This is a genomic window from Streptomyces sp. NPDC003393, from assembly GCF_053589015.1.
In genome coordinates this window covers 1-56793 of sequence record NZ_JBSFRB010000008.1, presented here as the reverse complement: position 1 = coordinate 56793, position 56793 = coordinate 1, and the positions used below count along the sequence as shown (strand labels likewise).

Annotated in this window: 53 protein-coding genes and 2 pseudogenes (1 of these 55 only partly in view); 35 read left to right on the top strand and 20 right to left on the bottom strand. The window is 68.7% G+C overall.

Annotated elements, in window-relative coordinates:
* A protein-coding gene (locus ACWDUZ_RS10890) for an aconitase X (protein WP_451631489.1) crosses the window boundary here: on the top strand, positions 1-600 show its end. Its footprint begins 702 nt before the window's first position; only the last 600 of its 1302 coding nucleotides appear in the window; its start codon lies off the left edge, out of view; the stop codon is at positions 598-600.
* Positions 597-1052, top strand: coding sequence for an aconitase X swivel domain-containing protein (locus ACWDUZ_RS10885; protein WP_451631488.1), 456 nt, complete (start codon positions 597-599; stop codon positions 1050-1052). Before ACWDUZ_RS10890 ends, ACWDUZ_RS10885 begins: the two co-directional genes overlap by 4 nt.
* A gap of 30 nt (positions 1053-1082) precedes the next feature.
* Here the strand turns inward: ACWDUZ_RS10885 and ACWDUZ_RS10880 are convergent, their stop codons facing one another.
* The gene (locus tag ACWDUZ_RS10880; protein ID WP_451631487.1) at positions 1083-2630 is read right to left on the bottom strand and encodes a PucR family transcriptional regulator; all 1548 of its coding nucleotides are present in this window, start codon (positions 2628-2630) and stop codon (positions 1083-1085) included.
* Between the two features lie 200 nt (positions 2631-2830).
* Here ACWDUZ_RS10880 and ACWDUZ_RS10875 point away from each other — a divergent pair, with 200 nt between their 5' ends.
* Genes ACWDUZ_RS10875 through ACWDUZ_RS10855 form a run of 5 tightly spaced genes read left to right on the top strand, consistent with a single transcriptional unit; the run spans position 2831 to position 7695 of the window.
* A complete protein-coding gene (locus ACWDUZ_RS10875; RefSeq protein ID WP_451631486.1) occupies positions 2831-4366 on the top strand; it encodes an APC family permease in 1536 nt (511 codons plus the stop codon).
* The gene (locus ACWDUZ_RS10870) at positions 4363-5076 is read left to right on the top strand and encodes an SDR family NAD(P)-dependent oxidoreductase (protein WP_451631485.1); all 714 of its coding nucleotides are present in this window, start codon (positions 4363-4365) and stop codon (positions 5074-5076) included. The genes ACWDUZ_RS10875 and ACWDUZ_RS10870 overlap by 4 nt, the downstream gene beginning before the upstream one ends.
* Positions 5077-5078: 2 nt before the next feature.
* Complete coding sequence (locus tag ACWDUZ_RS10865) at positions 5079-5852, top strand: SDR family NAD(P)-dependent oxidoreductase (RefSeq protein ID WP_451631484.1); 774 nt, start codon at positions 5079-5081, stop codon at positions 5850-5852.
* A complete protein-coding gene (gene speB, locus ACWDUZ_RS10860; RefSeq protein WP_451631483.1) occupies positions 5840-6826 on the top strand; it encodes an agmatinase in 987 nt (328 codons plus the stop codon). Before ACWDUZ_RS10865 ends, speB begins: the two co-directional genes overlap by 13 nt.
* A complete protein-coding gene (locus ACWDUZ_RS10855) occupies positions 6823-7695 on the top strand; it encodes a polysaccharide deacetylase family protein (protein WP_451631482.1) in 873 nt (290 codons plus the stop codon). Before speB ends, ACWDUZ_RS10855 begins: the two co-directional genes overlap by 4 nt.
* 480 nt (positions 7696-8175) lie before the next feature.
* Here ACWDUZ_RS10855 and ACWDUZ_RS10850 read toward each other — a convergent pair whose 3' ends face one another.
* On the bottom strand, positions 8176-10308 hold the full coding sequence (locus tag ACWDUZ_RS10850) for an alpha-galactosidase (protein ID WP_451631481.1): 2133 nt from the start codon (positions 10306-10308) through the stop codon (positions 8176-8178).
* Between the two features lie 178 nt (positions 10309-10486).
* Here ACWDUZ_RS10850 and ACWDUZ_RS10845 point away from each other — a divergent pair, with 178 nt between their 5' ends.
* Genes ACWDUZ_RS10845 through ACWDUZ_RS10815 form a run of 7 tightly spaced genes read left to right on the top strand, consistent with a single transcriptional unit; the run spans position 10487 to position 20378 of the window.
* On the top strand, positions 10487-11662 hold the full coding sequence (locus ACWDUZ_RS10845; protein WP_451631480.1) for an ROK family protein: 1176 nt from the start codon (positions 10487-10489) through the stop codon (positions 11660-11662).
* Positions 11663-11680: 18 nt separating this feature from the next.
* Positions 11681-12994 carry an ABC transporter substrate-binding protein gene (locus tag ACWDUZ_RS10840; protein WP_451631479.1) on the top strand — a complete coding sequence of 438 codons (1314 nt, stop codon included), beginning with the start codon at positions 11681-11683 and terminating at the stop codon, positions 12992-12994.
* 22 nt (positions 12995-13016) lie between these two features.
* Entirely contained in the window at positions 13017-13940 is a 924-nt protein-coding gene (locus tag ACWDUZ_RS10835; protein WP_451631478.1) for a carbohydrate ABC transporter permease, read from the top strand.
* A complete protein-coding gene (locus tag ACWDUZ_RS10830; protein ID WP_451631477.1) occupies positions 13937-14860 on the top strand; it encodes a carbohydrate ABC transporter permease in 924 nt (307 codons plus the stop codon). The genes ACWDUZ_RS10835 and ACWDUZ_RS10830 overlap by 4 nt, the downstream gene beginning before the upstream one ends.
* A gap of 48 nt (positions 14861-14908) precedes the next feature.
* Positions 14909-16735, top strand: a complete 1827-nt coding sequence (locus ACWDUZ_RS10825; RefSeq protein WP_451631476.1) for an alpha-galactosidase D — start codon at positions 14909-14911, stop codon at positions 16733-16735.
* Between the two features lie 59 nt (positions 16736-16794).
* Positions 16795-19167, top strand: coding sequence for a glycosyl hydrolase family 95 catalytic domain-containing protein (locus tag ACWDUZ_RS10820; protein WP_451631475.1), 2373 nt, complete (start codon positions 16795-16797; stop codon positions 19165-19167).
* On the top strand, positions 19164-20378 hold the full coding sequence (locus ACWDUZ_RS10815; RefSeq protein WP_451631474.1) for an SGNH/GDSL hydrolase family protein: 1215 nt from the start codon (positions 19164-19166) through the stop codon (positions 20376-20378). Before ACWDUZ_RS10820 ends, ACWDUZ_RS10815 begins: the two co-directional genes overlap by 4 nt.
* 249 nt (positions 20379-20627) lie before the next feature.
* Here the strand turns inward: ACWDUZ_RS10815 and ACWDUZ_RS10810 are convergent, their stop codons facing one another.
* A complete protein-coding gene (locus ACWDUZ_RS10810; protein WP_451631473.1) occupies positions 20628-20996 on the bottom strand; it encodes a VOC family protein in 369 nt (122 codons plus the stop codon).
* A gap of 266 nt (positions 20997-21262) precedes the next feature.
* Between ACWDUZ_RS10810 and ACWDUZ_RS10805 the strand changes: the two genes are divergently transcribed.
* From ACWDUZ_RS10805 to ykgO, 5 genes are all read left to right on the top strand, one after another.
* Entirely contained in the window at positions 21263-22075 is an 813-nt protein-coding gene (locus ACWDUZ_RS10805) for an alpha/beta fold hydrolase (protein ID WP_451631472.1), read from the top strand.
* Between the two features lie 321 nt (positions 22076-22396).
* Positions 22397-25300, top strand: a complete 2904-nt coding sequence (locus ACWDUZ_RS10800) for a M4 family metallopeptidase (protein WP_451631471.1) — start codon at positions 22397-22399, stop codon at positions 25298-25300.
* 807 nt (positions 25301-26107) lie between these two features.
* Entirely contained in the window at positions 26108-26269 is a 162-nt protein-coding gene (rpmG, locus tag ACWDUZ_RS10795; RefSeq protein ID WP_451631470.1) for a 50S ribosomal protein L33, read from the top strand.
* Between the two features lie 53 nt (positions 26270-26322).
* The gene (locus ACWDUZ_RS10790) at positions 26323-26580 is read left to right on the top strand and encodes a type B 50S ribosomal protein L31 (protein WP_451631469.1); all 258 of its coding nucleotides are present in this window, start codon (positions 26323-26325) and stop codon (positions 26578-26580) included.
* A 43-nt stretch (positions 26581-26623) separates the two neighbouring features.
* Positions 26624-26746, top strand: coding sequence for a type B 50S ribosomal protein L36 (gene ykgO, locus ACWDUZ_RS10785; protein ID WP_451631468.1), 123 nt, complete (start codon positions 26624-26626; stop codon positions 26744-26746).
* Positions 26747-26822: 76 nt separating this feature from the next.
* Here ykgO and ACWDUZ_RS10780 read toward each other — a convergent pair whose 3' ends face one another.
* Positions 26823-27278, bottom strand: a complete 456-nt coding sequence (locus ACWDUZ_RS10780; protein WP_451631467.1) for a nitroreductase family deazaflavin-dependent oxidoreductase — start codon at positions 27276-27278, stop codon at positions 26823-26825.
* Positions 27279-27468: 190 nt separating this feature from the next.
* Positions 27469-28218: an IclR family transcriptional regulator domain-containing protein gene (locus ACWDUZ_RS10775; RefSeq protein WP_451631466.1), complete on the bottom strand. Its 750-nt coding sequence runs from the start codon at positions 28216-28218 to the stop codon at positions 27469-27471.
* 116 nt (positions 28219-28334) lie between these two features.
* Between ACWDUZ_RS10775 and ACWDUZ_RS10770 the strand changes: the two genes are divergently transcribed.
* Genes ACWDUZ_RS10770 through ACWDUZ_RS10750 form a run of 5 tightly spaced genes read left to right on the top strand, consistent with a single transcriptional unit; the run spans position 28335 to position 33478 of the window.
* On the top strand, positions 28335-29636 hold the full coding sequence (locus tag ACWDUZ_RS10770) for a Rieske 2Fe-2S domain-containing protein (protein ID WP_451631465.1): 1302 nt from the start codon (positions 28335-28337) through the stop codon (positions 29634-29636).
* The gene (locus ACWDUZ_RS10765) at positions 29636-30100 is read left to right on the top strand and encodes an aromatic-ring-hydroxylating dioxygenase subunit beta (protein ID WP_451631464.1); all 465 of its coding nucleotides are present in this window, start codon (positions 29636-29638) and stop codon (positions 30098-30100) included. The genes ACWDUZ_RS10770 and ACWDUZ_RS10765 overlap by 1 nt, the downstream gene beginning before the upstream one ends.
* Before the next feature lie 5 nt (positions 30101-30105).
* Positions 30106-31077 carry a PdxA family dehydrogenase gene (locus ACWDUZ_RS10760; protein WP_451631664.1) on the top strand — a complete coding sequence of 324 codons (972 nt, stop codon included), beginning with the start codon at positions 30106-30108 and terminating at the stop codon, positions 31075-31077.
* Entirely contained in the window at positions 31074-32081 is a 1008-nt protein-coding gene (locus tag ACWDUZ_RS10755) for a 2Fe-2S iron-sulfur cluster-binding protein (RefSeq protein WP_451631463.1), read from the top strand. Before ACWDUZ_RS10760 ends, ACWDUZ_RS10755 begins: the two co-directional genes overlap by 4 nt.
* Before the next feature lie 23 nt (positions 32082-32104).
* Positions 32105-33478, top strand: a complete 1374-nt coding sequence (locus ACWDUZ_RS10750; protein WP_451631462.1) for an MFS transporter — start codon at positions 32105-32107, stop codon at positions 33476-33478.
* 235 nt (positions 33479-33713) lie between these two features.
* Here the strand turns inward: ACWDUZ_RS10750 and lpdA are convergent, their stop codons facing one another.
* Together lpdA and ACWDUZ_RS10740 are read right to left on the bottom strand one after the other, a co-directional pair.
* Positions 33714-35108, bottom strand: a complete 1395-nt coding sequence (lpdA, locus tag ACWDUZ_RS10745; protein ID WP_451631461.1) for a dihydrolipoyl dehydrogenase — start codon at positions 35106-35108, stop codon at positions 33714-33716.
* Between the two features lie 476 nt (positions 35109-35584).
* On the bottom strand, positions 35585-36238 hold the full coding sequence (locus ACWDUZ_RS10740; RefSeq protein ID WP_451631460.1) for a TetR/AcrR family transcriptional regulator: 654 nt from the start codon (positions 36236-36238) through the stop codon (positions 35585-35587).
* Between the two features lie 177 nt (positions 36239-36415).
* Here ACWDUZ_RS10740 and ACWDUZ_RS10735 point away from each other — a divergent pair, with 177 nt between their 5' ends.
* From ACWDUZ_RS10735 to wrbA, 4 genes and pseudogenes are all read left to right on the top strand, one after another.
* Positions 36416-36964 (top strand): carboxymuconolactone decarboxylase family protein, encoded by a 549-nt coding sequence (locus ACWDUZ_RS10735; RefSeq protein ID WP_451631459.1) that lies wholly within the window; start codon positions 36416-36418, stop codon positions 36962-36964.
* 97 nt (positions 36965-37061) lie between these two features.
* Positions 37062-37709, top strand: a complete 648-nt coding sequence (locus ACWDUZ_RS10730) for a nitroreductase family protein (protein ID WP_451631458.1) — start codon at positions 37062-37064, stop codon at positions 37707-37709.
* Positions 37710-37894: 185 nt separating this feature from the next.
* Positions 37895-38130: pseudogene (locus ACWDUZ_RS10725) on the top strand (MmcQ/YjbR family DNA-binding protein); the annotation flags it as partial.
* A gap of 439 nt (positions 38131-38569) precedes the next feature.
* Positions 38570-39172 (top strand): NAD(P)H:quinone oxidoreductase, encoded by a 603-nt coding sequence (gene wrbA / locus ACWDUZ_RS10720; protein ID WP_451631457.1) that lies wholly within the window; start codon positions 38570-38572, stop codon positions 39170-39172.
* Positions 39173-39614: 442 nt separating this feature from the next.
* Here the strand turns inward: wrbA and msrA are convergent, their stop codons facing one another.
* The 6 genes from msrA to ACWDUZ_RS10690 all read right to left on the bottom strand — a co-directional run bounded on the left by msrA (position 39615) and on the right by ACWDUZ_RS10690 (position 45595).
* Positions 39615-40169, bottom strand: coding sequence for a peptide-methionine (S)-S-oxide reductase MsrA (msrA, locus tag ACWDUZ_RS10715; RefSeq protein WP_451631456.1), 555 nt, complete (start codon positions 40167-40169; stop codon positions 39615-39617).
* A 186-nt stretch (positions 40170-40355) separates the two neighbouring features.
* A complete protein-coding gene (locus tag ACWDUZ_RS10710) occupies positions 40356-41717 on the bottom strand; it encodes an NAD(P)/FAD-dependent oxidoreductase (protein ID WP_451631455.1) in 1362 nt (453 codons plus the stop codon).
* 124 nt (positions 41718-41841) lie between these two features.
* Positions 41842-42321 carry a GNAT family N-acetyltransferase gene (locus ACWDUZ_RS10705; protein WP_451631454.1) on the bottom strand — a complete coding sequence of 160 codons (480 nt, stop codon included), beginning with the start codon at positions 42319-42321 and terminating at the stop codon, positions 41842-41844.
* A 163-nt stretch (positions 42322-42484) separates the two neighbouring features.
* On the bottom strand, positions 42485-43222 hold the full coding sequence (locus tag ACWDUZ_RS10700; protein WP_451631453.1) for an SDR family oxidoreductase: 738 nt from the start codon (positions 43220-43222) through the stop codon (positions 42485-42487).
* Positions 43223-43404: 182 nt separating this feature from the next.
* A complete protein-coding gene (locus tag ACWDUZ_RS10695) occupies positions 43405-43701 on the bottom strand; it encodes a DUF427 domain-containing protein (RefSeq protein ID WP_451631663.1) in 297 nt (98 codons plus the stop codon).
* Between the two features lie 739 nt (positions 43702-44440).
* Complete coding sequence (locus ACWDUZ_RS10690; protein WP_451631452.1) at positions 44441-45595, bottom strand: MFS transporter; 1155 nt, start codon at positions 45593-45595, stop codon at positions 44441-44443.
* A 200-nt stretch (positions 45596-45795) separates the two neighbouring features.
* Between ACWDUZ_RS10690 and ACWDUZ_RS10685 the strand changes: the two genes are divergently transcribed.
* Complete coding sequence (locus ACWDUZ_RS10685) at positions 45796-46416, top strand: TetR family transcriptional regulator (protein WP_451631451.1); 621 nt, start codon at positions 45796-45798, stop codon at positions 46414-46416.
* Between the two features lie 68 nt (positions 46417-46484).
* On the opposite strand, the gene ACWDUZ_RS10680 is transcribed toward ACWDUZ_RS10685, so the two are convergent.
* Entirely contained in the window at positions 46485-47639 is a 1155-nt protein-coding gene (locus ACWDUZ_RS10680; protein WP_451631450.1) for an NAD-dependent epimerase/dehydratase family protein, read from the bottom strand.
* Between the two features lie 186 nt (positions 47640-47825).
* Here ACWDUZ_RS10680 and ACWDUZ_RS10675 point away from each other — a divergent pair, with 186 nt between their 5' ends.
* On the top strand, positions 47826-48242 hold the full coding sequence (locus ACWDUZ_RS10675; protein WP_451631449.1) for a four-helix bundle copper-binding protein: 417 nt from the start codon (positions 47826-47828) through the stop codon (positions 48240-48242).
* A 297-nt stretch (positions 48243-48539) separates the two neighbouring features.
* Positions 48540-49139 (top strand): molybdopterin-dependent oxidoreductase, encoded by a 600-nt coding sequence (locus ACWDUZ_RS10670; RefSeq protein ID WP_451631448.1) that lies wholly within the window; start codon positions 48540-48542, stop codon positions 49137-49139.
* A gap of 167 nt (positions 49140-49306) precedes the next feature.
* Here the strand turns inward: ACWDUZ_RS10670 and ACWDUZ_RS10665 are convergent, their stop codons facing one another.
* The gene (locus tag ACWDUZ_RS10665) at positions 49307-49504 is read right to left on the bottom strand and encodes a hypothetical protein (RefSeq protein WP_451631447.1); all 198 of its coding nucleotides are present in this window, start codon (positions 49502-49504) and stop codon (positions 49307-49309) included.
* A gap of 87 nt (positions 49505-49591) precedes the next feature.
* Complete coding sequence (locus ACWDUZ_RS10660) at positions 49592-49774, bottom strand: hypothetical protein (RefSeq protein WP_451631446.1); 183 nt, start codon at positions 49772-49774, stop codon at positions 49592-49594.
* Between the two features lie 297 nt (positions 49775-50071).
* Between ACWDUZ_RS10660 and ACWDUZ_RS10655 the strand changes: the two genes are divergently transcribed.
* The 3 genes from ACWDUZ_RS10655 (at position 50072) to ctaD (ending at position 52975) form a co-directional block, all read left to right on the top strand.
* Positions 50072-50434 (top strand): GNAT family N-acetyltransferase, encoded by a 363-nt coding sequence (locus ACWDUZ_RS10655; RefSeq protein ID WP_451631445.1) that lies wholly within the window; start codon positions 50072-50074, stop codon positions 50432-50434.
* A gap of 167 nt (positions 50435-50601) precedes the next feature.
* Positions 50602-50871, top strand: a complete 270-nt coding sequence (locus ACWDUZ_RS10650; RefSeq protein WP_451631444.1) for a hypothetical protein — start codon at positions 50602-50604, stop codon at positions 50869-50871.
* A 418-nt stretch (positions 50872-51289) separates the two neighbouring features.
* Positions 51290-52975 carry an aa3-type cytochrome oxidase subunit I gene (ctaD, locus tag ACWDUZ_RS10645; RefSeq protein ID WP_451631662.1) on the top strand — a complete coding sequence of 562 codons (1686 nt, stop codon included), beginning with the start codon at positions 51290-51292 and terminating at the stop codon, positions 52973-52975.
* Between the two features lie 190 nt (positions 52976-53165).
* On the opposite strand, the pseudogene ACWDUZ_RS10640 reads toward ctaD, so the two are convergent.
* The 3 genes and pseudogenes from ACWDUZ_RS10640 to ACWDUZ_RS10630 form a co-directional block, all read right to left on the bottom strand.
* Positions 53166-53444 (bottom strand): annotated as a pseudogene (locus tag ACWDUZ_RS10640) (zinc ribbon domain-containing protein); the annotation flags it as partial.
* A gap of 568 nt (positions 53445-54012) precedes the next feature.
* Positions 54013-54990, bottom strand: a complete 978-nt coding sequence (locus tag ACWDUZ_RS10635) for an MFS transporter (RefSeq protein WP_451631443.1) — start codon at positions 54988-54990, stop codon at positions 54013-54015.
* A 290-nt stretch (positions 54991-55280) separates the two neighbouring features.
* Entirely contained in the window at positions 55281-55718 is a 438-nt protein-coding gene (locus ACWDUZ_RS10630) for a universal stress protein (protein WP_451631442.1), read from the bottom strand.
* A gap of 319 nt (positions 55719-56037) precedes the next feature.
* Between ACWDUZ_RS10630 and ACWDUZ_RS10625 the strand changes: the two genes are divergently transcribed.
* Positions 56038-56379, top strand: coding sequence for a GNAT family N-acetyltransferase (locus tag ACWDUZ_RS10625; protein ID WP_451631441.1), 342 nt, complete (start codon positions 56038-56040; stop codon positions 56377-56379).
* A 273-nt stretch (positions 56380-56652) separates the two neighbouring features.
* Here the strand turns inward: ACWDUZ_RS10625 and ACWDUZ_RS10620 are convergent.
* On the bottom strand, positions 56653-56793 hold a 141-nt coding region (locus ACWDUZ_RS10620), incomplete at its 5' end, for an L-histidine N(alpha)-methyltransferase (protein WP_451631661.1).

The following is a 56793-nucleotide window of genomic DNA, read 5'->3' as shown; positions in this document are numbered from 1 at the left end:
GGCCAACCCGACCTGGCGGACCTGAAGCACTTCGGGGCGGCCGCCGCCTCCTCGGGCGGTGTCGAGATGTACCACATTCCGGGACGCACCCCCGACGCGCCGACACTCGAGGCCGCCTTCGGCGGCTCTGCCCCGCCCGGTCCGCTGCACTACGGCGAGGCCGAGCGCCGCGCGGTCTACGACTCGCTCAACTCCATCGGGAACAGCGAGGACGTCGACTTCGTGCTGATCGGCTGCCCGCACGCCTCGCTCGAGCAGATCGGTGAAGTAGCGCGGGCACTCGAAGGACGCACGCTGTCGACCGGGACCGAACTGTGGGTCATGACACCGCGCGCGCTGCGCGCCGTCTCGGACCGCAACGGGTGGACAGCCACCATCGAGCGCGCCGGCGGACGGGTCCTGACCGACTCCTGCCCGGCCATGTCACGGGTCGCGCCGGCGGGCACCAGGGTGTTCGCCACCGACTCGGCCAAGCAGGCCCACTACCTGCCGGCGATCCTCGGCATCGAGGCCTGGTTCGGCACCACCCAGGAGTGCGTCGATGCCGCCGTGACCGGTCGCTGGCGCGGCTCGCTGGCCCCCGCGGCGGTGGCCCGATGACCGGCGCCACGGGGACCCGGCGGCTCCTGCTCCGCGGCCGCGGCATCGTCCCGGGACGCGTCGAGGGCGAGGCCCTGGTCTCGCACGAGACCATCTCCGGCTGGGGCGGGATCGATCCGGCCACCGGCACCGTCATCGAGCGCAGGCACGAGCTCTACGGCGCCTGCTTCACCGGCAAGGTGCTGGTCTTCCCCGGGGCGAAGGGTTCCTCGGGCTGGTCCGGCTTCTTCCAGGCGACCCGGCTCATGGGCACCGCGCCGCTGGCGATGGTCTTCACCCACCTGACCACGAAGGCCGCCCTCGGTGCGATCGTGACCCGTGTCCCCACGGTGACCGAACTCGACGACGATCCGGTCGCCAGGATCGCGACCGGCGACCGGGTCGAGGTCGACGCCGACCACGGGCTGGTGGTCGTGCACGGACTGCGGCCGCGGCCAGGGCGTCCGCAGTGACTCACCCGAAGTCCGGGCCGCCGCCGGCCATCAGTCCGCCGAACCCGAGGTGTGGGAAGAACGCGGACCTGCGGGGGTGGGGGCACCGGAGAGCAGCGCGCGCGCCTGGAAGGCGAGCCACAGGTCCGCGATGTCCGCTGATTCCGCCAGGGTGCGGCCGGTGAGCTGCTCGACGCGCTGCATGCGGTACATGACGGTCTGCTTGTGCACGCTCAGCGCGGCGGCGGTCCGCTGCCAGGAGCGCCGGTGCTGCAAGAACGTCTCCAGCGAGGCGGTCAGTTCGCTTCCGTGGCCGGCGTCGTAGGCGAGCAGCGGGCCAAGGACGCGGTCGACGAGCGCCTGGGCCTCCTCGGTGCTGCGCAGCACCGTGAACGTCGTCTCCTCCCCGTAGCGGGAGAGCCTGCCGGGCGCCTTGCGCGCCAGGGACAGCGCCCAGACGGCCTCGCGCCGGGCGGCGGGCAGCCGCCCGGGGGCGCCGACCGCGGCGCTCACCCCGAGGGCGGAGTCCGGCCCGAGCTTCTGGCGCACCGCCTCGATGCCCGGCCGGGCATCGTCCACCAGGGCGTACAGCAGCTCTCCGCTGCGCAGCAGCAAGTGGGGGATGCGACGCCGGCCCAGCGCCAGATGCAGGTCGCGCTGTCCGGCGCTGTCGTCGGACTGGGTGGCCAGGACGACGGCGCGGGCGGGGGCGATGCCGACGGCGGCCAGCTCGCGGCTCGCGGCGGCCTCGTCGATGCCCATGTCGAAGAGCCGGGCGAGCAGCTCGCCGCCAAGCCGTCGCTCGTGCTCGCGCAGCATCCCCTGGTGGGCCGTCTCGACCGCGGCGGCGGTGGCCAGGTGGTGCAGCAGCGAGGTGTCCGCGCCGGGCAGCCGGACGGCGAGCAGGACGGTCGGCTCCTCCGCGGGGACCTCGACCGCGAGCGCCGTGGTGCCGTCAGCGAGCGGAACGTGCAGCACACCCGGGATACGGCCGTCGTGGGCGCGGACTCCGGCGAGCAGGGCCGAGCGCAGTGCGTCCCGAGGCGCCGGGGCCGACGGATCGACCGGGTTTCCGGTGGAGGTGTCCAGAAGCAGCAGCCGGCAGCCCAGGTCACGGCCCAGCCGGGCGGTCGGGGACTCGCCGGTCCGCCCGCCGAGGGTGTCCCGCAGAGCGCTGTAGATCCGCTCGATCTGGCCGACGCGGACGGGGGCCTCGCCCGAGGCGGCGTCGGCGACCGCTCTGGCCAGCGCCGCGAAGCTGACCGAGTAGGGAACGGTGAGCACGGCCAGGGCACGCTCCTCGGCTGCCGCGGCCAGTTCGTCGGTGAGCGGCGGCGTCTGGTGGTCCTCGCCGATCACGATCCCGCTGGCGCCCGCGTCCGCACAGCCGTGCAGCAGCTTCGCCTGGGCCCGGCCGTCGCGCGGCAGCGTGCGCCCGTTGCGCATGAGCAGTTCGCCGCCCGCCATCCAGTCCCATGGGCTGTCCAGATCCGAGGCATGGGCCCAGGAGACGGACCTTCGCAGGCCCTGCCGGCCGGCGAAGAGCTCAAGGCGCAGGTGAGGGAGGTTCACCACGTCCGCCACTGTCTGCACAAGCACCCCGCATGGTTTATGTGTACACAAAAGTGTGCTGTGCGATCGCTCAAAGCTCAACGGAGTGATTGTGACTTTCGCCGCGTAGAAAGGCCGACTCTCCTGATCGCAGACTGACGGCATTCCGGCCTACGGATTCCGGCCACCCAGTGGATGGCGGGCAGCCGATGCGGCCCCTGGAAGCAGGGGCCGGACGAGGAGCCAGAGTGACCAGACATCAAGGTGTGTCCCCGCCGGGACACGGCACACCGGCACCCGCAGGCGAGCAGGTCAGCCGTCTCAACCAGGGCTTCAGCTTCCGCACGGCCCTGTCGATGGCCTTCGCGGACGTCTCGCCCATCGTCGCGCTCTACGCGATCTTCACCCTCGGGTTGTTCGCCGCCGGTCCCGCGTTCGTGTGGGCCTTCCCCATCGTGCTGGCCGGGCAGCTGCTCGTCGCCCTCGTCTTCGGTGAACTCGCCTCCCGGTGGCCGTACGCGGGCAGCGTGTACCAGTGGGCCAGGCACGTACGCGGCACCTCGTGGGGCTGGGTGGCGGCATGGGCGTACTCCTGGGGCCTGACGATCGCGCTGTCCACACTCGCCTACGGAGCGGCCGGATTCCTGCTGCCGGCCGTGGGGGTCTCCCACCCCAGCCACACCGTCACCAGCGGTACCGCCATCGCGATCCTGGCGGCGGGAAGCCTCACCAACATGGTGGGCCGCACGGTTTTGAAGGTGATGGTCGTCGCCAGCATCGCCTGCGAGATCATCGGCTCCGTCGGACTGAGTACCGTGCTGCTGCTGTTCCACCGGGTCAACCCGGTGGACGTGCTCTTCGACGACTTCGGCACCCAGTCCGCCGGTTCCTGGCTCGGCGGCCCGATGCTGATCGCCGTGGCCTACGTCGGCTGGTCCTTCGTCGGCTTCGAGGCGGCCGGGTCCATCGCCGAGGAGGTCGACAAGCCCGAGCGCAACGTGCCCAAGGCGATCATCCTGTCGCTGCTGTGCGTCGCCGCGATCGTGATGTACTCCAGCGTCGCCCTGGTGCTCGCCATCCCCCACCTGGACAAGGTCATGGCGGCCAAGACCGGCGACCCGGTGACCGACACGCTCGTCACCCAGTTCGGCTCCGGGATCGGCCGGCCCCTGCTCGTCCTGTTCGTGATCGGCTTCCTCTCCAGCTTCCTCGCCGTCCAGGCAGCCGTCTCCCGTTGCCTGTGGGCCTCCGCCCGCGACAACGCGCTGCCTCTCTCACACCGGCTGGAGAAGCTGGCCGGGCCCGAGCGACTGCCGGTGAACGCGATCGCGCTGACCGGTGTCGTCGCCGCCGTGTTCGTCCTGCTGTCCGGCTCGAACCTCTACGGCGCGCTGGTCAACTTCACCACCATGGGCTTCCAGATCGCGTTCGCGGTCCCCGTCATCGGCGCCGCCGTCACCCGGCTGCGCGGGAAGTGGCAGCCCGGAGCGTTCAGCCTCGGCCGCTGGGGCACCCCCGTGACCCTGCTGGCCGCGCTGTGGACCATCGCGCAGACCATCAACATCGCCTGGCCGCGCGCCTCCATGGGCGACACCTGGTACCTGCGCTGGAGCATGATCCTGACCACCGCGGTGCTCACCGTCGTCGGAGCCGTCGTCTTCGCCGTCGTCCGGGGGCGCATCCGGCGGCCCCTGGCCGACCGGTTCCATACGACCGGTCCCGCGAACGGCGCACCGCCCGCCTCCGGCGCCGCGGCCGTCGACCTTCAGGGAGAGTCCGCATGAACGCGCCCGGCACACAGAGGACCGCGCTCGTCACGGGGGCCGCAAGCGGCATAGGAGCCGGCATCGCCGCCGCGCTGCACGCGGCTGGCTGGACCGTCGCGGGTCTCGACCTGCGCCCGGCCTCCGACCCGGCGCTCGCGCTGTCCCTGGCCGCCGACGTCGCCGACCCCGCCGCGGTGCGCGCCGCCGTCGGCCAGGCCGAAGCGGACTTCGGCCCCGTCCACGCCCTGGTCAGCGCGGCCGGCCACTACGAGATCCAGCCCTTTTCCGACATCAGCCCCGAGCAGTGGAACCGGATGCTGCGGGTCCACCTCGGCGGACTGGCCAACACCGCCCGCGCGGTCCTTCCCTCCATGATCGCGCGCCGCGGCGGCAGCATCGTCGCCGTCACCTCCGAGCTGGCCATCGGCGGCGGCGACGGCGACGCCCACTACGCCGCCGCCAAGGGCGCCGTCGTCGGCCTCGTCCGCAGCCTGGCGTCCGAGGTCGCCTCCAGCAACGTCCGCGTCAACGCCGTCGCCCCCGGCCCCACCGACACCCCGCTGCTCGCCCCCGACTCGCCCTGGCGGGCCCCGGACTACCTCGCGACCCTGCCCACCCGGCGCCTGGGCCGCCCGGACGAGGTCGCCGCGAGCGTGCGGTTCCTCCTCGAGGAGGGGACCTTCTGCACCGGCGAAGTCCTCTCACCCAACTGCGGAGCGGTGATCTGACCATGGACCACTCCCACCAGCCGCTGAACGGCGCGGTCGCCCTCGTCACCGGCGCCACCCAGGGGATCGGGCGGGCCGTCGCGGCCCGCCTGGCCCGCGACGGAGCGCGCGTCGCGGTCGGCGACCGGGCGCACACCCCCGCCATGGACGCCGTCGCGGCAGCCATCGGCGGGGTCCCTGCCGTGGCCGACGTATCCGATCGCGCGCAGGTCCACACCCTGGTCGGCCACCTGAACCAGGAACTGGGCGACATCGATGTCCTGGTCTGCAACGCCGCCTACATGACCATGGGCCGCTTCACCGAGCACGACGAGGCCGACTGGTGGAAGGTCGTCGACACCAACCTGACCGGCACCTTCCACCTCATCCAGGCCGTCCTGCCCGGCATGCGCCGGCGCGGCCGGGGCCGCATCGTTGTCATCTCCTCCGAGTGGGGCGTCACCGGATGGCCCGAGGCCACCGCCTACTCCGCTTCGAAAGCCGGGCTGATCTCCCTGGTCAAAACGCTCGGCCGGGAACTCGCACCCGAGGGGATCGTCGTCAACGCCGTCGCGCCCGGCGTCATCGACACCCCTCAGCTCCAGGTCGACGCGGACAGCGCAGGCCTGCCCCTGGACGCCATGCACAAGCACTACGCCCGGAACATTCCGCTCGGCCGCATCGGCCGGCCCGAGGAGATCGCCTCCGCCGTCGCCCTGCTCACCGACTTCCGCGTCGGCTCCTTCGTGGGCCAGACCCTGCAGATCAACGGAGGATCCACCCGATGCCGCGTGTAACCCGCCCCGGCGCGACCACCGACAGCACCGCCACGCCGCCCGTCGGCCAGACCGACGGCCAGGCCAGCCCTCGCTACGCGGGCCTGACGACCTTCGCACGACTGCCCCGTATCCAGGACGTGCCCAGGCACGACGTGGCCGTCGCCGGCGTCCCCTTCGACGCGGGGGTGACCTTCCGCCCCGGGGCCCGCTTCGGACCGTCCGCGATCCGTGAGGCCTCCCGGCTGCTGCGGCCCTACAACCCGCAGCTCGACGTCATGCCCTTCCGCGACCAGCAGGTCGTCGACGCGGGCGACCTCGCCTGCAACCCCTTCGACATCGCGGCCGCGAGCAAGGAGATCGAGGAAGGGGCCTACGAACTGATCCGCGACGGCGCCCGACTGGTGACCCTCGGCGGCGACCACACCATCGCCTATCCGCTGCTGCGCGCCATGAACCGGGTCCACGGACCCGTCGCCCTGGTGCACTTCGACGCCCATCTCGACACCTGGGACACCTACTTCGACGCACCGCTCACCCACGGCACCCCGTTCCGGCGCGCCGCCGAGGAAGGCCTGTTCCTGCCCTGCTCCAGCGCGCACGTCGGCATCCGCGGCTCGCTCTACGACCCCCAGGACCTCAGCAGCGACGCGGATCTGGGCTTCACCATCGTGCACTGCGCCGACCTGGAGACCCTGAGCGTGCACGACGTGGTGACCCGGCTGCGCACGACGATCGGCGATGCGCCGCTGTACGTGTCCGTCGACATCGACGTGCTCGACCCCGCCCACGCACCGGCGACCGGCACCCCGGAGGCGGGCGGCATGACCAGCAGGGAACTGCTCGGCGTCATCCGCGGCTTCAAGGGACTGAACCTGGTGGGCGCCGACGTCGTCGAGGTGTCCCCGGCCTACGATCACGCGGACATCACCAGCGTCGCCGCCGCCAACGTCGCCTACGAGTTCGTCTCCCTGTGCGCGGGAGGCCGCCGATGACTCCGCGACCGGAACAGCCCGTCGACTGGCCGGGGGAGAGGCGCGCCGCGGCCTGTTTCAGCTTCGACGTCGACGCCGAGTCGGCCGTGCTGCACGAACACCCCGAGGCCGCACAGCGCATGTCCGTGATGAGCCACCAGGCTTACGGGCCACAGGTCGGCGTCCCCAGACTGCTGAAGATGCTCGACCGCCACGGAGTGAGGGCGACGTTCTTCGTCCCCGGATGGACGGCGCGACGCCACCCCGGCACGGTACGGGCCATCGCGGACGCCGGCCACGAGATCGCACACCACGGCTATCTGCACGAGCCGCTGACCGGCGCCGACGCCGGCACCGAGGCCGACTACCTCGACCGGGGCCTGGACGCGCTGGAAGAGGTGGCCGGTGTGAGACCGGTGGGGTACCGGGCCCCCATGTGGGAACTCACCTACAACTCCCCGCACCTGCTGGTCGATCGGGGCTTCCTCTACGACAGCAGTCTCATGGACGCCGACCACCCCTACGAACTGGCCGTGCCCGGAGCGCGGTCGCTGGTGGAGATACCGATCCAGTGGGCCCTGGACGACTGGGAGCAGTACTGCTATCTCCCCGGCATCTCCGGCAGCGGACTGATCGAGAGCCCACGCAAGGCACTGGAGATCTGGACGCTGGAATTCGAGGCTCTCCGCGATTTGGGCGGCTGCTTCGTCCTCACCACTCACCCCTTCCTGACCGGCCGGCCCTCCCGGGCGGCCGCCCTGGAAGAACTCGTCGAACGAGTCGGCGCGGCGGCGGACACCTGGGTGGCACCACTGATCGACATCGCCCGCCACATCCGGTCCCTGGGCCTGTCGCCCCGCGCCCTCACGCCGCCTGATCCCCACATGTGACCCGTCGGCCGGCCATCCACCGCACCACCTCCTGGACCGACGCTTTCCCCGTCTCGAAGCTGCCGGTCACGGGGCTGGGTGTGCGTCGTTGATCGTGCGTGTGCCGGTCGTGTGTGCCAGGCACCGCGCGGGCTCCCGGCCGCGCGGCGGTCGGAGCGCGAGATCGTCTGCCTGTCGGACCGGCCGTCGGCACGAGGCCTGTTCCGGCAGGCTCGCGCGGTCCGCGCGGTGATGCCGGCGTGGCCTGGTGCGCCGGGAGCGACGAGGAGACGAGGCGAGGCCGCGCTCCAGCGCCTTGATGTGCTGGCGCAGGGGCGGGCCGGCGATCAGGAGGCGTCCGGCGGCCCGCCCGGTGTTCAACTCCTCGCCGACCGCCGCCGGGAAGTACCGCGACCTGGGCGGTTCCACCCAGCCGCGCCCCGCGGGGGACAGGCCCGGCCCGCCAGGGCCCAAGGGGCTGCCGCAGTCCGCGCCCGCGCCTCACTCCCCGTCCGGCACCCGGACCAGATGCACGGCCGTGCTCGCCCAGTTTCCGGACGGCAGGTCCAGGTGCAGGCCGTATTGCGTGAGCAGTGTGGAGTGATGGACGGCGCCGGTCTCGGTGTCGCGGTAGCGGGCGCCCGCCGGCAGGCCGCGCAGGCGGACGGGGAGCACAGGCATGCCGTGGCGCGGGCTGCGCCGGTAGGCGAGCAGCAGCAGCTCACCGGCGTCCTCGGCGAGGTACTGCACCGCTGTGGGTGTGTCGCCCAGTGGCTCGCCGAGCCGGTACTGACGGCCCTGCTGGACGAGGTGGCGCACCTTCTTGTACGTCGTCACCAGCGCGGCTCCCTCGGCGAGTTCCTCCTCCGACCAGCGGGTGAGGTCGCCGCCGACGCCCAGCAGGCCGGCCATGGCGACATGGAAGCGGAAGCGCAGCGGGACCGAGTGGCCGGTGAGCTGGTTGGGCACGTCGGTCACCCACGCGGACATCACACGCGCCGGGTAGACCTGGCCGAAGCCGTGCTGGATCACCAGGCGGTCCACGGCGTCGGTGTTGTCCGACACCCACGCCTGGTCGGTCCGCGAGAGGATCCCCAGGTCCACGCGGCCTCCGCCGCCGCTGCAGGTCTCGATGCGCAGATGCGGGTGGTCGGCGCGGAGCCGGTCGACGACGTCGTAGAGGTTGGTCACGTACCGGGTCCACAACCGGTCGTTGCCGTCGCTCTCCTCGGGCCAGCCGGCCTCGCCGAACGCGCGGTTCATGTCCCACTTGAGGAAGTCGACGCCGTGGTCGGCGACGAGCCGGGTCAGCCAGTGGTGCGCCCAGTCGGCCACGTCCCGGCGGGCGAAGTTGAGCACGAGCTGGTTGCGCATCTCGGTGCGCTCACGGCCCGGCACGTGCAGCACCCAGTCCGGGTGCGTGCGGTACAGGTCGCTGTCGGGGTTGACCATCTCCGGCTCGACCCAGATGCCGAACCGCATGCCCAGTGCGTGCACCGCCCGGGCCAGCGGGCCGAGGCCGTCCGGGAACCGGTCGGGTGCCGGGGACCAGTCGCCCAGGCCCGCCCGGTCGCTGCGGCGGGCCCCGAACCAGCCGTCGTCCACGACGTAGAGCTCCACCCCGAGCAGCGCGGCGCGCTCGGCCAGGGCCTTCTGGCCGGCCTCGTCGACGTCGAAGCCGGTGGCCTCCCAGGAGTTGTACAGCACGGGGGCCGGCTCTGTGGCGTGCGGCAGGACGTGGGCCCGGGTGTAGGCGTGCCAGGCGCGGCTCGCGGCCCCGAAGCCGCCGTCGCTGTAGAGGCCGGCGAAGACCGGGGTAGTGAACTCCTCCCCGGGGGCGAGGGGCACGCACGTCCCGTCGTGGCCGACGCCGCCGGTCACGCCGGTGCGTCCGTCCGGGGTGCGCTGCGCGGTCAGGCGCCAGCTTCCGCTCCAGGCGAGGACGGCGCTCCACACGGGGCCGTGGTCCTCGGTGGCCGTCCCGCTGTCGAGCATGACCCAGGGGTTGGCATGGTGACTGGTGATGCCGCGCCGGCTGGTCAGCACGGTCTCGCCGAACGGCAGGGGATCGCGGCGCAGCTGGCTCTCGGCCGACCACTGGCCCGTGACGTGGCTCAGCCGGTAGCCGGCCAGGGGCGGCAGCGTCCATGCGGCCGAGTCGGCCCGCGGCAGTTTCAGGTGCTCGTGACCGTCGTTGCGCAGCACGGTCCAGCGCTCGATGACGTCGGTGTCCTCGCGGACCCGGTAGTGCAGGGCGACCCGCAGGGGATAGAGCCGGTCCCGGAACTCCAGGACCAGCTCCGCGCTGCCGGGCACGTCGGTCAGGACGTGGTGGTCCGTGGGCTGCCATGCGAAACCGCGTGAACCGTCGGGACGGCGCACCTGCAGCGACGGCGGCCCGTAGCGGGTGCCGCCGTCGACGGGCAGTTCCTCGCCCACCGGTGGGCGGCCCTCGAAACTGCTGTGCAGGTTCCCCGCCGGGACGGCCAGCGCGTCCGCCTCCGCCGTGGTCAGCCGTGGCCCCCAGGCGACATGGCAGGGCGCGCCACTGTCGTCGATCCGCAGCGCGTAGGACGTGTGCGAGGTGGTCAGCAGCCAGATGCCGGTGTCCGGGGAGCGGGAGATGAGCGGCATGGGACCTCACGATCAGAGGGTCAGCGAATGCTCAGGAGAGCCAAGCGGGTCCTTCGATCATGTGTCAACCCCCGTCTGTGCCCGATGTTTTGAAGGTGTGACATGTCGGAGCCCGGTCTTTTGGCAAGTTCTGTTTCTTTCATTGACAGCAGAAATTATGGGTCGTAGGTTCCCGGCCATGCCGTCGACCTCCCGTGTCGAGGCGTTCCCGGCCAACACGCCGGCCGCCTCCCAGATCTTCACCACCGTCCTGTCCCACGGCCCCCTCACCAGGCTGGAGGTGGCACGGCGGGCCGGCCTGTCCCCGGCCGCCGTGACCAAGGCCGTCCGGCCGCTGATCGAGGCCGGCTACCTGGTGGAGGACGCCAACGCGCAGGCGCGTCCCGTGCTCGGGCGGCCGGCGAACCTGGTCCGTGTCGACGCAGGGCGAGCCCTGTTCATCGGTCTGAAGGTGACCGGCGACGAGATCATCGGGGTGCTCGCCGACCTGTGCTGCCGCATCCGCGTCGCCCGGCGCGTCCCGCTGCGCGGCCGGGAGCCCGGCCCGGTGCTGGCCGTGGCCGCGGAGCTGGTGGGGGAGTTGCTCACCGAGGCGGACGGCTTCGGCGTGCGCGTCCTGGGACTGGGCATCGCCGTCTCCGGCGACGTGGACCGGGCCGAGGGCACCGTGCGCTACTCGCCCTTCCTGGAGTGGCGGGACGTTCCGCTGGCCGAACTGGCCGCCATGACCTGCGGGTTGCCGGTCACCGTGGACAACGACGTGCGCGCCCTCACCGTCGCCGAGCAGTGGTTCGGCGACGGCGTGGGACTGTCGGACTTCGCCGTCGTCACGGTCGGCGCCGGCATCGGCTGCGCTCTCGTGGTGCACGGCCGGGTCGTGGCCGGCGCGCACGGCGTCGCCGGTGAGATCGGCCATGTCACGGTCGACCCGGCCGGCCCGCCCTGCCACTGCGGCAACCGCGGCTGCGTGGAGGCGATCGCGGCGGACGCCGCGATCGTCGCCCAGGTCCGCGAGGTGACCGGCATCGAGGTCGCCGACACCGCCGCGGCCGTCGACCTCGCCCACCGGGGCGACGCCGGCGCCCGCGCGGTCTATGCCAAGGCCGGGGCGGCGATCGGCAGAGGCATCGCCACGGTGGCCAACCTGCTGGGCCCCGAACGCGTGATCATCTCCGGCGAGGGACTGGCCGCCTACGACCTGTTCGCCGAGCAGATCCGCGACGCCTTCACCGCGGCGGCCTTCGGCTCCGCCGCCCGATGCGAGGTCCACACCCGCCCGCTGCCCTTCGAGGAGTGGGCGCGCGGCGCCGCCGCCACCGCCATCCAGTCCTTCATCACCTCAGACCTGAACTGACACGCACGAGGAGCGAGAATGACGCAGCAGAGCCGCACACCCCTGGCTGCGCGTGGTCCCGGCCGCCGCGAAGTCGTCGGCAGCATGCTCGCGATCGGCGGGGCCGCCCTGGCCGCACCGGTCCTCACCGCCTGCGGCGGGGGCGCGGGCACCGACCCCAAGACGGTCACCTTCGGCTCCAACGGCGCCGACGCCACACCCAAGTCCGCCTACGCGGCGCTGACCCAGGCGTTCACCAAGGACTCCGGCCTGAAGGTCAGGACGAACACCGTCGACCACGACACCTTCCAGAAGTCCATCACCAGCTACCTTCAGGGCACCCCGGACGACGTCTTCACCTGGTTCGCCGGCTACCGCATGCAGTACTTCGCCAAGAAGCGGCTGTGCTCCCCGATCGACGACGTCTGGGAGAAGATCGGCGGCAACTTCAGCGAGGCCACCAGGCAGCTGTCCCGCGGCGAGGACGGCAAGTACTACTTCGTGCCGCTGTACAACTACCCGTGGGCGGTGTTCTACCGCAAGAGCCTCTTCCAGGAGCGCGGCTACCAGATCCCGCAGAAATGGGACGAGTTCGTCGCCCTGGCCCGGCAGATGAAACGGGACGGCCTGTCGCCCATCGCCTCCGGCTACGGCGGCGGCGACAGCTGGTCCGTCCTCGGCGCCTTCGACTACCTCGACCTGCGCGCCAACGGCTACGACTTCCACATGCAGCTGATGCGCGGTCAGGTCTCCTGGACGGACAAGCGCACCGCCCGCATCCTCGACCTCTGGCGCGAGCTGACCCCCTACTACCAAAGCGGCGCCGGTGGCCGCTCCTGGCAGGACGCGGCGCAGTCTCTGATCGACAAGAAGTCCGGCATGGCCGTCATCGGTCTCTTCCTCGGCCAGCAGATCACCGACGAGAAGATACGCGCCGACATCGACTTCTTCCCCTTCCCCGAGATCGACGCCGGCCACGGTCAGGACGCAGTCGAGGCGCCCACCGACGGCTTCATGCTCAGCCGCAGGCCCAAGAACGAGGACGGCGCGAAGAAGTTCCTCCAGTTCCTGGGCAGCGCCCGCGCCGAGCAGCAGTACATGGGCGTCGACCCGAGCAACCTCGCCGTCAACGACAAGGCGAGCACGTCCTCGTACAACGCCCTGCAGAAGAAGTCCGCCGAACTCATCGCGTCCGCCCGGCACATCAGCCAGTTCGCCGACCGCGACAGCGACCCCGGATTCATCTCCACCGTCGTCCTGCCCGGACTGACCCAGTGGCTCGGTCACCCGGACGACGGCGCCGGCACACTGAAGAAGATCGAATCGCAGCGCGCGCGATTCTTCACGGCCTGACCCGGACCGGAAGGCCCTCACCGTGTCCTCCCCACCCACCGCGCCCCACCGGCCCGGCCGCCTGAGCACCGGTGACCGCCTGTTCCTGGCGGCCGTCATCGGCATCCCGGTCCTGGCCCTGCTGGTCTTCGTGTGGCTGCCCGCACTCGCCTCCGTGGCCCTGTCCCTCACCACCTGGGACGGCATCGACCTCACCGACATCCACTGGACCGGGTTCGACAACTACCGGCAGATCTTCACCAACTACCCGCCGTTCTGGCCGGCGGTGCGGCACAACGTCGTCTGGCTGCTGTTCACGGCACTGCTGCCCACCCCGTTCGGCATCTTCCTCGCCTACCAGCTCGACAAGAAGATCCGCTTCACCAGGATCTACCAGACCGCGATCTTCCTGCCCATGGTGCTCTCCCTGGCCGTCGTCGGGTTCATCTGGGAGATCATCTACAACCCGGACACCGGGCTGCTGAACAGCGTGCTCTCCGCAGCCGGCACCCCCCACCACATCGACTGGCTCGGCGACCCCGACCTCAACCTGTGGGCCGTCCTGGTCGCCTCCGCCTGGCGGCACACCGGCTACATCATGATCCTCTACCTGGCCGGCCTGAAAAGCTTCGACCCGGCCCTGAAGGAGGCCGCCTCCCTCGACGGGGCCAACGGCCGCCAGACCTTCGCCCGCGTTATTTTCCCCGCCCTGAAACCGGTCAACGTCATCATCCTGGTGGTGACGGTGATGGAGTCCCTGCGCGCCTTCGACATCGTCTACGTCCTCGGCGGCGGCGTCGGCAGCAAACCGGGCATGGAACTGCTGTCCCTGCTGATCACGGACAACATCATCGGCGAGTCCAGCCACATCGGCTACGGATCCGCGCTCGCCGTCGTCCTCCTGCTGGTCTCCCTCGCCGCGATCGGCACGTTCCTTCTCCAGACCTTCCGCAAGGAGGACCAGTGACCACGACCGCGGTGCGACCGCCCACCGGGACGCCGTCGGCCCACCGGTCCGCACACCAGAGCCCCGCACGTCCCAGGCGCGACACCGGCCGCCACATCCTGCTCACCGGCGTCTCACTGCTGTGGCTGATCCCGCTGCTGTGGGCCGTCTACACCTCCGTGAGGTCGTACGGGGACACCGCGAAGAACGGCTACTTCTCCTGGCCGCGCGGCATCAGCCTGGAGAACTACTCCGACGCCTGGACGCAGTCCGGCATGCCGCACTTCTTCCTCAACTCCCTCCTCATCACCATCCCCTCCGTACTGGGCACCCTGCTGTTCTCCGCGGCGGTCGCCTTCTTCGTCTCCCGCTTCGACTTCCGTTTCAACATCGCGCTGCTGATGCTGTTCACCGCGGGCAACCTGCTGCCCGCGCAGGTCCTCATCACCCCCCTGTACCGGCTGTACCTGCTCATCCCGCTCCCGCAGTGGATGAGCGACTCGCTGCTGCTGTACAACTCCGCCTGGGGCATCATCGTCATCCACATCGCCTACCAGTGCGGCTTTTGCACCTTCGTCCTCAGCAACTACATGAAGACGATCCCCAAGGAGATCTCCGAGGCCGCCGTCGTCGACGGCGCCCAGGTGTGGCGCCAGTTCTTCCAGATCATCCTGCCGCTGTGCCGCCCGGCCTTCGCCGCCCTGGCGACGCTGGAGTCGATCTGGATCTACAACGACTTCTTCTGGCCGCTCACCCTCATCGAAACGGGTGACAAACGCCCCATCACCTCCGCGCTGGCCAACCTCCAGGGCCAGTACTTCACCAACCCCAACCTGATCGCGGCCGGCGCCCTCATGACCGCCGTCCCCACCCTGCTGGTCTACTTCGCGCTCCAGCGCCAGTTCATCAGCGGCCTCACCATCGGCTCGGGCAAGGGCTGAGCCGCCCCCGTACGCCCCCCACCGAAACCATCCCAGGAGGTCCGACCCATGCGGTCATCCTCGTACTCCACCCTGCCCGCACGCGCCCTGAGAACACTGGTGGTCCTGGCCCTCGCCGCGGGCACGGCCGCCGCCGCCCCGGCGGCCCGCGCCCAGAGCGCCACCCCGGCCGGGGCCCAGGACCCCGCGCACAGCACCGCCCTCGCCGCCAAGCCGTACATGGGCTGGTCGAGCTGGAGCATGCAGTCCTCGAAGTACCCCGGCCTGAACCCGGACGGCGACTACAGCTACCTCACCGAGGCCAACGTCCTCAAGCAGACCGACGCCCTCGCCGCGAAACTGAAGAAGTACGGCTACACCTACGTCAACATCGACGCGGGCTGGTGGCGCGATACGACCTGGAAGCCCGAGTTCGACCCGTACGCACGGCAGCAGGCCGACCCCGTCCGCTTCCCCCGCGGCATGAAAGCGGTCGCCGACCACATCCACGCCAAGGGCCTCAAGGCCGGCATCTACCTGCCCGTCGGCCTGGAGAAGGAGGCGTACGGCGAGGGCAGGACACCGATCTGGAACGCCGACGGCTGCACCACCGCCGACATCGTCCACGACGACCTGCGCACCACCAACGGCTGGGACAGCTCCTACAAGCTCGACTTCTCCAAGCCCTGCACCCAGAAGTACGTGGACTCCCAGGCCCAGCTGCTGGCCGACTGGGGCTACGACTTCCTCAAGCTCGACGGCGTCGGCCCCGGCTCGGGCAAGAGCGGCGAACAGTACGACAACGTTGCCGACGTCGCCGCCTGGCAGCAGGCCATAGCCGCCACCGGCCGTCCCATCCACCTCGAGATCTCCTGGTCCCTGGACTACGGACATGTCGCCGACTGGAAGAAGTACTCCAACGGCTGGCGCATCGACACCGACGTCGAGTGCTACTGCAACACCCTCGTCAGCTGGGAGAACTCCGTCGACGACCGCTTCGACGACGCCCCCGCCTGGACCCGCCACGCCGGCCCCGGCGGCTGGAACGACCTCGACTCCCTCGACATCGGCAACGGCGAGATGGACGGCCTGACCAAGGCCGAGCGGCAGACCTACGCCACCCTCTGGGCCATCGCCAAGTCCCCGCTGTACACCGGCGACGACCTCACCAAGCTGGACTCCTACGGCCTGTCCCTGCTGACCAACACCGAGGTCATCGCCGTCGACCAGGGCGATGCCCCGCCCGCCGCGCCCGTCACCGCAACCGACCCGCAGCAGGTGTGGGCCGCGAAGAACCCCGACGGCACCTACACCGTCGCCCTGTTCAACCTCGCCGACAAGCCCGCCCCGGTGACCGCGCACTGGTCCACCCTCGGCTTCACCGGCAAGGCCAAGCTCCGCGACCTGTGGAACCACGAGAACCTCGGCACCTACACCGACAAGGTCACCCAGGCCCTGCCCGCCCACGGATCCCGCCTGTTCCGGGTCACCCCCCACGGCCGGCCCCTCACCTGGTCCGGCATCGAGGCCGAGTCCACCACCAACACCCTCTCGGGCAACGCCTCCGTCGCCGACTGCCCGGCCTGCTCCGACGGCAAGAAGGTCGGCAACCTCTACCAGGGCGGCAAGCTGACCATCAACGACGTCCACGTCGACAAGGCCGGCACCTACCAGATCAAGGTCGCCTACGTCAGCGGTGACGCCCGGTCGGCCGCCGTCTCGGCCAACGGCAACGGCGCCGTCAGCCACACGTTCCCCTCCACCGGCGACTGGGCGACCGTCAACACCGTCTCCATCCCGGTGACCCTCAAGGCCGGGACCAACACCATCACCTTCGACAGCGGTTCCGGCTACGCCCCGGACATCGACCGGATCGACGTACCGAAGTCCTCCTGACCCCCGCCGCGGGCCCGGCCCGAGGGGGCCGGGCCCCGGCCCAGACTTCCGGAGCCGCCATGAACCCCCGCCCGCACCACCCCAGCAGAAGAACCCTGCTCTCACTCGCCGCGACGGCCGGCCTGACCACAGCGCTGGCCGGCCTGCCCGCGTTCACCGCCTCCGCCGCACCCCGGCGCCCCACCACCGCACCCCCGCCCACCTCCCCACGCGACCAGCTGTGGTGGCAGGCGCCCGGCGACGCCCACTCCCTGATCGAACAGGGCCTGCCCGTCGGCAACGGACGCCTCGGCGCCCTGGCGAGCAACGACCCCGGCCGCGAACTGCTGCTGATCACCGACGCCACGATGTGGACCGGCGGCCTCAACGACACCCTCGACGCCGACGGCCAGTTCCCCTACGGCCGCACCGACTTCGGGTCCCTCACCCTGCTCGCCCGGCTGACGGTGGACATACCCGAGCACGACCTGTCCGCCGTCAACGGATACCGCCGCACCCTCGACCTCGCCCAGGGCCTGGTCACCAGCACCTACGTCCACGCCGGCGTCACCTACCGCCGGCAGATCTTCGCCAGCCGCCCCGACGACGCGATCGTCCTGCACTTCACCCACAGCGGCGGCGGCCGCTACACAGGCACCATCACCCTGGAAGGCACACACGGCGAAAAACCCACGAGCGCCGAGTCCTTCGCAGCCGTACTCCCCAACGGCCTGCGCTACGGTGCGGCGATCAAGGCCCACGGCAGCGGCGGCCGGATCCGGGTCCACGGGTCTCACATCGAGTTCACCGGCTGCACCGACCTCACCGTGGTCCTCAGCGGCGGCACGAACTACACGCCCCATGCGAGCACCCACTACCGCGACCCCTTGCTCGACCCCGAGGAACTCGCCCGCCGCAAGGCGGCCGCCGCCGCACGCCATCCGGCCGACACACTGCTGGGCACCCACGTCGCCGACCACCGCCCCCTGTACGAGCAGCTCGGTCTCACGCTCGGCACGTCCACCCACGCCCAGCGCTCGCTGGACACCTGGGAGCGCCTGCGGGCACGGGCCCGCGACGGCGTACCCGACCCGGAACTCGAAGCGGCCTACCTCCAGTACGGCCGCTACCTGATGATCTCCGGCTCACGAGGCAGCCTGCCCCTCGGACTGCAGGGCCTGTGGCTGGACGGCAACGACCCCGACTGGATGGGCGACTACCACACCGACATCAACATCCAGATGAACTACTGGATGGCCGACCGGGCAGGCCTGTCCGCATGCTTCGACGCCTTCACCGACTACTGCCTCGCCCAGCTGCCCTCCTGGACCGACCTCACCCACCGCCTGTTCAACGACCCGCGCAACCGCTACCGCAACTCCACCGGCAAGATCGCCGGCTGGACGGTCGCGATCTCCACCAACCCCTGGGGCGGAGGCGGCTGGTGGTGGCACCCCGCCGGCAACGCCTGGCTGAGCAACAGCCTGTACGAGCACTACGAGTACACCCAGTCACGTCAGTACCTGGCCAGGATCTACCCGCTGCTCAAGGGCGCCTGCCAGTTCTGGGAAGCCAGGCTGCTGCCCACCACCCTGCCGGGCACCTCACACGAGGTCCTCCTCGCCGACAGCGACTGGTCGCCCGAACACGGCCCGCTGGACGCCAAGGGCATCACCTACGCCCAGGAACTGGTGTGGGCGCTCTTCGGCAACTACACGGAAGCGGCGGCGGTGTTGCACAGGGACGCCGACTACGCGCACACCATCGCCGCTCTGCGCGAGAAGCTGTACCTGCCGCAGGTGAGCGAAAAGACGGGCTGGCTGGAGGAGTGGATGTCACCCGACAACCTCGGCGAGACCACCCACCGCCACCTGTCCCCGCTCGTCGGCCTCTTCCCCGGCGACCGCATCCGCCCGGACGGCTCCACCCCGAAGGACATCGTCGACGGCGCCACCGCGCTGCTCACCGCCCGCGGAACGGAGAGCTTCGGCTGGGCGAACGCCTGGCGCGCCCTGTGCTGGGCCCGGCTGAAGAACGCCGACAAGGCCTACCAGCTGGTCACCAACAACCTCCGCCCCTCCACCGACGGCAGCAACGGCACCGCCTTCAACCTCTTCGACATCTACCAGGTCGAGCAGGGCCGCGGGATCTTCCAGATCGACGCCAACCTCGGCACACCGGCGGCGATGATCGAGATGCTGCTGTACTCCCGCCCCGGACACATCCAGCTCCTCCCGGCGCTGCCCGACGCCTGGGCCGCCTCCGGCTCCCTCGACGGCGTCCCGGTGCGCGGCGGGTTCGTCATGGACCTGCAATGGCGCGAGGGCACACCGACACGGGTACGGCTGCGCAGCGTCGGCGGCCGTACCACCACCGTGGAGTTCGGCGGGGTGTCGCGGACGGTGACGCTGGCGCCGGGCGAGTCGGTCACGCTGAAGGGGTTCACCCGATGAGGCCCCGCCGGAGCCGGATGCCTGCCCTGGCCGCTCTCGCTCTCGCCGCCCTGTTTGTACCGGCCGCCCCCGCGACGGCCCGGACCGCACCCACCGGGCGTGAGGTCATCACCTGGGCAGCCAGTGCCGACCGCTTGGGGGAGGGCGTGCCGGACCGCGGATACCGGCTCGTGGTCCACACCAGCGTCGGTGGCGGCGGCCTGCGCATCCGTCTGTCCAACGCCTTCGGGGACCGACCCGTGACGTTCGACAGCGTCTACGCCGGCGTCCAGGCCGCCGGCGCCGAACTGGTGCACGGCACCAACCGGAGGCTGACCTTCCACGGAGCGCGATCCGTCACCGTGCCGGCCGGGGCGACTGTCTCCAGCGACCCGCTGCCGGGCCGGGTGCCCGCGCAGACCGACCTGGTGATCAGCGTGCACAGTCCCGACGCGGCAGGTCCGGCCACCGGGCACGGCATGGCCATGCAGACGTCGTACACCTCCCAGGGCGACCACACCGCGCAGGAGAGCGCGGAGAACTGGGACAACACCATCGGCTCCTGGTTCTACCTGGACGCGGTGACCGTCCGGGCCTCCTCCGGCACAGGAGCCGTGGTGGCGCTCGGCGACTCCATCACCGACGGCTGGCAGTCCAGCACGGACCTCAACCGCCGCTGGCCGGACTACCTCTCCCGCCGGCTGCAGAAGTCCACCACCACGACGGTGAAGGGGGTGGCCAACGAGGGCATCTCCGGCAACAAGGTGCTGGCCGACGGTGCCGGGCAGAGCGCGCTGAACCGGCTCGACCGGGACGTGCTGTCCCACCCCGGCGTGCGCACGGTGTTCGTGTTCGAGGGCGTCAACGACATCAAGGCCCATACCGGCGTGACCGCCCAGGACATGATCGCCGGATACGAGAAGATCGCCGAACGTGCCCACGCGGCCGGGAAGTGCGTCGTGGGAGCCACGATCGGCCCCTTCAAGGGCTGGTCCGAGTGGGACCCGGCGGCGGAGGCCGTGCGCCGGGACGTGAACGCGTTCGTCAGGGACAGCGGGGCCTTCGACGCGGTCACCGATTTCGACCGCGTGCTGCGCAGCCCCTACGACCACGAGCGCATCCTGCCGTTCTTCGACGGCGGCGACCACCTGCACCCCAACGACAAGGGCATGCAGGCCATGGCCGACGCCGTGGACCTCCCAGCCCTCGACTGCGCGTCCGGGCCCAGCTGAGCCGGCCGGCCCGGCGACAGCGTCCTGGCCGTCACCGCGCCGCGGCTCACCGCCTGGGCGGGCAGCCGCGGCATCGGCGGTCGGCTCGGCGAGGACGAGCCCGCGCCCGCGGCCCGGACCGCACCCGTGCACCGCCGCCCGCACCCGTGCACCGCCGCCCGCACCCGTGCACCGCCGCCCGTGCCCGGATGCGGCCGGCCGGCGCGCTCGCCGAGCCAGGCCGCCGATGCGTCTCACCCCACAACAGCGTCACCGGGCCGGGATCGGCTGGGTGAGGTTCACAGGGTTGCCGTCGGGGTCCTGGATATGGGCGACGCGCTGTCCCCACGGCATGTCGTTGGGGCCGCTGCGGACCGAGCCGCCCAGCGCCGTCACCCGGCCGAGCGTCTCCTCGACGTCGTCGACACCGATGCTGAGCAGGATCCGCGGTGCCGCCCCGGTCCCCGCCTTCGTCTCGGCCACCAGCCCGAGGTCGGTGTCGCCGATGCGCAGACCGAGGTAGAAGGCCGGGCCTTGCGCCGGTACCCGGAAGATCTCCTCGGCGCCGAACAGCTGCGTGTAGAAGCCGCGCAGGACTTCCTGGTCGGCAGTGATGATCACTGGCTGGATGGTGGACATGGCTCTCCTGTCGGGAACGGTCGTGTCGCCGGGTAGACCGTGCGAGGACGGTGAACTCATCGGCGCACCCGCCCTGCCAGACGATCTGCACCCCGGACTGCCGCCCGCGACCCGTACGAGCCGCCCGAAAAGGGCGTCACACCACCGTGGACCAGCCACTTCACGACGGCGCAGCTTCAACGACCGCGCCCCGGCCCCGTCTCGGGCTGTCCCACGATCCAAGATCGCCCTGTAGGCCGGGTGACCACGAAGTAGAGTGCCGGCCCATGACCTGGACAACGGTTCGTGGCGCCGTACTTCACTACGACGACGTCGGTCCCTCCCGCGGGGCTGCCGTCGTCCTGGTCCATGGTCACCCTTTCAACCGTTCGCTGTGGGCTCCGCAGGTCACCGCGCTGACGGGCGCGGGCTACCGGGTGATCGCGCCTGATCTGCGCGGCTACGGCGACAGCGACGTCACCGCGGGCACGGTGTACCTGTCCGACTTCGCCGATGACATCGCAGCGCTCCTGGACCATCTGGGCATCGAGCAGACCGTGATCGGCGGGGTGTCGATGGGCGGGCAGATCACCATGGAGTTCCAGCGCCGGCACGGTTCGCGCGTACGGGCGCTGATCCTGTCCGACACGTCGGCACCGGCGGAGACCGAGGACGGCAAGGCCTTCCGCAATCGGCTGGCCGACCGCCTGCTGGCCGAGGGCATGGACGGATACGCCCGCGAGGTCATCGACAAAATGCTCGCCGCCTACAACGTCACCGCACTGCCGCAGGTCGCCGAGCAGGTGCTGGGCATGATGCGTTCCACCGATCCACGCGGGGCCGCCGCCGCACTGCGCGGCCGCGCGGAACGGCCGGACTACCGCCCCACCCTCACCGGTGTCGACGCCCCCGTCCTGATCGTCGTCGGAGCCGACGACGTCTTCACGCCGCTCAGCGAGGCCCAGGAGATCCAGCGCCACGTCCCGCATGCGGAGCTGAGGGTCATCGACGAAGCCGGGCATCTGCCCGGCGCCGAGCAACCCGAACAGTTCAACACCGTTCTGCTCGACTTCCTCGCCCGGCAGACAGCTGCCCGGTGACCGGTCCCCACCCTCTTCCCGCCCGCTTTCCGAAAGCCGCGGGAGCCGTCATCACGGCGCGATGACCGATCGATACACCGTCATAGGACGGACCGATCTTCCGACGAGGCGGAGCAGCCGGCACGTGTCCGCCTGACGCGCCCCGGTTGAAGGTGCCGCTTTCACACCTGTGCAACTGCACGTACCCGCCTCGGACTTCTCCTTGTCACGGTGTGCGTGTGACAGGGAAGGTGCAGCAAGCCGCAGGCGCGACGGCGCGCCGCTCACCTGACACCCCACTACCGGGCCCGGGCTGCGCCGGGCCGTCGGAGGCACCTGTCCATGGCATCACCCATACGACAACGGCTCGTCCGCAGACCCGGTCACACCGGTCCGGTCGCCCTGCTCGCTGCGACGGTCCTCCTGGCCGCCGGCGCCACCTCCGCGCATGCGGCCGTGCCACCGGTGGTGGGCAGTGATGCCGCAGGACGGGCGACGGACACGCCCGCCCTGGTGGACGGCCTGGCCGACGCGGCGGACGCGTCCGTGCCGGCGGCGACCGCGGCCCGTACCCATCTGGCGGGCCACAAGGACCGCTACCACATCCCTTCCCCCGACCGGGACCTGGTCGCGGACGCCGTGACGGTGGACGCCGACGGCGGCGAGACGGTGCGTCTGGACCAGAAGTACCGCGGAGTGCCCGTGCTGGGCGCCCAGTACGTGGTGCGCATGACCCACAAGAACGGCAAACGGACCGTCACCGGCACCTCCGGTTCCTACTTCACCGGCCTCGACGTCGACACCGACCAGAAGACCGCCCCGGCCGAGAGCGCCGTGGACGATGCGGTACAGCACGTACGGAGCGCGCTGGCCAGGGGCGGCTACCTCCCCAGTCACGCCAGGAGCGGTTCGGCCGCCCTGTCGGGCGTCGACCGCGGGCTGACGATCCTGCCCACGGGCAAGGGAGTCCTGGCCCGCCATGTCACCGTGCGGGGCACCGACCCGGTCACCGGCGCACCGGTCGTGCAGGAGGTGTACGTCGACGCCGCCTCCGGCACGGCGCTGTTCGAGTCCGGCGGACTGCCCACCTTCGCCGCGCCCGGACAGACCCCGGGACAGACCGCCGGCGCCCGCCCGGGTGGCACGCAGGCCAAGCAGAACAGGACCGACCGGTCCGGGGCCGGGGCAGCCGGGTCGGCGAGCGTCACCGGAACCGGCACCCTGCTCAACGGCTCCACCGTGACGCTGAACCTCACCAAGGACGCCGCCGGTACGTACCTGCTGCGCGACACCGCGCACATGGCCGACACCCGGCAGCACAATGCCATCCAGACCTGGGACGCCTCCAGCGTCTGGTACCAGGACGTCTCCGGCCAGTGGCCCGACACCGTCGTGCCGTTCACCTCGCCCACCCGGCAGCTCGGTTCCGACCTGACCGGCTCCGGCGCCGTCGACGCGCACTGGGCGGCGGGCAAGGTGTACGAGTTCTACCGCGGCACCTTCCACCGCAACAGCCTCGACGGCCAGGGCATGGCCATCAACTCCCTGGTCGGCGTGACGGATTTCGGCAGCCCGTTCGTCAACGCCTTCTGGGACCACACCAAGATGGTGTACGGCACCGGCGACGACGAGTACCGCTCGCTCGCCTCCGACCTCGACGTGGTGGGCCACGAGATGACCCACGGCGTGGTCGAGCACACCGCGAACCTCGTCTACTCCGGCCAGTCCGGCGCCATGAACGAGGCGATCGCCGACTACTTCGGCAACGTCATCGACGTCACGGTCAACCACACGCCGATGAACGACCCGGACGCGGGCCTGATCGGCGGCGACCTGTGCCGCACCCGCACGCCGCAGGAGTGCGCGTTCCGCGACCTCAACGACGGCGCCACCACGGCGCACTTCCTCGGCATGCCGCTCGGCGCGACCGGCGACAACGGCGGCGTGCACCTCAACTCCACGATATTCAGCGGCGCGCTGTGGGACATCCGCGAGAGCCTCGGCGGCACGCTGGCCGACAAGATCGTCTACCGGGCGCTGACCTCCTACATCACCCCGCTCGACGGCTTCGAGGAGGGCCGGGACGCGGTCGTCGCCGCGGCCAGGTCGCTCGGCGTCAAGGGCAGCCGCCTGGACGTCGTCAAGGGTGCCTTCGACGCCCACGGCATCGTCGCGGGCTGGGAGAAGAACCTCGGCCTGGACAGCGACGTGCTGCTGGGCAGGCTCGGCACACTGCCGCAGTACGTCGGCAGCGGCAACGCGCCCAGCGCCGGCGGCGGATGGTGGGCGGTGCCGAAGTCCAGCCCCGACGGCGTCGACCCGTACGCGGTGTGGGTGGGCCGCATCGACGGCAAGGGCAAGCCGCGCCGCGTCTCCCCGGCCGACGGCCGCAGCCACATGAGCGCGGTCACCGACGGCAAGCGCGTCGTCTGGGTGGCGGTCGGCAACGTCCCCGACGACCCGTGGTCCCACACGTACGACATCATGTCGGCACCGGTGCACGGCGGAAAGCCGAAGACCCTGTTCAGCGCCCCCTCCGAGGTCACCGGCGTGAGCGTCGACGGCGACACCGTGGCCTGGTCCCACCGGGACCCGGCAAGCGGACTGCTGCGGGTCTACTACCTCAAGGGCGATGCCACCACCCCCCAGCAGGTGCCGATGGACCGCGACTACAACCAGTCCTCCCGGCCGGCCGTGCGCAACGGACGCATCGCGTACATCCACGACGGGCTGATCGACGGAAAGTACGGGGTGCAGGTCGAGATGTACGACATCGCGGCCGGCACGACAACGGTCCTGGGCACGCCCTCACAGCCGGAGTGGATCAGCAACCCGGTCATGACCTCCTCGGACGTGTACTGGCTCATCGACACCGACTACACCGACCAGGACCAGACGACCCTGCGCCGGGCGCGCCTGGAGGGCCCTGACGCTCCCGTGGTCAGCGACGTCATCCCGGAGAAGAGCGACCTGGCCACACCGGCCTACGGCCTCGCCGCCACGGACACCGCGGTCACCCTGACCGTCTACCCCTCGTGGGGCCAGGTCTTCGACGACCCCAACGACTCCTTGTCCAAGCTCTACCAGTTCACCCCGGACGGCGCTCCGCTCGGCCGCGTCTCCTGCGGCGTCGGCCAGCAGTCCAACGCGGCGGCCGACACCGGCAGCCGCGTGCTGTGGATGGACACCACCACGACCGACACGGACCTGGTGACCCGCAACCACCCGGCGGGCACCTGCGCCTGAGCCCTGAGCACGACCACACAGGCCCCGCCTGCGAGCCACAAGCCCGCAGGCGGGGCCGCCGCGCCGGGCGGGCGTACCGTGCGTCGGCTGCGTGATCTTCGTCAGCGCTGCCGCGTTCGGCGCAGGCCGATGACGAGGCCGGCATCCGGGGCGACCCCGGCGGCGCCGGCCCTCGGCCGGTCGTCGTCGATCCGGACAAGTCGCTCCCTCTACGGCCGACCGGGCGGGAGGAGCCGCGACCGCTCACCCGGGCGACGCGCTCGGGCGAGCGAAGCCGATCTGTGAGCTCTAGCGTCGTAGTGCCGTGTGCTGACAGGACGCATGGCACGGGCGGCTCCCACACCACGCGCCCTGGTCGGGAGCCGCCCCGCACCCCGTCCTGGGCCCACCGGAGCGCGGGGCCGAGCCGGCCACCGGCGCTCGCGGCCTGTCACCTCATCGACGCCGTCCGACGTCCACCCGGTACACGAGCGGCGTCAGTGTGAGGCCCGCAGAGCGGGCAGCCCAGGTTCCGGAGAAGGGTGCGTGAGCGTGCCGTCAGGGCGGGAACAACCGTGAGGGGGGACGTGTTGCAGGCGATGTGACCGTGGAGGGGACAGTGTCCCCGGGCCTCACCTATTGCCTGCGGGGACGATCGTCCGGCTGAAGCCCCGCAGAGCCTTTCGCCGCGTAGGCGACCGCCCTCCACGATCACACCTTGCATCCCGCCCACCGGATGGGCCGCGCCGGAATACGGCGAACGCCGACCGTGTTGGACCACATGCATGACATGTTCCCGTCAATACACGGGGACGGAAGGAGCCTCCCATGGCACGCAGTACCGCGCGGCCGGTCGTCCGGCTGACGTCGACGGCAGGTACCGGAGTCACCTACGTGACCCGCAAGAACCGCTCGAGCGACCCCGGCCGACTGGTCCTGCGCAAGTACGACCCGGTCGCCGGCGAGCACGTCCTCTTCCGCGAAGCGTGACGAAGTCCGTCGCCGTTGCCCGGCGACGAAGGCCCCTGAGGAAGGACACCCCCGTGAGGCACGGCATCCACCCCATCTCTCGTCCCGTCGTCTTCCGCGACCGCGCGACCGGCTTCCAGCTGCTCACCCGCTCCACCATCGACACCGAGCACACCATCGAGTGGGAGGACGGCGTCACCCACCCCGTGGTCGACGTCGAGATTTCGTCGGCCGGCCACCCGTTCTACACCGGTGGCTCCCGCGTCGTGGACACCGCGGGACGCGTGGAGCGCTTCGAGCGGCGCTACGGCACCGCCACGACCCGCCGCTGACCGCGCCCCCCGTCCGCCGGCCTGCGACCGAGGGAGATTGGTGATGAAGGTACGCACGTCGCTGCGCTCGTTGAAGGACAGGCCCGGCGCCCAGGTGGTGCGCCGCCGGGGCAAGACCTTCCTGATCAACAAGAAGGATCGGCGTTTCAAGGCCCGCCAGGGCTGACGAGCCGCTCCACCCACCGGACGGCCCGGCACCGTGAGCACGGTGCCGGGCCGTCCGAGACACATGCCGAACCAGGTCAGTTCGCACTCGGGCTTGCCGGCTCCAGTACGAACACCGGAATCTCCCGCTCGGTCCTGCGCTGATACTCCGCGTACGGCGGGTACGCGGCGACCGCCCGTTCCCACCACTGGGCCTTCTCCGCTCCGGTGACCTCGCGCGCTCGCATGTCCTGCTTGACGAGGCCGTCCTGCAGCTCGACATGCGGATCGGCCTTGATGTTGAAGTACCAGAACGGATGCTTCGGTGCACCGCCCTGTGAGGCGACCACCGCGTACATGCCCCGGTGGGCCACTCGCATCAGCGGCGTCTTGCGGATCCTTCCACTCTTCGCGCCCCGGGTCGTCAGGATGACGACGGGCAGTCCGATGTCGGGTGAGGTGTTCCCCTTGGACCCGGCGGAACTCTCGTACAACTCCACCTGATCGCGCACCCACTGCTCCGGGCTCGGCTCGTACTCACCTTCGAGCGGCATGCACCCGTCTCCTTCGTCGTTGCGGTACGTGCCGGGGCGAGCGGACACCGGCACGCATGCGTGCGTCTCTGCCGTCAGCTCTGTGCAACTCCTCAGAAGTCAGCGCCCGGGAGCAGTGACTTCTTACCGAGCTTGTTCCGCTTCGACGAATGGCTTCGGGGTGTCGGTCAGGTGGGGCGTGCGAGTTCTCCTACAACTGACGCCCGAGCGCTGCCGCGTGCTGCTGCATGACGGGAGCAACCCGGTCGCAGAGTTCCTCGACGGTCACACGGGAGCTCGAGGTGCTGACGGAAATGGCGGCGACCAGCTGACCGCCCGGATCGCGGACCGGGACGGCGACGGAGAGCAACCCGACTTCGAGTTCCTCGACGTTGATCGCCATGCCCGAGGTGCGCGCGGCCTGGACGCGCTCTTCGACTTCGGCGGCTGTGGTGGGGGTCTTCGGGGTGCGTGCGGGAAAGGGAGCGGCGGCCAGGTAGTCGGCCAGCTCGGTCGGATCGAGGCCGCCGAGCAGGACCTGTCCGGTGGAGGAGGCGTAGAGGGGGAGTCGTGCTCCGACACGTATGCCGTTGTCGATGATCCGGGTGCCCTCACTGCGTGCGATGAACAGTGAGCTGTTGTCGTAGCGCACGGCCAGCGAGGCGGACTCGTCGATCGCGTCGCGGATGGCCGCGAGGTGCGGCTGGGCGAGCCGGGGAAGCACAGCGGACTCGCTGTAGGTGGTGCCGATGCGCAGCATGCGAGGCGTGGGTGCGAAGAACTTCCCGTCGAAGGTGACGTAGCCCAGCTCGGTGAGGGTGTTCAGGCAGCGGCGTGCCGTTGCCCGGCTCAGGCCGGTGGCCCGCGCCGCGTCGCTGATGGTGAGTCGCGGCACGCCGTCCCCGAAAGCCTCGAGGATCGCCAGACCTTTGGCGAGCCCTGCCATGCCTTCAACAGTCATCGGTTCCCCCTATTGACAGATGTGACCGCCGGCAAATCTACTGGCCGTGCGTTCGGAAAGCATACAGATGTTCGCATACCGAACGAGAGCTGTCAAGCACTGCTGGAGGTATACGCATGAGCGCACGGACCACCGAGGCGGGTGCACCGGTACCGGACGCGGTCTCGGAGCGCAGCTGGCCCGAGCTTTTGACCGAGGTGCCGTACTGGGTCTTCCAGGCCGAGGACGTCTACCGGGCCGAGCAGGAGCGGATATTCCACGGGCCGACATGGAACTACCTCTGCCTCGAGGCCGAGTTGGCCGAGCCGGGCGACTTCTGCGCCACTTTCATCGGCGAGCAGCCGGTGCTCGTGACCCGCGACCACGACGGCCAGATCTACGCCTTCGAGAACCGGTGCGCACATCGAGGCTCGCTGATCGCCATGGAGCACTACGGTCACGCCAAGGACTTCACCTGCGTGTACCACGCCTGGACGTACAACCTGCAGGGCGACCTCACCGGTGTCGCCTTCGAAGAGGGCATCAACGGCAAGGGCGGCATGCCGCCGGAGTTCTGCAAGGCCGCTCACAGTCCGCGGCGTCTGCGGCTGGCCAGTGTGCACGGTCTGGTGTTCGGCAGCCTGGACAACGACGTCCCCGACATCGACGAATACCTGGGCCAGGAGGTCCTCGACCGGATCGAGCGGGTTCTCGGCGGCCGCAAGCCGGTGGTGCTGGGCCGGTTCACTCAGACCTTGCCGAACAACTGGAAGCTGTACATGGAGAACGTCAAGGACTCCTACCACGCCAGCATCCTGCACCTGTTCTTCACCACCTTCGGGCTCAACAAGCTGAACCAGAAGGGCGGCATCATCGTCTCGGAGAACGGCGGCCACCACGTGAGCTGGTCGGCCATCAACCGAGAGGCAGAATCTGCCGGGGAGCACTACAAGGATCAGAAGATCCGCTCCGACTCCGAGTACCAACTCCAGGACCCGTCGCTGGTCGACGGTTTCAGCGAGGTCGGGGACGACATCACGCTGCAGATCCTGTCCGTCTCGCCCGGCTTCGTCCTCCAGCAGATCCAGAATTCCGTCGCCGTACGCCAGGTGCTCCCGACCGGAGTCGACTCGACCGACCTGCACTGGACGTACCTCGGCTTCGAGGACGACACCGAAGAGCAACAGCTGATCCGGCTCAAGCAGTCCAACCTGGTCGGTCCGGCCGGCTACGTCTCCATGGAAGACGGCGCCATCGGCGGCTTCGTGCAGCGTGGCATCGCCGGGGCGGGCAACGAGTTCGCAACCGTCCAGATGGGCGGTGACCAGGCGACCTCCAGCGAGAGCCGGGTCACTGAGGCTTCGATCCGCGGCTTCTGGAAGGTCTACCGCGAGGCGATGGGCTTTGCCGACGGTGCGGACGAGGGAGCGCATGCCTGATGTACGCGCACAATCTGATCAGCCGTGCCCAGGGGCGCTATGTGCACACCATCGACGACGGACTGATCGACGACTGGCCGGAGTTCTTCACCGACGACGCCTTCTACAAGGTCACCACCGCCGACAACCACCGTCGCGGCCTGCCGGCGGGGATCATCTGGGCGAACAACAAGGCGATGCTCAAGGACCGGGTCTCCGCACTGAAGGAGGCCAACATCTACGAGCCGCACGCCTACCGGCACATGCTCGGACAGCCCTTCGTGCTGGAGGAGAACGAGACCGGGGCGAGGAGCGAGACCTCGTTCCTCGTCCTCCGCATCACCGGCAACGGACCGGCCGAGGTGTTCGCCAGCGGCCGCTACCTCGACGAGTACGTCTTCGAGGACGGCAGGGCCCTGATCAAGCAGCGGATCGTCGTCTGCGACAGCTCCCGGATCGACACCCTGCTGGTGCTGCCGCTGTGACCAGGATGCCCAGGCTGCTCCTCACGACCGGCGATCCGAACGGGATCGGACCGGAGATCGCTCTTGCAGCGGTCGCCGGGCTCGGTGACCGGGCACCGGTCGTCGTCGGCGATCGCCATGTACTCGAACCGTACGCCGAGCGCACAGGGCTCGCGTTGCGCACGGCTCAGCCGGGCGCACCGGCCCAGCGCGGCGTGTGCGACCTGGTCGACGTCGGCGCCCTGGCCCCTTCCGACCTGGCGGTCGGTCACGTCAGCGCACCTGCGGGCGCGGCCACCATCGCCTACGTCACCGCGGCAGTGCGGCTGGCGAGGGACGGCGAGTACGCCGGTGTGGTCGCCTGCCCGCATTCGGAGACCGCCGTCCACCGGGCCGGGATCGCCTTCGCCGGCTACCCGCCGCTGATCGCGGAACTCACCGGCACCCCCCTCACGAAGGTGTTCCTGATGCTGGTCGGCAGCGGCCTGCGGATCGCGCACGTCACACTGCACGAGAGGCTGGCCGACTCGCTGGCACGACTGACCCCCGAGCTGGTCACCGACGCCGGGCTGGCGCTGCACCGGGCACTGCGGGCCAGTGGCGTCGCCCATCCGCGCATCGGCGTCTTCGCGATCAATCCGCACGCCGGTGAGGGCGGCCTGTTCGGCGACGACGACAAGCAGATCACTGAGCCCGCGGTGACCGCTCTGCGCGAGCGTGGCGTCACCGTCGAGGGTCCGACCGGAGCCGACATCCTGCTCGGCGGTGCCCGCGACCACGACGCATACCTGGCGATGTACCACGACCAGGGACACATCCCGGTCAAGATTCTGGCTGGACGCACCGCGGCGGCGGTCACCATCGGTGCCGGTGCGCCGTTCTCCAGCGTGGGCCACGGTCCTGCCTTCGACATCGCCGGGCAGGGCAGTGCCGACCCGAGTGCCGTGCTTGCGGCTCTCCGACTGCTCGCTTCCGACTGTGCAGGAGGATGGAGATGACCTTCACCATCAGCGTCCGGGACTCGGACATCGCCTTCCCCTGCGCGCCGGGGCAGAACGTCCTGGACGCCGCCGAGACGGCCGGCTGGACGATTCCCTATTCCTGCCGCAAAGGCGTGTGCGACACCTGCCTCGGCTCGGTGACCGCGGGACCGCTGGACATACCAGGGAGCGGTTCCCTCTGCGGTCCCGCCGAGGTCCGGCTCTGCCGGGCACAGCCGAGCGGCGACATCGAGATCGCGCCGCGCCGGATCACGACGCGGACCGCTCCGGTGCGCAAGCGGCTGACCACGACGGTGCACCGGCGCCGCCAAGTAGCCCCTGGAGTCACCGTTCTCGACCTGCGCTACCCCATCGGCCGGCGCGCACCCTTCCGGGCCGGCCAGTTCCTCAACGTCATCCTCGGCGACAGCGACACCCGGTCGTACTCGCTGGCCAATGCACCCCAGCACAACAACCTCGCCCAGCTGCACATCCGGCACAAGCCCGACGGCGCGTTCTCGGCCCGGATCCTTCAGCAACTGGAGTTCCACGACACCGTGGAGATCGAGGCACCCTACGGCGAGTTCTGCGTCGAGGACGGCGACGACCCGCTCCTTCTGCTCGCCACCGGCACCGGCTTCGCACCCATGCGGTCGATCATCCTCGACCACATCGCCCGGCGCCTTGCCCGCCCCGTCCACCTGTACTGGGGCGTCCGCACCCGCGAAGAGCTCTACGCGCACACCACCCTGCGAGCCTGGAGTCGGCGACACCCCTGGTTCCGGTTCACCCCGGTGCTCTCCCGGCCGCACACCGGCTGGGAAGGCGCCACCGGTTGGGTACAAGCAGCCGTGATCGCGGACTACCCCGACCTGAGCAGCCACCACATCTACGCCTGCGGCAGTGAGGCCATGACCCGAACGGCCGCCGAGGAGCTGGCGCGCGAGCGCGATGTGGCGCCTGACCGGTTCCACTCCGATGCGTTCGTCCCGGCCGTGGGCGCCTCCGTCAATGTTGCCTAGTCGTCCTCCACCTGGAGCACATCATGTCCGACACCGCTTCATCCCCGTCCGCCACCGTGTCGGGGCCACCGCGAACGCTGCGGTTTCCCGGCTTCATAGACGAGCGCCCCCTGGGCGGTTTCCAGTTGCGCACCACACTCCTGTGCGGGCTGGTCATGCTGCTCGACGGATTCGATACGCAAGCGATCAACTACATGGCCCCGGCGATCACCCGCGACTGGGGAGTGTCCAAGGGCACCATGGCCACCGTCTTCTCGGCCGCACTGGTCGGCCTGATGCTCGGCTACCTGCTGCTCGCTCCGCTCGCCGACAGACTCGGCCACAAACGCCTGGTGATGGCGGGAGTCGCGCTCTTCTCGCTCTCGACGCTGGCTTCGGTGTGGGTGCAGAGCCCAGATCAGCTCATCGTCATGCGGTTCATCACCGGAACGGGTCTCGGTGCGGCCACCCCGAGCACCATCGCGCTCACCGCCGAGTACAGCCCCAAGCGACTGCGCGCCAGCCTGGTTCTGGCGATCTACTGCGGATTCTCGCTCGGGTTCGTGGCCGCCAACTACACAGCCGGCTGGCTCATCCCCGCCCATGGCTGGCGTTCGGTCTTCATCGCCGGTGCCGTGCTGCCGCTGGCCTTGCTCCCCGTACTGGCCTGGCGGCTGCCCGAGTCCATCTCCTACCTGCTGCACCGCGGGGATCACACCAAGGCCTACGCCCTGACCCGGTCGATCGACCGGACGCTTCCGGAGACGGGCCAGGCACAGCTCGAGGCGGAAAGCGCCGACCCGGGTAAGCGGGTCAAGGTCACCCAACTGCTCTCCGGCAGGCAACTGCTCGGCACCGTCCTGCTCTGGGGCGTCTTCGCGATCAACCTGGCGATGTTCTACGGCCTCCAAAGCTGGATGCCGACCATCCTCAGTGAGCGCGGGTACTCTGCGGGCACCCTGGCGACCGCCGCGTCCATGACGACGATCGGCGGCATCGTGATCGCCTTCGTGATCGGTCCCGCGATGGACAGGCTCGGCGCCTACAGCTCCCTGAGCGCGCTCTACTTCGTCGGCTGCGGCTTCCTGATCCTCATGAGTCTGGTGCTGGGCTCGCCGGTATGGATGGTCCTGGCGGCGATCTTCTTGATCGGCTGCACGGTCAGCGGTGGACAGAAGAGCGTCATCGCACTCGCCGCGGCCTTTTATCCCGAAGAAGTACGCGCCACCGGCCTGGGGTGGGCACTGGGCATCGGTCGCGTCGGCGGAATCCTCGGCCCGGTGATCGTCGGAGGCCTGCTGGCCGGCGGCATAGGCCACGAGCGGCTCTTCATGATCCTCGTGATCCCCACCGCGCTGTGCGGTCTGATCGTCCTGTACCTCGGGCGTCGCGCGAAGCAGCAGCCCAAGGTGGTCTGATCCCGAACGACGGTCCTGTGCCCGACCGACGAGCCGCGCCGGATCGTCCTCCACAGGGCACTGACATCCGCCGCCGGCCCGGTTTCTGAACGCCTGCCCGCGCCGGCGCGACGGAACGCCTGCCTTTGCGACGTCCTGGCCGTGTACGACGAACATGTCGGCGTACACGGCCAGAGGCATCCGCTGGGGCAGGCGTTCCGTCAAGGCCGCGGCCCGAAGAGTCCAGCAGCCGCAGTCACAGGACCCTGGCGTGGGCGTGGAGGGGCTTGCCGGCCAGGGCCAGGTGGGCCTCGCCGAGCGCCTCGTTCTGTGCCGGGTCGGCGTGGATGAGCTGGGCCACCTCGGCCGGCAGGGCCTCCCAGTTGTAGATCAGCTGGGCCTCGCCGACCTGCTCGCCCATGCGGTCGCCGACCATGTGGATGCCGACCACGGCACCGTCCTTGACCTGGACGAGCTTGATCTCACCCGCGGTCTTCAGCATCCTGCTCCTGCCGTTGCCCGCCAGGTTGTACTTCACAGTGACGACCTTGTCCGCGCCGTAGATCTCCTTCGCCTTGGCCTCGGTCAGGCCGACGGAGGCGACCTCCGGATGGCAGTACGTCACCCGCGGCACACCGTCGTAGTCGACCGGAACAACCTTCAGACCGGCCAGGCGCTCCGCCACCAGGACACCCTCGGCGAAGCCGACGTGCGCGAGCTGGAGCGTGGGGACCAGGTCACCGACGGCGGAGATGGTCGGGACGTTGGTGCGCATGTACTCGTCGACGAGGACGTAGCCGCGGTCCACGGCGACCCCGGCCTCCTCGTAGCCCAGGTTCTGGGAGACCGGGCCGCGGCCGACGGCGACGAGCAGCACCTCGGCCTCGAACACCTTGCCGTCCGCGAGGGTGACCCGGACGCCGTCCTGGGTGTACTCGGCCTTCTCGAAGAAGGTGCCCAGGCTGAACTTGATGCCGCGCTGGCGGAACGCGTCCTCCAGCAGCTTCGAGCTGTCCTCGTCCTCCGCCGGGACCAGGTGCTTGAGGCCCTCGATGACCGTGACGTCGGCGCCGAAGGACTTCCAGGCGGAGGCGAACTCGACACCGATCACACCGCCGCCCAGGATGATCGCGGACCTCGGCACGCGGTCCAGGAACAGAGCGTGGTCGGAGGAGATGATGCGGTCGCCGTCTATCTCCAGGCCCGGCAGGGACTTCGGCGCCGAGCCGGTCGCCAGCAGGACGTGACGGCCCCGGATACGCCGGCCGCCCACGTCGACCGAGGTGGGGGAGGACAGCCGCCCCTCACCCTCGATGTAGGTGATGTCCCGGGCCTTGACCAGACCCGTCAGCCCCTTGCACAGACTGTCGACCGTCTCGTCCTTGTACCGCTGCACCGCGGGCATGTCGACACTCTCGAACCTCGCCCTCACACCGAAAAGCTGTGCCTCACGGCTCCGGTCGGCCACCTCGGCAGCGTGCAGCAGGGCCTTGGCCGGAATACACCCGTTGTGCAGGCAGGTACCACCCAGCTTGTGTCTCTCGACCATCGCAGTGCGCAGACCCAGCTGCGCTCCACGCAGAGCAGCGGCGTATCCACCACTGCCGCCCCCCAGGACAACGAGGTCGAAATCTTCGGCAACGGCGGTCATGGCGTTCCTCCCGGTCGTTCGGTCTGAAGCAGCAGGTCGCAGCCGTCGGCCGCAGAACGTCCACGCGAAGGGCGCAAGCCGGCACCACACATCCCGTCACCGCTGCCGGCAACAACAGCGCAGAGCACAGAACTTGAGCTCACCCCGGGCACCGTGCCCGCCGAGTGCGCCGACCTCTCCCGCCGACGGAGATGAACCCGCACGAGCCCACCTTCGCCGCAACCGCCTCGTAACCCTAAGGGCGCGTTCACACCCCCAACTCCCAAAAACACCCCCGCACATCGACTCCGTATCTACTCCCGATCGCGACCGCCGGAGCACCGCACAGCCCAGCGGTCGGTGAAGCAGCCGTGCCTGGAGGGCCGGGCGTCTTGCGGGCGCCGTCCCGTACTCGGGTCGGCGCCCGATCGTTCCCGCTGAGTGCTTCGCTGCGTTGCACCCTGCCGAGCCGCGCTGAGCCGTGGACGTACGGACGGCTACCGGGCCGGGTGTCCGCCGCTGTCGGGGGACGGCACGAAGGTCTGCACGTGATCGATGGCTGCGTGCAGGGCGTCTCTCAGAGGTGCGATGTCATGGGCGACCTGGGCCAGGAGCATGCCGCCCTGGAAGGCGGCAAGGAGCAGATTGGCCAGCTGCGCGGGATCTGCCTCGGCGCTGATACGCCCGAGATGCTGCATGCGCTCGATTCCCTCGCGGAAGATGTTCCGCCACTGGTCGAACGCGGCCGCGAGCTGTTCGTGGACATCGAGGTCGGTCTTGATGATCTCGCTTGCGAGGGAGCCGAGGGTGCAGCCTTCCTGGTACGCCCGCTCGTAGCCGACGTAGAAATCCGCCCACTCCCGAAGCGCGTCGAGAGTGTCGAAGCGGGCGAATCGCTCGCTGCGGTGGAACGTGAGGACGCGGTCGGCCTGCCATGCGATCACGGCCAGGACGAGGCTCTCCTTGTTCGGGAAGTAGTGGTTGAGCTGCGATCCGCTGACGCCGGCGGCGCGGCGGAGCTGCTCGTTGTTCGTCGCGTGGACACCCTTTGTGTAGATCAGCTCAGCGGCCTGCTCGAGGATGCGGGCGCGTGTGGCCTGCCCCTTGGACGTGAGCTTGTCGGGTGCCGGTGCTGCCGTGGTTGTGGTCATACCTCAGGATAACCCCAGACTGGGCTTTACAGCCCAGAACCCTGTGGCGTTAACTCTGGGAAGTGGGCCGGGCAGCCCAAAATGCGGGGGTCGCGGTCACCACGGCGACGGGACCTTCCCAGCACCACAGGCCCGGCCCAGACCCGATCACGACCACCTGCTGGAGGCTGTTCCGCCATGTCACGACTCGCCGCTCCTGCCCCCGCTGATGTCCCCGCCGCCGCACAGCGAACCCTCGACAGCATCGGCGCGCAGTTCGGCTTCGTCCCGAACATGTTCCAGACCCTTGCGTCGAACCCGGCCGTCCTCGACGTCGTGACGGGCCTGCAGACCTCCTTGAGCCGGGTTCTGGACGCGAAGACGCGGCACACCATCGCGCTCGCGGTGTCGCAGACCAACGGCTGCGACTACTGCCTGGCCGTGCACACGTACGGGTCGTCCGAACTCGGTGGCATGTCGAGCGACGACATCGACCTCGCCCGCGCCGGCAGCTCCACCGACCCCCGGCGCGCCGCGGTCGCCCGCTTCGCCCAGCAGGTGGTGGAGAGCCGCGGCCAGGTCGGCGACGCCGACCTGGCGGCCGTGCGGGGCGCCGGGTACACCGACAGCCAGATCCTGGCGATCGTCACGGTGGCGGTGCAGGCCCTGCTGACCAACTTCATCAACGACGTCAACCAGACCGACATCGACATCCCCGCCGTCAGCCCGGCCGGTACCTCCGGATGAATTCTCCGAGACGTCCATGACGCCGCACACCTCCGGCGGCCCATTCCCTGCGAACCACCCCTCTCACCCGCTCACCGTTAAGAAAAGGCAGATCCGCATGAACCTCGACAAGCTCATGAGCAAGCATCTCACCAGGTATTTCGACCCGAGCAGGACGATTCCGGAGGAGACCCTGCAGCAGCTGCTGAGGTTTTTGCGCTCGACGCCGTCGTCGGTGAACGTGCAGCCCAACCACTTCTACGTTCTGGCCACACCCGAGGGCAAGGAGCGGCTCGCCGACAACCTGGGCGAACGCTTCAAGGACAACGCCGAGAAGATCCTGAACGCCTCGCACACCATCATCATGACCACGCGGGCGGATGTGCCGGACAGCCACTTGGAGGCGGTGTTCGCGAAGGAGAGGGCCGACGGCCGGTTCCCCGACCTGTCCAAGCAGGAGCGGTGGGAGTTCATGACCCGGGACTTCCTCGGCCTGCGCACCTACGGCTACCGGGACCTGCACCACTGGATGGAGAAGCAGACCTACATGGCGGTGGGTCTGACGATGATGGCGGCGGCCGAGCTCGGTGTCGAGGCCACGCCGCTGGAGGGGTTCGACCCGGCCGGCGTCGACAAGGCGTTCAAGATCCGGGAGACCGGGCACAGCACGACGGTGCTGCTGGCCCTGGGCTATCCCGACCCGGAGAAGGTGTACACCAATCCGATCTCGCGGTTCGACGCCGGCCAGCTGTTCACCTTCGTGTAAAGACGCTCACCCGGAAAGCGGAAACCCCGGCACAGAGCAGGAGAGGCAACATGTCGATGAAGGCCATTGTGGTCACCGATCAGGCGGCGGGAACGGCCGGGATGACGCTGACGGATCGGCCCGAGCCGACCGCGGCGATCAACGACGTCATCGTCGAGATCCATGCGTCGGGCTTCGTCCCTACGCCCGTAGGGATCCTCAAAGCCGATCCGGACGACGCCGTAGCGCTGCACGAGAAGTACCCGGACATCACCCCGGCCATCACATGGACAAGAGACACTGGATCACGCTGGAAGGCGGCGGCACCATCGACGAGAAGCTGGTGGAGGAACTCGTGATCGACTCCTACCGTCTCGTGGTCGCCGGCCTTCCCAGGCCCGACCGGCCCGTGGATCCACACACCCACGGCCGCCGCACCTGAATCCTCGTCCTGCCCGTCCATCGGCCGCCAGTTCGGGCATCCCGATCTGCCCGCGGCGCGGAGCCGAGGCGCATCGTGCCGGGCAGTTCACAGACCGGCCGGGGTCCGGGGTAAGAAGTCGTGCCTGCCGGGCGCTTACTTCGAAGAGAGCCACAGAGGCTGTCACCAATCCGGCCGAAGGTATCGGCCGGCGGCCGACTCCACCGTCACAGGAACAGGCAGGGGAGGGGAGCACGGTTCGACGGTGCTGTCCCTCCCGGCGGGTTCCGGGCTTGGACAGTGGATTCGGGCGCTTGGTGACGAAGGAGAGGCCGCGGAATCGACGGCCATGCTGCCATTCATTCCGCAGAAGTGGCCTTCGCCGTCGATGAACGAACCGCACACGGCGGCGGAAGCTCCGCTGATCTCGAATCGGACCACACGGAACGGGAGTTCGTGCATGCCTGTACGCCTGGCAGTCATCTACTACAGTGCCACCGGGAACGTCCACCAGCTGGCGGAAGCACTCGCCAAAGGGGCGGAAGGCCGAGAGGCTGACGTCCGCCTCCTGCGTGTCCCCGAGCTGGCACCAGACACAGCCATCGACGCGAATCCGGCCTGGCGGGCCCACGTCGACACCATGAAGGACTCGGTCCGAGAGGCCACCTTGGAGGACCTGGAGTGGGCGACGGCGTACGCCTTCGGCACGCCCACCCGGTACGGAAACGTATCGGCCCAGCTCAAGCAGTTCATCGACTCGACCGGGGTGCAGTGGCAGGCCGGCGTGTTCCACAACAAACCCGTCACGAGTTTCACCTCGGCGACCAACCGTCACGGCGGCCAGGAATCGACGCTGCTCGCCCTCAACAACGTCTTCTACCACTGGGGTTGCATCATCGTTCCCCCCGGCTACACCAACTCGGTGATGTTCGGGGCCGGCGGCAATCCCTATGGGACGAGCTGGCCGAGCGGTGGGGGAGAGGGACCCGATCAGGCGACCTTGGACGCGGCCAACTACCAGGGCCGGCATCTCGTGGAGATCGCGGAGCGGTTGCGCGGTTAGGAGCCCACGCGAACATCAGGCCGGTCCGGCGGCAGGACAGGCGCAGGTGTCCCACGATGATCAAGCTGCCACGCTTTGTGATCATCCAGGATGCCTGCGCCTGCGCCTGCGCCTGTGCTTGCTCGCGGCTTTCCGGTGTGAGGGAACAGCCGCATTCGATGGGCATGCGGCTGCTGCCTCGCCGCGGTTGCCGACGTTGAGCTTGGCCAAAATGAGAAGCCCCGGACCCGTCAACCGCACTCGGCCTCACCGGCAGTTCGGTGTCCCCGCGCTTGCGGGCCTGTTCCTCGGCTTCCCGCACAAGCGCACCGGCCACCTCGACGGAGCCGGCTGCCACGTGTGCGGCGGCGGCTCTGAACTCGCGCCGACGTGGCAGTGCGTGTCGCGGTGCGTTCGGGCCGGTTTGCCGAACGTCAGTGTCCTGCGCTCCGGCAACGAACTCTCAAAGAGTGGTCGCATCGCGCCTGGGCAGCACCCAGTCCTTGCGCGGGAAGTGGCACGTGTAGCCGTTGGGGTACTTGACGAGGTAATCCTGATGCTCCGGCTCGGCCTCCCAGAAGGGACCGGCTGGTTCGATGGTCGTCACGGCCTTGGCCGGCCAGAATCCTGACGCGTCGACATCCGCGATCGTGTCGCGCGCGATCTGCTCCTGTTCGGGGGACAGAGGGAAGATCGCCGAGCGGTAGCTCGTGCCGATGTCGTTTCCCTGGCGGTTCAGGGTCGAGGGGTCGTGGATCTGGAAGAAGAACGCCAGGATCTCGCGGTAGGTCGTCTTCGCAGGGTCGAAGACGATCTCGACCGCTTCGGCGTGGCCGGGGTGGTTGCGGTACGTCGCGTGATCGTTCTCTCCGCCGGTGTATCCGACACGCGTGGCCAGTACGCCGGGCTGCCGGCGAATGAGGTCTTCCATACCCCAGAAACACCCGCCGGCCAGCACAGCTGTTTCCGTGCCCGGCTCACGGGTGATCTGCCCAGTGTCGTGAACTCCGCTGACCATGATGCATGCTCCTCTGTACTGATGTCGTCGAGCGCTCCGGAACGGCGCGGGTGATGGCTTCACTGCCGTTGCTGAGGCACCAAGTGACTCCGGTGGGCGAGAAGGTTCCTGGATGGCGGCCAGGCCTCTCTCCGTAGGCGCCGGTTCTCCGCTTCGTCTTACCGCCGGCCGCTCTGCCCTTGCGTCCTAGAGGTTCCCACCCGCCTTGTCGAACGATCCGCTCGTGTCGGAGCGTTGCGGCTCACCGCTGGTGACGAAGGCGTCCCGGGGGTGCTGCACGGACAGCAGCGATACGATGTCCCGCCCGAACAGGGCCGCCGTGAGCCAGACGCACAGGACGCGGACTTTCCGCTCCCAGGTCGGCACGGCCAGGACGTGGTAGCCCCGGTGCATCAGCCAGGCGGGAAGCCCTTTGATCACGATGGACTTGTACTGGAAGATGCCACGCCCCAGTCCCAGCGTCGCCACCACTCCCAGGCTGTCGTGCCGGTAGTTCCGGATCCGGCCGCCGCGAAGGCTTGCCACAATATTCTTCGCGAGACGTTTGCCCTGCCGCACCGCATGCTGGGCGTTCGGTACGGTGTGGGCCCCTGGCACAGGTGAGGCCAGGTCGGGAACGGCCGCATCGTCGCCGGCTGCCCACACATCCGGTACGGGCTCGATGTCGGTGCCCACGCGGAGATCGGCGCGAACCACGAGCAGGCCCCGTTCGTCCACCGGGAGATCCGTGTGGTTGTGCACGACCGGGTTGGCGGCGATGCCCGCGGTCCACACGATCAGCGCCGAGTCGAACTCCTCACCGTCGGAGAGCACGACGTGTCCGTCCTCGGCGGATATCAGCTGCGTGTTCAAGTGCACGCGGGCGCCCCGCCGTTCCAGGGAGTCCACCACCCAGGCACCCGGCTCGTCCCCCACCTCGGGCAGGATGCGGTCCCGGGCCTCGACCAGATGGAAGCGCAGGTCGTCGAAGCTCAGCTCCGGGTAGGACTTGAGCAGCGCCGTCGCAAGCGACAGCAACTCACCGAAGCCCTCGACGCCGGAGAACCCGCCGCCTACGAAGGTGACGGTGAGCAGCTTGCGTCGTTCGGGACCCGGAGGGAGCGATGCCGCCTGGTCGAACGCGGTCATCAGGCGGTCGCGAACGGCGACCGCCTCCTCCACGTGCTTGAGACCGATCGCGTGCTGCTCGAGCCCGGGGACGGGGAGCGTACGCGTCACAGCGCCGGCCGTGACCACGAGGACGTCGTAGCGCAGTTCGAAGTCCTCGCCTCGAGAAGGCCGGACCGTGACCGTCCGGCCGGCGTTTCTGATCTCGCTCACGCGTCCCGCGATCAGCCGGGTACGGCGCAGATGCCGCCGCAATGACACAGCCGCGTGCCGGGCCTCGATCGATCCGGCCGTCACCTCGGGCAGGAAGGGCTGGTAGGTCATGTAAGGACGCGGTTCGACGACCGTGACGCGTGCCTCATCCTTGCGCAGCGCCTTCTCCAGGCGCCAGGCGGTGTAGAAGCCCGCGTAGCCGCCCCCGACGATCACAATCTCACGCATCAGTTCCTCTGCTCGTAGGCCGACACCCGGCCCGCTCGGCGGATCGGATCACCTTCGCCGCACTGGCCGGCGCAGGATCTCTCGAGGGTGCTGCGACAAGAAGCCGCCTCTGGACACCGGACAGTTATGCAAGGTCGCGCTCGATCGCCCTGATCTCTTTCTCGTGGTCACCCTTCATGGGCTTGCGCTCGGGATACGCGCCGGCACCGGGATGCACCTTGTCGATGAGGTCGGCGTACTGCGGGTGACGGGCGATGAACTCACCCACGACCGGACAGATGATGGTGATCTTCTTCCCGCTCTCGCGGATTTCGTTCAGTACGCGAGAGACAAGCTCCGTAGCCACTTGGTGCTTGCGGTAGGCAGCGTCGACCCAGGTCGTCAGCAGCACGACGCGCCCGCCCACGAACCGGTACGAGAGCTCAGCGATCGCTTCATCGCTGACCATGGCGACCCAGCGACCGCGCTCCGCGTCGTTGAACAGATCGAGCTCCCAGCTGGACTCCACGTCGCTTTGACTCACCTCTCCCAGAGCGGCGATGAGCGCAGCGTTGTTCTCTTCCCGGGCGGACGTCTCAGCCTCAAGATTGATTGCCATTTCCATGCTTTCTGTGAGGGAATCCAATAAGGAGCCGAAGGCAAGTGGGTGCAGCGGCAGGGGCTCCGCGTGTTTGAGGCCGACGAGGTTCGATGCATCTCCGGTAGCGCAGAGGGTAAGGATTCGCCCCGCACAGGAGCCGGAATCGCAAGGGTGACGGCGTACCGTCTCAACGGCGGGCGAGCCAGTCCCGGTACGTGGTTTTGGCGATAACGGCGTCGTTCTTGGCGATGAGAGCATCGCCCGAGGCGACGGCGTATATGCCGGCGTCGTTGTCGGTGACGACGCTGCGTCGATCGTTACGCGCGGCCAGTGTGATCCGGCCGAGCTCGTCCAACGCGAAGACTTCGGGGCCGGCTATGTTCCGAGTGCCCTGCAGAGGTTCTCCCGCGCAGACCTCGGCGACGGCTTCGGCGACGTCTGCCAAGGCCACGGGCTGGATGCGGGTGGCAGGCAGGCGGACGGTCTCGCTGTCAGAGGTCCACGACAACACCGAGTCCATGAATTCGAAGAACTGCGAGGCGCGGACGATCGAGTACGGCAGGGGACCAGCCTTGAGGATGTCCTCCTGCAGCACCTTGGCGCGGTAGTACACCAGGCCCGGCACCAGGTCGGCGCCGACAATCGAGAGAACCACCGCGTGGCCGACACCGGCGGACGCGCCCGCCGACAGGAGGTTGTCCATCGTCGTCCGGAAAAACGTCAGCGACGCCTCGTCGGAGGTCGGCGAGTTCGTCAGGTTCACGACGACATCAGCTCCGGCCAGTGCCTCAGGCAGGCCCTTACCGTCCAACAGGTCCAGTCCCGTGGACCGTGAGTGCGGCACCGCTTCATGCCCGCTCTCCCTGAGAACCCTCACCACCTGCGATCCCAGGAGCCCGGTTCCGCCGACAACTGCGATCTTCATGCGTTCGCCCCTTCCTGATGGCTTGAGAGCACCGTTCGGAGTGGTGGCCTGCAGTTCGGTGTGGCGCCGCGTGGGGTTCGACGGTGATGGATGATCTCGTTGTGGGGATCCGCAGGTGGGGCGGGTGTCGATCGACACGCATCGACCGACTGACCGCTCGACGGCTCCCTGCAGGTTCGTGGTCAGTCCTTGATGCTGACCTGGCGTGCGTCGAATGCCACGTAGCCGCTGAAGTCGCGACCGACACGAGCCGTCGCCGACTCCTTGATTTCCGGGTAGGACCAGGCGCCGTCCCTGAGGACGCTCTCGCCGACCACGATGTCGTGATACTGCGCCCTCCCCTTCCACGGACAGGTGTACGGGGTGGGGCTGTTCCTCAGTGCACCGGCGGTCACCGAGTCCGGAGGGAAGTAGACATTTCCCTCGATCCTGACTACCGCCTCGTTCGCCGCCTCAGCGACGACGGTCTCTCCCACCATTGCCTTCATCAGTACCAATCCCCTATGCGATAGCTCGCCAAGCCGTGACCACTGGTGCGGCAGAAGGCTTCAGCCGGGCTTTCCGCCGAAGCGATCGGTGCCGGCTTGTGTGTTCGTGCACAGGTTAGTGCCCGGCGGCGCTCCCTTCTTACCTGCGTCTTGGCGCCGTCTGATACCCCGGGCCGGCAGCCGCGTTCGGCGCCACAGGCTCCCATTGAAGCGGTCGGATGTGGACAAGCCGTCTATGGGAGATCGAGACAGGCGCATACGCGCGTCCGGTGGTGCCTGACGGTGCGAGCGTCGGCGCGGGCGTCGCAGAACGCAGTGCGTGACTGAAACGCGCATGTCTCTGCTCTGCTGGGTCCCGAGCGTGTAGATCTTCGCCTGGGCGTAAGACGTCTCGGCCGGCCGGCGCTATTCAACAGTCCTGGTGAGTTCTCCTGGGTTGTGGCAACCAGGGCGGCAGGGCGGTTACGGGTGTGCTTCAGGGCCGCCCTGCAGGAGAAGCCCCAGTCGGTACCTTCCCCCGGGCCGGCTGGGGCCTCTTCTGGCCCCTTCGGGTGCACCGTTGATGTGGCGATACACGGTCGTACCCGCTCTCGAGCGTGCCTTCGGCCGCAACGCCTCCCAAGCCGCGCTCGTCCTCCTGGCCGGCTGCGAGTTGCCTGCCGGCCTGCGGCGCATCGGCCAGGTACGGCTCACTGCCCGGCCGGCCGGCCGTGCGGCGCGTCGGCCTGGATCAGGACGCGATCCGTGCAGTCCGACGGGACAGGAGGACGGGACAGGACGCGATCAGGCCGGTGGCCAGCAGGATCGCAAAGGCCAGGAGCGCGACGCGTGGGCTGACGAACTGCAACGCGATCCCCAGCGCGACGACGGGCACGGTCAATCCGATGTAGCCGGACAGGAAGAACCCAGCCAGTGTCTCACCGAGCGACTCGGGTGCGGAGATCGTTGTCACCGTGCCGAGGGTGCCTTTGAACAGCGCGGTTCCCGCGATTCCCACGACGGCTCCGCCGGCGAGGAACACCGCGAGGCTGGGTGTGGGCATCCATGCCGCGACCACCAGGGTGACCAGCCCCGGTACAAGGAAGGCGACGCCGGTGACCAGCATCCGGCGCACCCCCCACCTCCGGGTGAGCAGGAGGAGGACGACGCCTGCTCCGAAGACGGTGAAGACCGTTGCGCCTGCCAGTGCGACGGACGTCGTGTGAAGGGTTGCGATGAGGAAGGTGCCTGCCAGCCCGATGAACATGCCCAGTGCTGCGAACGTCAGGAAAATGCCGAGCAACGCCGCCGCGAACTCACCACGGGCGTGATCGGGAACCGTCAGCCGCTGTGACCGGTAGCCTCCGACCGGCCGGCGAGGACGCGTTTCGGGAGTGGCGTACACGACGACCGCGGCCACGACGAGTGCGGCGAGCACGACCCAGTACGGCACAGTGAGCGGCTGCCCCACGTACTCGGCGAGGACCCCCGTCATCAAGGCTCCCAGTCCAAGTCCGCCCATGTTCGCCAGACTCACCACGAGCGCCGGCGTCTGGCCCGAAGAGCTGGGCCGGCGGGTTTGATGGAGCTCTCGCAACGCCGCGGCCGCGGTCGAGGTCACCAGTCCCACCGCCACTCCGCACAGCACCCGACCCACGAAAAGGCCACTCAGTGTCGGCCACGTCAAGAAGACGAGATCGCTGAGGATCGCGATCGCGATGGCCGCGAGCACATGGGGACGGCGTCCATGGAAGTCGGAGAGATGACTGATGAACAACATGCTGAAGATCACCCCCGCCGCGTACGCCGCATAGATCAGCGTGATCATGAAGGGGGAGAAGCCGTCCCTGGCGGCGTAGACCGCGTAGAGGGGACTGGGCACGGTCGAGAACGCCAGCAGCGTCACGAAGGTGAACGTGACCGCCCAGAAGCCGAATGTGTGCCGATTCCTCCGGGATATGTCCCCGCTGTGCTGCCTCACTGCCGACCCTTCGTTCCCGCCGTCTCCACCAAGCGGTGGAGATGACTCAGCGGCCTTCTCCACCAACCAGTGGAGACGGTGGGAACCATAGCATCCATCTCCACTGGTTGGTGTAGATTCCTTCCATGGCTTACGACCCCGAACGCACCAGGTCCAGCGTGTTCGCTGCGGGCGTCGCAGAGTTCAGCGCCCACGGACTCGCGGGGGCTCGGGTGGACCGGATCGCACGAAACGCCGGCGTGGACAAGAAGGCCATCTACCTCTACTTCGGCGACAAGCGCGCGCTGTTCGAGGCGGTGTTGGCGCACGAACTCGGCCGCTTGGCCGATGCGGTACCGCTGGATCCCGACGACATCGCCGGCTACATCGGGCGGCTCTTCGACTACCACCGTGAGCACCCGGAGTATCTGCGGCTGATGCAGTGGGAAGCGCTTGAGTTCAGCGCCGGCGAGGTACCTGGGGAAGCCGCACGAACTGCGCACTACCGGCGGCGGCTTGCGGCGCTGGGCGCGGAAGGCCGCGTGAGCGACGCCAAGACCTCGGACGCCGCCGGCCGAGCGCATACAGCCAGTCTGTGGCTGGCCTTGACCGGCATGGTCTCCTGGGCGTTCGCCGCTCCTCAGCTCACCCGGATGGTCCTGGGCAACGACGCGAACGCCCTTGAGAGTCACCGGGAGGCCGTCGTCGAGTTCGCAAGTCGCCTGGTCGCGACGTGGAACATCCCCGACGGACCGGAACGGCGATGATCCCTGCTTCGTCCGCGCCGGGCTGATGTCCGTCGCAGTGCGCTCGCGGCGAGGCTGTCCGCCGTGGTTCAGAAGTCCCCATGCGCGATGACGTCGAAGACCGACGGACCCTGAGGTGACCAGCCGAGCGTGCTCCGAGCCGCGTGCCCCGAGGCCTGCTGATCGAGCAAGAGGACTTCGCCGAGCGGACCCAGGCGCGTGAGCGTCTGTCCGACAGGCTCGGCCTCGACCCGCCCGTCCAAGCCGATGGAACGGCTCACCGCTTCAGTGATCTGCCGGACGGTCGGGTTCTCGCCGCCGGCGCCGAGGAAGTAGGAACCAGCCGGGGCCCTCTCCAGTGCCAGCACATACAGTTCCGCCAGGTCGTCCACATGCACGGTGCTCCAATGCTGGTCACCCGGCCCGATCATGGTCAGCGCGGGCGTGTCTCCCGCACTCCGGGGACCTTTGGCGACGAGGCTCAGCAGGCCGCCGCCACGGCCGTACACCACGGCTGGTGCGATCACCGAGGTCCGGACGTCTCGGGTGCTGCGGACCAACCGGGCGAGCGGTACGCGCCAGGCTGCCGAGCGCGGGGCGTTCGGGGCGGTCGACTCGGTGATCGCCGTACCGTTGCCATGCACCCAGACAGCGGTGGTGTGGACGAACGGGCGGTCCGTGTTCCGCAGTGCGACCAGGAAGCTGGTGACGGCCACCTCGTCCACCGTCGCATCGGTCTCGTCCCCCGGCAGCGCCACATGGACCACTCCGTCGCTCGCGGCCGCGAGTTCTCCCAGCCGGTCGCGGTCGGACAGGTCACAGACGGCCGGCTCCACGTCCTTGAGCTTCAGCGCTCCAGCCGCCTTGCCGGAGCGGGCCAAGGCTGTCACGTGATGCCCGCGGGAGACGAGCCGGTCCAGTACCGCGGATCCGATATAGCCGGTGGCGCCGGTGAGCAGTACACGCATGGTCGTCCTCCATCCGAACGGTTCCCTGGATGAGGCTGACGTCGGCGACGTCGCGCCCTGTGCTGTGCGGTGAGCGCCTGTCCGGCGGCACGGCTCCGCAATGATCCTCTGCTCGAAAGTGTCGCCACGGTCGCCCAGCACGGTCATCTCTACCCCCCTGTCCTGGGCCGGAACGGTCCCGAGATGCTCGGTGATCTCGCTCTTCGACAGCCGTTTGGTCCGCCCGCGCAGCAGCCGGTCCTCGTGGTGGAGTCGCAGCCTCTCGGACCGGCCCACCGGCTCGTGGTCCGCAGGCGTTCGATGACCGTCGACGGGCCGGGTGACCGAGCTCGGCCGGCCCCGGCCGACAGCGGGAAGTCAGCCGTGTGCGCGTAAGAAGAGCACGCTTGGGCGCCGCAAGGTTGGATGAAGCCGTTGCGCTGCTCCACCGAACCCAGTTCCGGACGCCGGAGGGATCGCACCATGTCCATGGTCGTCAGGAAGATGGCCGAGGCCCACCCAGGTCCACGGCCGGCCTATGACGAAGCGTTGATCAAGTGCATCGAGGAATGTGTTGTCTGCTTCCAGGCCTGTGCCGCGTGCGCCGATGCCTGCATGGCGGAGCCTGACGTCGTCTCGTTGATCAAGTGCATGCGGACCGACCTTGACTGCTCCGACGTGTGTGCTGCCACAGCGGCCGTCCTGTCGCGTCGCACTGCTGTGGACCTGTCGGTCATTCGGGCGGCCGTCGAGGCCTGTCTTGCCGCCTGCATCACGTGCGCCGAGGAGTGCGAGCGGCATGCCGCACACCATGAACATTGCCTCATCTGTGCCGAGACCTGCCGGCGGTGTGAGGAAGCGTGCCGGCGGCTCTTGGCGGCACTGCCAGGGTCCGGATAGCGCCTGGCCGGAGCAGGTCCCCTCCCCGCGGGCCCAGCTGATGGCCGGCGGACACCTCGGCAGCGCAGGGTGATGCGGGGACGCGCACGCCGGGAGGGACGACGCCGATCCGCGGTACTCGTGGCGCGGCCGTCACCACTGCTCAGGTCTCCGGTCGACGCCCCCAGGAGCGACACGAGAGGCTGAACCGCCAGGAGCGCACCTTGTGTTGGGTCCGGGGTAAGAAGTCGCCTCCCTTGGACGCTCATCCATGAAGGGGTCCGCCAAGACCTCACTGGACGAACGAGGGCAGAAAGCATGGCGTTCATCTCGCGTGGCTTCCACGGTCGAAAGCCGTCGGCGGGTACGAAGCTGCCGCCCGGACAGTACGAGACGACCGGCTTCCCGGTCCTGTCCGCCGGTCCCACTCCTCGTATCCGGCAGGATGACTGGAAGCTGTCCGTGACGACGGAAACCGGGCAGCGGCATGAGTGGGACTGGGCCGGCCTCAAGGCGCTTCCGGTGGAGTCCCCGACCGTGGACCTGCACTGCGTGACGAAGTGGTCGAAGTTCGGGACCGAGTGGCAAGGTGTGTCCCTGGACGTTCTGCTCGCCGACGTGGAGACGGCCGCAGAGCATGTTCTCGTCACCTCATACGGTGGCTACACCACGAACATCCCCCTCGAGGACCTGCTGGACGGCAAGGCCTGGATCGTCCACGGCTATGAGGGCGACGACCTGGCGCCCGAGCACGGTGGCCCTGCTCGGCTGCTGGTTCCGCATCTGTACTTGTGGAAGTCCGCGAAGTGGGTCCGTGACATCGAACTGCGGCAGAACGACGTGCCGGGCTTCTGGGAGGGCGCCGGTTACCACAACTACGGAGATCCCTGGCGTGAGCAGCGGTACCAGGGGGATTAGGTGACCGGCTCCTGTGGCGGACTGCCGAGGTGACGGGGCGACGCATGGTGTCGGGGACCCGCCCGGGGCACCGGACCTGCCGAACTGGTCCGGGTGTCTGGCCGGCCGGCACGTGGGCGACAGAAGCCGGGAGCAGCCTGGCCGCTCCCGGACATTCCAGCGCTCTTTCAAGGGAGCAGTTTCTCCACACCCGCAGCGCCCTCTTCGTCGAGAAGATGGCGTGCCCGTTCGAGGTTCTCCGGCGTGATGTCATGGCCGGACGCCAGGACTACCTCTTCGGGATCGGGCAGTTCTTCCGTCCCGGTGTGGAGGACCGCATCGGGAGTCGGCTCTCCCCAGTCATCGTCGTCAGTGCTCCGAGGCATTGGGTCTCCTATGTTCGAACAGATGGTGACAAGGGTGTTCAGCGCTGTGTCGAGCGCGGAAGGTCGGTCATTTCGGCAGTGATCGTTTTACTCGCCGTTCGACCTCTCGTGTTGATTCGCAGCCCAGGAGAGTGCCTCTGCCAGGTCCTTCAAAGCTGCTGCCACCGCTCCATGATCCTTGTGCTCTGCCTGCTGCTGTGCCTGCGACGCGATCGCTTCGAAAAGCGCCGCTTGAGCATTCTCGTAGGGCGTGGGGTCGGCATTGCTCACGATCTTCTCCGTTTCCTGTCCGAGTACGCGTTCAGGTCCAGTATCACGCCGACTCGCATTGAAGCTGATGAATCGACACGCACGGATGAGCGCAAGGACGTTGAGTACAGTATCGCGGCAGTTATCTACAGTGCGTCTATTTGTGATCGGTGCCTTGCACGGAGTATTGGGCTACCTGCACAGGAACCAAGACCAGCTGCGTGGGATCACCCAGTGGACGGGCCGCTGACGAGGATATCTCCTCGCTCAGGAAGCGGCTTCGGAGTCGGCAGAATATCCGTACGAAGGGATGGCGTCATGACCGAGGTCTTGTTCGACGACAACACTCAGCATGTCCGGGTGGTCGAAGACCGGGAAGATTCTCGATATGTGCTCTATGTAGACGGAGCGCAAGCGGGGACAATGCCGTACTGCATCATCGAAGGACGGCGAGCGCTGGGTCATGCGGAGATCGACGGAGCATATTGTGGCCGAGGCCTGTCCGAAATCCTCATCCAGGTGGTCCTCGACGACCTCGAGGCAAGGCAACAGAAGGCCGCGGTCTGCTGCCCTGCCGTAGAACGGTACGTAAAGCAGCAAGTAAAGTACGCCGACGTCATTGATCCCATTCACCCAGGTATCTGGTTCGGCCCTCCGACAGAAGACGCCACGCCTGCTTGACCGTCACCCGGCGGAAAGTGCCGACCACTGAGGGTTGATGGCTGGATCGGTTCACCGACGCAGGCCGCTGGGAATCGCTTTCGCTTGGACCGACCGAGGATCACCGTCCGGACGAGCAGAGCACTCTCCCATTTCCGTAGCACCCAACCGAAACAGTGAGGTCAGCCATGACCCCGTCATCGGCCCAGTTTCTGCACATCGTTGTGCACACTCCCGCACTTGACGGCTCCCGCCGGGTCACCGTGGGTGAGGTGATCCTGGGGGTGGCGTCCCATCTGGATGACGTCATCGAGATCCTGCGACTCATGGACCTCGATCAGAGCGAAGTCGAGAAGAGCGACCACATCGAATGGCAGGGCGGCGGGCCAGATGCATGGCCCGGACTCTCCGCACACCCGGAGGAGTTGGCCGCGGTGCCCGGCCGGCGTCTTGACTGATCGGCAACAGGCCCGGGTGCCGGTGTCGTGTGGTTCGAGCCGCGCAGAGCACGGTGCGGCGGCGTCACACCAGGCCACCGGTTCCGGCGCCCAGGCCCTGGGTAGCCGGCGGGGCGCGGATCTCCACCGCTCCTTCGTCGGCCCGGAGCGTCGGACGTGGCCCCGTGCCGCAGCGCGCACCGCGAGCGGCCTCTTCCTGCCTTCTCGTACAAGCCCTCGGCGTTTCCAGGGGGGCGCAGCGGTACGCATGGACGTCCTGCAGATGACGTAAACGGCTCGTAGATCCCGTGCTGATCGACCGGCGAGAGAGCTGCGCTAGAAATCTCGCAAGAGGCACTGCCATTCGCCGCTACAAGACGGGCGTTATGCGCACAGAGCCGACGCTTCGAATTTGACCGTAGGGGTGGACGTGACAGCAATCCAGGAAACCAAGCCGTTCGTGGAGGATCAGCGAAGGAGCAAACGCAGGGCGGTGGTCGAGTGGCTCAGTACGACGGACCACAAGAAAATCGGATCCCTCTACCTGGTCACGTCCTTCGCCTTTTTCCTCATCGGGGGCGTCTTCGCCCTCGTCATCCGTGCGGAGTTGGCCAGGCCCGGCCTGCAAATCGTCTCGAACGAGCAGTTCAATCAAGCGTTCACCACGCACGGCACCGTCATGCTCCTGCTCTTCGCGACACCGCTGTTCGCCGGCTTCGCGAACTGGATCATGCCACTCCAGATCGGAGCGCCGGACGTCGCCTTTCCACGGCTGAACATGTTCGCCTACTGGCTGTATCTCTTCGGCTCGCTGATCGTCCTGGCGGGCTTTCTCACCCCACAGGGCACGGCGTCCTGGGGCTGGACGGGCTACACGCCGCTTTCAGGTCCCCTGCACACCCCCGGTGTCGGCGGCGACCTGTGGATCATGGGCCTGGTCCTGTCGGGCTTCGGCACCATCCTCGGATCGGTCAACTTTGTCACCACGATCATTTGTATGCGCGCACCCGGCATGACGATGTTCCGCATGCCGATCTTCACGTGGAACGTGCTGCTCACCGCCGTGCTGGTTCTTCTGGCCTTCCCCACCCTGGCTGCGGCTCTCCTCGCACTTGAGGCGGATCGGAAGTTCGGCTCGCACATCTTCGATCCCGCCAACGGAGGCCCGCTGCTCTGGCAGCACCTGTTCTGGTTCTTCGGCCACCCCGAGGTGTACATCATCGCTCTGCCGTTCTTCGGCATCGTCTCCGAGATCCTGCCGGTATTCAGCCGGAAGCCGCTTTTCGGCTACATAGGACTGGTCGGGGCGACGATAGCCATCGCCGGCCTTTCCGTTACCGTGTGGGCACACCACATGTTCGTCACGGGCGGCGTGCTCCTCCCCTTCTTCGCCTTCATGTCGTTTCTGATTGCCGTGCCGACCGGTGTGAAGTTCTTCAACTGGATCGGCACCATGTGGAACGGGTCCCTCTCCTTCGAGACCCCGATGCTGTGGTCGGCAGGCTTCCTCGTGACCTTTCTCTTCGGGGGCCTCACCGGTGTCCTGCTGGCCTCGCCGCCCCTCGACTTCCATGTCTCCGACTCGTATTTCGTCGTAGCGCACTTCCACTACACACTGTTCGGCACGGTTGTCTTCTCGATGTTTGCAGGCTTTTATTACTGGTGGCCGAAGTTCACAGGAAAGATGCTTGACGAAAGGATGGGGAAGATCCACTTCTGGACCCTCTTCGTCGGATTTCACCTCACCTTCCTGGTGCAGCACTGGCTCGGCGCGGAGGGCATGCCGCGGCGCTATGCCGACTACCTTGCGGCGGACGGCTTCACAGCCCTCAACACCGTGTCGACCATCGGCGCATTCGTGCTGGGCTTCTCGATGCTTCCGTTCCTGTACAACGTGTGGAAGACCGCGCAGTCCGCATCGAGGGAGATTCCGGATGATCCATGGGGCTTCGGCCGTTCTCTTGAGTGGGCCACGGCTTGCCCCCCTCCTCGACACAACTTCGTTGCGCTGCCGCGGATCCGTTCGGAGTCGCCCGCATTCGACCTCCACCACCCCGATCACCAGGCTGCCGAGCCGTACGCGCTCGACACCACACCCGGCTCGGCCGGCACGAACGAAACCTGAGAAGCCCGACCCGAGCAGGACGGCGGGCACCCGCCGACGTGCACGGCGCCAGGGCTGACTTCACCTGGTCTGTTGCGAGGAAGCCCTGGCGTTCACGCCGGGGAGGAATGGCATGCCGCGTCGGCGGCGCGGAGCGTTGCCGCATCAGGCTCCCGGGGGCGCGGAGCGCCCCGACCGCCTGCCCGGCGGGGCCGGGCAAGGGTGAACGCTTGTGACCAGCCGGGTCCAGACCTGCCCGGAGGAGCATCACCCGCGCGGAGTTCTTGTCCCGGGGGGAGACGGCCCCGCACGCGGTGCAGGTACAGGTGCGTTCGGACAGCGGCAGTGCGTGCTTGGTTCTCGCTCCGCACCGGCCGCAGTCCATCGTGGTGTGCGCGGGATGCACCAGGCGGATGTCCCGGCCGTGTTTGCGCCCCGTCTCGATCAGAGCCCGCCTGGTGGCGCCGATCGCGGCCCGGTGCTTCTTCCTGTGCTGGGGCATGCCCGCCCGCCGGTTCACCGGCAGCCGGTCCTTGATGTCCTTCAGCGCTTTGGCACCGACGATCGCGCGCCGACAGGGAACATTGACTGCTCCCTTCCCTGAAGGGGGAGGGGATTCCTGGCTCAGGCCGCCTCCCGGAGCAGGGCTCCGGGTCTTGCGCCCTCGACATGTGCGGCGCTGCCGTCGACTCTGTCCGGCGGCGTGGCGCCGCCGCCGCGCCACGACCGGCGTGCGGTATCGGGCACGGACCCCGATGCGCTCAGGGCCGGGTGCGATGAGGGTGAGAGCCCCTACAACTGGATACTGCGTTCGCTGTTCCCGGCCGTATCGGTATGCGGGTTGCGTGCGGCAAGGACAGTGACCAAGGTGGCGACGAGGGCGAATCCGGCGTATCCCAGGGTGATCTGCGGTAGGGAGAAGGCGTTCGAGAGTTCCCCCGCAATGAGGCTGGGGAAGGCGGCGCCGCTGTAGCAGAGGAGAAAGATCGCGCTGAAGATCGGTGCTCGATCGGTCAGCGTGTTGCCGTGCAGCAGGCCGCGGGTGGCAGCACTGGTCGCTACGCCTTGACCGGACCGGCGACGATGGTGGCGACGACGAACAGCGCCAGTGCGCCGGCGGCGATCGCCGCGATGATGCCGATCCATCCCGTCATGAAAACGATCATGCCGATGCGTTGGGCCGCCGCGGATGTGAACCGACCGCCGAGGGGAGCGCCGAGGACGCTGGGGGCCAAATAGGCGGCGAACGCCAGCCCGAGGACGAGCGGACTGTGGATGTGAAGTCGTTCTTCGACCAGTGCGGGCATGAACGCCTGGTAGAAGGCTCCGGTCGCCCAGGTGGCCAGGAAGACCGCGGCCGCAACGGGGAGCAGGGGCTTGACCCGGCTCGGTACGCGGACCTGGGGCAGCAGTGATCGCCAAGCGCCCGGGGCCGGCTTCGCGGTCTCCGGGCTGATGGCGATGAGTGCGGCGGACAGCAGGAGGAGACAGGCGCAGACCCAGTAGATGAGGTGGCGCGGCCAGGGGCCGAACTGGACCAAGGTGCCGGAGGCGATGGCTGCGAGAGTGAGTCCGAGCATGGGTCCCTGGCTGGAAGCCACCGCGGCCAGCCAGACCGGCCTGGTGGGAGCGGAGTCGACGATGTAGGAGGTGAGGCCGCTGCCGGCCAACCCTGTGCCGATTCCCATGAGGAGCCGACTGGCGAGCAGAGTCCCGATGTCGTGCACGCTCAGCAGCAGCAGACAGCCCAGCAGCAGAACGGCGAGGCCGGCGATCGAGACAAGCCGTCGGCCCAGATGATTGGACAGCCGTCCCAGTACCAACAGTGCCGCGATGGTGCCGACAGCGTAGGTGACGACGGCCAGGGAGATGCCGGCGTTGGTGAACCCGTCCTCGGCCCGATAGATGTTGAACAGCGGGATCGGTGCGGCCGCCGCGGCGAAGGAGGCCACCAGGGCGACCACTCCCGACAAGAATGCCAGCCGGAGCATGCCGTCCCGGCCGGTGTTGCTCGTCGCCAGTGCCGCGTTCTGCATCAGGCCATGCCTTCCTGTCGTTCTGCACCACCTCGGAGCCTCTGAAAGCGGAAGGGCTGGGCCGGCGCACCCTGGTCGAACGGCGCCACGCGACCGCAAGGCAAGAAGGGACAAAGAGTGATGCCGGCTTCCGGCTGGTTAGTGTCGATCCGCAGCGCTGTCTCACCCGACAAGTCCGCGATCTTGCCGCAACACGTAGTTCGCCCCCCGAAGCGGCGCGGCCTCGCGGAGTGCGGGGCCGGGCCGCGTTCCACCCTGAGAACTGCTCCTTGTGCGCGCCGCGGTCAGATTCAGCTGCTAGCGGCCTCGGGCTCGTCCGGGACGAGGAGGACAGCCGTGCGGCTGGCGTGCGTGACGGCGTCGCTCACGCGGGGATTGAAGAGGGCCGCGACGGCTCCGCGGTGGTGGGGGCTGAGGATGATGAGATCCGCACGGAACTGCTCGGCCGCCGAGGTGATGAGGGCCGGCACTTCACTGAGCAAGCCGGCGGTCAGGGTGCCGTCCGCCTTGATGCCTTCGTCGCGGAGAGTCGCGACGGCCTCGTCGAGGATCGCCTTGGCTTCGGCGTCGTCCTCCAGGCGTACGACGGTGTCGAGCGTGGCAGCGGCCGCGGCCACGTGCACGACGTGGACGGAGGCACCGGTCAGCCGTGCCATGTCACCGGCCATGCGTACGGAGGCGAGACGGGCAGGACTCGGGTCGACCGCGAGCAATATGCGCTTGAACATGTGTATGCGCTCTCCTTGAGCGTTGTGCCTTGAATGGCGTCGAGCCCCCGCCGACCTTGCTGTGCACTCAGGCGCAGTGCTGTGAGGGCGAGGTTGCGCAGGTCGGCGATGCGGAGTGGACGCCGTCTGCTTCGGGGTGGCAACCACGGACTGTTCTGGATCAGCAAGTGGACCACCAGGTCCAACTTAGGCCACTGAGTCGCTGCTCCACGAGTGGCCAAGCGTCATACTGAGACTTTAAGGTCCAAATGAAGGTCATTGAGTGCACGTAGCTATGCGTTGGAGCGGTGAGCCCGTGAGTAGTGGAGAACAGCGGCCGGTGGCCGAGCAGTTGACCGACAGCCTCGATCAGGGCCGCTTCGAGCTCCACCGTGACGGTGACCTCGTCGGCTGGCTCTCCTACACCCGTCTGAGGCCCAACCGGTACGCCCTTCGGCACACTGAAGTCGCGTCGAGTCATCAGCACCAAGGGGTGGGAGGGGCCCTGGTGCGGCGAGTTCTCGACGAGATCCGCGCCCGCTCCGGCACTGTCACCGCGATCTGCCCCTTTGTGGTCGACTACCTGTCGCGAACTGACGCGTATGACGATCTGATCGACGCCCGCTTCCCGGGCTACTCCGATCGTGCCGCCGCCGAATCGGCACAGCGTCAAGGGAGTTGAGGAGACGCCACTGCAGATCACCCGGGCCCACCGGCCGCAGACCAGCGGCAAGGCCGAACGCTGCACGGCGCACCCTGTTCGACGAGGGGGTCCACCTGCGGCCCTACGCCGGCAACGATGAGCACACCGCAGTCCTGGCAGACTTCCCGCACACCACAACCACCATCGTTGCCGTACCGCGCTCGACGGCCACCCACCGATCAACCGTGTGCTGCCGGGGCCCGACGCAGTGCACGTCAGGCCCCGGCGGTGCGTTGTGCGGCACCGTTTTGTTCAGCGCATGACGCTCAGCGACAGCGCGAACCGACCCGCCTCGTCCGTCCACCAGCCGGTCAGCTCCAGCCCGGCGGCCGACAGTTCCCCTCGCACCCCTTCCTGCCGGAACTTCGCGGACACCTCGGTGCGCGTTTCCTC

Coding starts and splice junctions, on each gene's coding strand:
- ACWDUZ_RS10885 (WP_451631488.1), top strand. CDS start 597: ATGACCGGCGCCACGGGGACCCGGCGGCTCCTGCTCCGCGGCCGCGGC.
- ACWDUZ_RS10870 (WP_451631485.1), top strand. CDS start 4,363: ATGAACGCGCCCGGCACACAGAGGACCGCGCTCGTCACGGGGGCCGCA.
- ACWDUZ_RS10865 (WP_451631484.1), top strand. CDS start 5,079: ATGGACCACTCCCACCAGCCGCTGAACGGCGCGGTCGCCCTCGTCACC.
- speB (WP_451631483.1), top strand. CDS start 5,840: ATGCCGCGTGTAACCCGCCCCGGCGCGACCACCGACAGCACCGCCACG.
- ACWDUZ_RS10855 (WP_451631482.1), top strand. CDS start 6,823: ATGACTCCGCGACCGGAACAGCCCGTCGACTGGCCGGGGGAGAGGCGC.
- ACWDUZ_RS10850 (WP_451631481.1), bottom strand. CDS start 10,308: ATGCCGCTCATCTCCCGCTCCCCGGACACCGGCATCTGGCTGCTGACC.
- ACWDUZ_RS10845 (WP_451631480.1), top strand. CDS start 10,487: ATGCCGTCGACCTCCCGTGTCGAGGCGTTCCCGGCCAACACGCCGGCC.
- ACWDUZ_RS10840 (WP_451631479.1), top strand. CDS start 11,681: ATGACGCAGCAGAGCCGCACACCCCTGGCTGCGCGTGGTCCCGGCCGC.
- ACWDUZ_RS10825 (WP_451631476.1), top strand. CDS start 14,909: ATGCGGTCATCCTCGTACTCCACCCTGCCCGCACGCGCCCTGAGAACA.
- ACWDUZ_RS10820 (WP_451631475.1), top strand. CDS start 16,795: ATGAACCCCCGCCCGCACCACCCCAGCAGAAGAACCCTGCTCTCACTC.
- ACWDUZ_RS10815 (WP_451631474.1), top strand. CDS start 19,164: ATGAGGCCCCGCCGGAGCCGGATGCCTGCCCTGGCCGCTCTCGCTCTC.
- ACWDUZ_RS10810 (WP_451631473.1), bottom strand. CDS start 20,996: ATGTCCACCATCCAGCCAGTGATCATCACTGCCGACCAGGAAGTCCTG.
- ACWDUZ_RS10805 (WP_451631472.1), top strand. CDS start 21,263: ATGACCTGGACAACGGTTCGTGGCGCCGTACTTCACTACGACGACGTC.
- ACWDUZ_RS10800 (WP_451631471.1), top strand. CDS start 22,397: ATGGCATCACCCATACGACAACGGCTCGTCCGCAGACCCGGTCACACC.
- rpmG (WP_451631470.1), top strand. CDS start 26,108: ATGGCACGCAGTACCGCGCGGCCGGTCGTCCGGCTGACGTCGACGGCA.
- ykgO (WP_451631468.1), top strand. CDS start 26,624: ATGAAGGTACGCACGTCGCTGCGCTCGTTGAAGGACAGGCCCGGCGCC.
- ACWDUZ_RS10780 (WP_451631467.1), bottom strand. CDS start 27,278: ATGCCGCTCGAAGGTGAGTACGAGCCGAGCCCGGAGCAGTGGGTGCGC.
- ACWDUZ_RS10775 (WP_451631466.1), bottom strand. CDS start 28,218: ATGACTGTTGAAGGCATGGCAGGGCTCGCCAAAGGTCTGGCGATCCTC.
- ACWDUZ_RS10770 (WP_451631465.1), top strand. CDS start 28,335: ATGAGCGCACGGACCACCGAGGCGGGTGCACCGGTACCGGACGCGGTC.
- ACWDUZ_RS10765 (WP_451631464.1), top strand. CDS start 29,636: ATGTACGCGCACAATCTGATCAGCCGTGCCCAGGGGCGCTATGTGCAC.
- ACWDUZ_RS10760 (WP_451631664.1), top strand. CDS start 30,106: ATGCCCAGGCTGCTCCTCACGACCGGCGATCCGAACGGGATCGGACCG.
- ACWDUZ_RS10755 (WP_451631463.1), top strand. CDS start 31,074: ATGACCTTCACCATCAGCGTCCGGGACTCGGACATCGCCTTCCCCTGC.
- ACWDUZ_RS10750 (WP_451631462.1), top strand. CDS start 32,105: ATGTCCGACACCGCTTCATCCCCGTCCGCCACCGTGTCGGGGCCACCG.
- lpdA (WP_451631461.1), bottom strand. CDS start 35,108: ATGACCGCCGTTGCCGAAGATTTCGACCTCGTTGTCCTGGGGGGCGGC.
- ACWDUZ_RS10740 (WP_451631460.1), bottom strand. CDS start 36,238: ATGACCACAACCACGGCAGCACCGGCACCCGACAAGCTCACGTCCAAG.
- ACWDUZ_RS10735 (WP_451631459.1), top strand. CDS start 36,416: ATGTCACGACTCGCCGCTCCTGCCCCCGCTGATGTCCCCGCCGCCGCA.
- ACWDUZ_RS10730 (WP_451631458.1), top strand. CDS start 37,062: ATGAACCTCGACAAGCTCATGAGCAAGCATCTCACCAGGTATTTCGAC.
- wrbA (WP_451631457.1), top strand. CDS start 38,570: ATGCCTGTACGCCTGGCAGTCATCTACTACAGTGCCACCGGGAACGTC.
- msrA (WP_451631456.1), bottom strand. CDS start 40,169: ATGGTCAGCGGAGTTCACGACACTGGGCAGATCACCCGTGAGCCGGGC.
- ACWDUZ_RS10710 (WP_451631455.1), bottom strand. CDS start 41,717: ATGCGTGAGATTGTGATCGTCGGGGGCGGCTACGCGGGCTTCTACACC.
- ACWDUZ_RS10705 (WP_451631454.1), bottom strand. CDS start 42,321: ATGGAAATGGCAATCAATCTTGAGGCTGAGACGTCCGCCCGGGAAGAG.
- ACWDUZ_RS10700 (WP_451631453.1), bottom strand. CDS start 43,222: ATGAAGATCGCAGTTGTCGGCGGAACCGGGCTCCTGGGATCGCAGGTG.
- ACWDUZ_RS10695 (WP_451631663.1), bottom strand. CDS start 43,701: ATGGTGGGAGAGACCGTCGTCGCTGAGGCGGCGAACGAGGCGGTAGTC.
- ACWDUZ_RS10685 (WP_451631451.1), top strand. CDS start 45,796: ATGGCTTACGACCCCGAACGCACCAGGTCCAGCGTGTTCGCTGCGGGC.
- ACWDUZ_RS10675 (WP_451631449.1), top strand. CDS start 47,826: ATGTCCATGGTCGTCAGGAAGATGGCCGAGGCCCACCCAGGTCCACGG.
- ACWDUZ_RS10670 (WP_451631448.1), top strand. CDS start 48,540: ATGGCGTTCATCTCGCGTGGCTTCCACGGTCGAAAGCCGTCGGCGGGT.
- ACWDUZ_RS10665 (WP_451631447.1), bottom strand. CDS start 49,504: ATGCCTCGGAGCACTGACGACGATGACTGGGGAGAGCCGACTCCCGAT.
- ACWDUZ_RS10655 (WP_451631445.1), top strand. CDS start 50,072: ATGACCGAGGTCTTGTTCGACGACAACACTCAGCATGTCCGGGTGGTC.
- ACWDUZ_RS10650 (WP_451631444.1), top strand. CDS start 50,602: ATGACCCCGTCATCGGCCCAGTTTCTGCACATCGTTGTGCACACTCCC.
- ACWDUZ_RS10635 (WP_451631443.1), bottom strand. CDS start 54,990: ATGCAGAACGCGGCACTGGCGACGAGCAACACCGGCCGGGACGGCATG.
- ACWDUZ_RS10630 (WP_451631442.1), bottom strand. CDS start 55,718: ATGTTCAAGCGCATATTGCTCGCGGTCGACCCGAGTCCTGCCCGTCTC.